We start from the raw sequence: 52,579 nt of genomic DNA, 5'->3' as shown, positions 1-52,579 counted from the left end.
TCGTGCCATTCGTGCCATTCGTGCCATTCGTGCCATTCGTGCCATTCGTGCCATTCGTGCCATTCGTGCCATTCGTGGTAAAAGCCGTTCCATCAACCCAGCTCCATCAACCCAGCTCCATCATGCTGGCACTTTCGCCCCTTTCGCCTATTTCGCGGTAAAAAAAACTTCATCCTGCTACCCATCTCAACCCACACTCCTTTCGCTAAACAACCACATCCCACTTCACGCAACACAATCTCCTAATAAATTCAATTTACGCAACATGAGTTTTACGATTGAATACGCGAGATTCACTATCACTCCCAATTTATAGAATAAACATTATGGCTGAAAATTACTTCAACACACTTCCTCTCCGCCGCAAGCTTGCTGAGCTTGGCGACTGTCACTTCATGGACGGATCTGAATTTGCACGTGGCACAGAAGCTGCACAAGGCAAGAAGATCGTCATCGTAGGTTGTGGCGCACAAGGCCTCAACCAAGGCCTCAACATGCGTGACTCAGGTCTCGACGTTTCCTACGCACTTCGCGATGCAGCTATCGCTGAAAAGCGCCAGTCATTCCTCAACGCTTCCGAAAACGGTTTCGCAGTTGGCACCTACGAAGAGATGCTTCCTACAGCAGACATCGTAATGAACCTAGCTCCTGATAAGCAGCACACATCTGTTGTTGAGACAGTGATCCCACACATGAAGGAAGGCGCTACGTTCTCTTACGCACACGGTTTCAACATCGTTGAAGAAGGCACACAGATCCGTAAGGACCTCACAGTAATCATGGTGGCACCTAAGTCCCCAGGTTCTGAAGTACGCGAAGAATACAAGCGCGGCTTCGGTGTTCCAACACTCATCTCCTGCCACGTTGAAAATGACCCAACTGGTGAAGGCATTGAACTCGCTAAAGCACTCTGTGTTGCTCAAGGCGGTCACCACGCTGGTGTACTTAACTCCTCATTCGTTGCTGAAGTGAAGTCCGACCTCATGGGCGAGCAGACTATCCTCTGTGGTCTCCTCCAGGCTGGTTCTATCCTCTGCTTTGACAAAATGGTTAAAGAAGGCATCGAAGAAGGATACGCATCTAAGCTCATCCAGTACGGTTGGGAAACAATCACTGAAGCACTCAAGCAAGGTGGCATCACTAACATGATGGACCGCCTCTCCAACCCAGCAAAGATCACTGCATATGCTCTCTCTGAAGAGCTTAAGGACATCATGCGCGACCTCTTCTACAAGCACATGGACGACATCATCTCTGGTGAGTTCTCCTCCACAATGATGGCTGACTGGGCAAACGACGACATCAACCTCCTCACATGGCGTAAGGAAACTGGTGAGACTGCATTCGAAAAGTCCACTGCTGCTGGTGAAATCTCCGAGCAGGAATACTTCGACAAAGGCATCGTTATGATTGCTATGGTTAAAGCTGGTGTTGAACTCGCATTCGAAGCAATGGTTGATTCTGGCATCCAGCCTGAGTCCGCTTACTACGAGTCACTCCACGAAACTCCACTCATCGCGAACACCATCGCTCGTAAGAAACTCTTCGAAATGAACCGCATCATTTCCGACACAGCTGAGTACGGTTGCTACCTCTTCTCACACGCTGCTGTGCCACTTCTTAAAGACTTCGTTGACGAAATCGGCCTCGACGTTATCGGCAAGGGTCTCTCCTCCGACGACACATCCGTAGACAACAAGCTCCTTGTAGACGTGAACTACAACATCCGTAACCACGAAGTCGAAGAGATCGGTGAGATCCTCCGTGACTCCATGGCGAACATGAAAGCTATCGTCTAACTTCTTAGACTAACACTTCCAAACAAAAGAGCTCAGGGTGCAAACTCTGGGCTCTTTTTTGTTCAAAAATCCCCCATCGCGACCACGCGATGCTAACCGTGACCTTCAGACCTTCGACAGTTCGAGCCACCAAGACACGTACTCAACTGCGCAGACACTTGAAACATAACACGTAATACTTAAAACAACGCCAAAGGCGTAAACATTTTAAGTATAAACCGTCACCGGCCCCACGCCACCAATCCCCTGCACAGCACGCAGCTTCTTCACCGCCTTCTTCACCATTTCAACGGCAGTGTCCGCTTCGTCCATCGTTATTAGAATGGAAAACGAAATCCTCAGCGAGCTCTTGGCCTGCTTAGCGGGAATTCCCATCGCTGTCTGCACATGCGATGGCTTTTGCTTACCCGTCATACAGGCTGAACCTGCCGAACAAGCCACCCCGTATTCATCCAGTAAAATAAGTAAGCCCGCTGCCTCACAGTCATCAAATGCAAGATGGCTCGTATTCTTTGTACGGAATTCCTTAGAGCCATTCACGTGAACGCCCTCGACTTCATCTAAAAGTCGATTCTCAAAGTGATCACGAATCGCGCCCACGCCAGCATGCTCATCGTCATCCAGTCGCTCACGCATCATCTCAGCCGCTTTCCCTAAGGCGATGATCGATGCCACATTCTCAGTTCCGGAACGTCGGCCGCCCTCTTGACCACCGCCAAAGAGTAAGGGATCAAACGAAACATTCTTGCGAATGTACAGCGCACCCACCCCTTTCGGCGCATGAAACTTGTGGCCAGAGATCGATAGGAAATCGACCTCAACCGTGGTGACATCCACGGGGCATTTCCCCACCGCCTGAATCGCATCTGAGTGAAATGGAATACCAGCTGCATGCGCGATCGAAGCTGCCTCTTCAATGGGCTGAACGACTCCAGTTTCATTATTCGCCCACATCAAAGTCGCAAAGCCAGCATCCTCTTGCGCACAAGCTTCTTTCCACGCTTCAAGATCCAGTCGACCATCTGCACCCACACCCACGAGCTCCACAGAATTCCCGCGTCGCTCAAGCTGCTCACAAGTACGTAAAATAGAACTATGCTCGATCTGGCTCGTGATAATTCGCTTGCCCTTACCAACCGCTTTAGCCAGCGAATACAGAGCCGCATTATTCGACTCCGTCCCACAACCCGTAAAAACAATCTCTTCCGCCTCCGCACCGATCAACGCCGCCACTTGCTCGCGCGCCTTCTCGATAGCCTTCTTCACAGCCTTCCCAGCCCGATACCCGCTCGATGGATTAAAGCATTGGTCCGTCAAATACGGCAACATCGCCTCAAGCACATCTGGGTGCACCTGCGTCGTCGCATTAGAATCGAGGTAAATCATGCCCAAACCCTAGGACTGACACACAAAATAATCTACCGCGAATTTTACCATTTTTCACCGTCAGTAATCACGATTACCCCTAACCGTACAGCAGAGCACAGACCTTCATGGACATTTAACCAGCCACATTCCAAATCGATCAGTCACCTCACCCATTTTATCCAAAAATCAAATAGTCATTTCCACTTGCAGTAGCCATTTTAATTTTGTTAGTTCCCATTAGTTTTTCCACCCGTCGTCCATGCAGCTTCCTTCTCTCACCCGACAAGCGACCTACCTAGAGCCTAAGACTTTTTCCTGACTCCTCCCTTGGCCCCATGTCCACCAACACCAAGAACAAAAACATGCACCTCTTCATCGCTGCCCACATGATTGAGTATATGATCAATCGCACGCTGAAGAAACTCAACGCAAGGGACATTGCAGTTATAGCCAAGACCTACCACGCCTGGCGCGGGGAGAGAAATGACGGTGACACCCCCATAAAACGCTTTAAGCTACGATGCTCGGATTCCGTCCTTATTGTAGTCATCGATATTGCACTAGGAGCTTGATATGGCAAAGCAAGTAGCAACTCCGAAGCAAGTTGGAGGTGGTGGATACACGTTTGAAGATCAGGTATCAGCGTCGTTTCTTTTGAAAATGTTGAGCGGCGACTATCCCCTTAGTGCGAATGAAGGGCAGATAGAATCCGTTCACTTTCAAAAACGAGTGGATGGTTGGTTTCTTGATGATGTAGTCCTAATGTTGCGTAAACCCGATGCAAGTTCGGGGGCCTTGGCGGTCTCAGTGAAGAGCAATACTCAGATCACCGATTCTGGATTCCCTTCGGACTTTAATGAGGCCATCTGGGAACATCGCCTTCACGTTGGAACGCAACAGTTCGACGTAAACACAGACTTTCTATCGCTCGCGACCGCGCCCATTGAATCCAAGGTAAAGACGGGATGGGACGGATTGTTGACCAAAGCTGTCGACGCTGACCCCGCCGCCTTTCCTGGTAGGCTTGCGACGGCAAACTATTCAAACGACGTCGAGCGAGCATTGTTCAGGAGCTTGCATTGTCCGCCAGCGATTGACGGGGCGAGGACTCCCGCAGACACCACTACATTGTTGAAGCGTCTGCGCCACTTTCAATTCGATTTTAACAGCGAACTTTCGGATGATGAGAACTGTTGCATCGCGCGGTGTGCCGACCTGCTTCGCGACGGAGGACAGGCTAAAGCAATTTTGTTGTGGAGACAACTCAAGCAGATAAGCAGGGAACTGGCTACGTCTGGAGGCGACCTCACCCGCGCGGCGTTGGCAAACGGTTTGCGTGCGACGTTCAGCCTCAGTGAGTTTCCCAATTACGTTTCCGATTGGGAGAAAATCTCAGCAGATTTCGCTATCCGCATCGATCGAATAAGAGATAGCCTCGCTGGACGCCTTGAGTTGTCCCGGCAAGAGGAACAGCTACCGAGTTACAGCGAGCCAATCACCGCTCTTGTTGGCGCAAGCGGTTCAGGCAAAACGGTGTTGGCAAAGCAAGTCGCGTCACGGGTTGCATCTGCAGGGCACGCGATCTGGCTCACCCCGGCAGACCTAAATGGCAGGTCACTTTCAATACAATTTTCTGACCTTAGGATTCGCCATTCTTTTCCAGAGCTCGTCGAACAGTCGATCGCTAATTCTGGTGTCATCGTCATTGATGGTATCGAACGACTCAACCAAGAAGGATTGTCGAACTTGGCTGTCCTGCTAAAGCTCGCACGGATTGACTCGGATTCAGCATGGACTTTTATCTTTACTAGTGTTGTCGATGCGTGGGAGAGAACGCACTTGGCCATTAAGCGTGCTTACGGAACGGCATTAAATGTCGCGGTGGAGACTGTTGAATTTCGCTTCGCATCTCATCGCGAGCAAATCGTTGCAGCATTCCCTCAGATTTCGCAAATGCTATTGCGACCACAACTAGCTAGCGTGTTCTCAAATCTCAAGATGCTTGACTTAGTTTTGACGAATGCAGCAGAAGATACTGAGTCAAACTCATGGGTCGGAGAAACCGATATCTTGGAGTGGTACTGGGCCCAACATATCCAAGGAGGTGCAAACGGAGTGGCACGCTCTCGTTTTATGCAGAAGATGGCATGCATCGAAGCTAACGAATTCTTGGTTGCGATGCCGATTGACCGTTTCGAGAGCGCAGAATGTCAGCTCGCTGAGGGTTTAATCTCAGAGCAAGTAATTTGGAACCGAGACGAAAGATTTGGCTTTGAGCATGACCTCTTGGGTGATTGGGCGCGGGCACGCTTCTTGTTAAGCAGGCAACAGGATATTGCCGAAATCGCGCGCGAGTACTCGCTCAATCCTCGATGGCATCGCCCGATTCGTCTTTTCGGTTTACGCCTACTTGAAGGCGAGGCAGACGTTCAACAATGGGAACAACTTGTTTTCCGACTCGCTCCTGAGGATACGCAAAGAGTCGAGAGTGACTTGGTCTTAGAGTCGATCGTCTTTGCTGGGAACACTGAATCACTGCTCCGTGAAGTCTGGGCGCAACTTGTCGCAGATGATGGCAAGCTTCTGAATCGCCTTCTCAGTCGATTTCTGCATAGTACAACCTTGCCCGATCCTCGCTTCGCGAGTGATCCGAGCCTCGGCGCAAGCCAACGAATTCCGTTTTGGCCACTTTGGTTGCCCGTCTTGAGAGTGCTTGCAGAGAAACGACCCGAGGCTATACCGATTGCGACCGAGAAGGTAACTCACATCGCGGATTTGTGGCTTAAGTGTTCCGGTCAGAATTGGCCTCTACGGAATGAGACCGGACAGATACTGATCGACTCCGCCCAATTTATCATCGAGGAAATTAAGTCGCAGGATTGGAGCGCAGATAGCGACTTGTGCAAAAGTGTATTCTCGCGCGTGCTTACCGCAGCATGTGTTTATCCCGATGAAGTGGCCGAACTTGCTCTTTCGCTTGCAGAACGTCGTGACGCGTCACCATTTGCCGCTGACGAAGAAGTAGAATCCGTAGAGTCAGAACTGCAGGATGGTGAAGCCGAGAAGGGTTTCGGAATCGCGGAGATCTATGGCCCACGAGGTCCACTATCCGACCCGTGGCCACAAGGCCCTCTTCGTCGAGTAGATCACAGAGTACACGATGGATTTCTGGCCGGTGACAATCCCCTAGAACATCTATTTACTGCGCGGCCGGAGGCAGGGAAAGAAGTATTGCTGGCGCTCTTAATAAGAGAGCCATTGCCACAGAATCGGAACTACTCTGATCACGGAATTGATGATTTTCTCCACGTTGAAGTGCAACACGATTGGTCGCCGCCGATGTACTTTCGTGGCCCGTTCCTGTCTTTCCTACGCAACAACCGAAAGCACGGCGTTGCAACCATCGTTGAACTGACCAACTTCGTGACGGATCGGTGGGCCGATAACCGTGAGAACCCGACGCCTGTAATAGTCACAAGCAGCCGCAGGGAAGAAGGCGCATACTTTGGTAGCAGCGATGCGTACTACTGGTATCGAGATTCAGTTCAATCACCTGACGCGGTTGTGCCCGCTCTTATGGCCTTAGAGCAATGGCTTTACCTTCATTTGGAGCGAGACGAACCAATTTCTTTGATAGTCCAGCAAATACTTGATACCTCGCACAGCACGGCGCTACTCGGGGTTCTTGCGGCAGTTGGGAGACGCGAGCCGAAGCTCTTCAACAATGAGCTTAGCCCCTTGGTGCCTGTGTGGCAGTTACAAGTTTGGGAGGAGCATTACCAAATTGAGCAAATGGAGTCTTCTCTACACGGCATGACCATGATGCAGTGGTCGCGATACGGGGAGTCGATTTGGAACATCGTTCACAAGTGGCACATGCTCGAACATCGAAAAACGACACTCGGCAATGTGCTATTTCAACAATTCCTCACCAATGAGGAATCACGAAACATGTTAGTCGCCGTGCAAAAGCAATGGGCGAAAAAAATTGAGGAGATGAGCGAATCAGAGGACACCGGATTCATGGAGAGGATCGCATTACAGTTTGACGAGAGCCAGTTGCGAATGCGTAGGGTTGAGAATGGTATCGTCATGGAATTAGAAGAGCCAAGTGAACGTACTGAAAGACTTGCAGCGGTAAGGGAAAACAATGAGAAACACATGGCAGTTCTGACGTTCCCAATGACATGCCGAAAGATGATCGATGAACGTGCCTCGCTTGAACCGGATCAAATCAAAGATTTTTGGGTAAGGCTGCAAGGAATTGAGGCCGACGCCGATGACGCTCGAAGTCGCGGAGACAGACCCGAAGACGCGATTGTGGGAGGGATCGCAGCACTATCGGTTCTGCATAATGATTGGCTCGAAGCTGATCCCGAACGCGAGAAATGGTGCGCCGAACAGTTTTCAAAAGTTCTTAAGAATCCTCCGGCACATCCACAGTTCCACGTACCCGAGTCTGTAAGCAATTATCATTGGGACAACTTTGCCGCAATGCTGTTGCCGCAAATGCTCGCCAAGGATCCCACTGATGATGGAATCAGAGCGATGTATGCCAATTTTGCGCTAGCGTACAACTACAGCGTTACTGAAGATCTCATGAAGTTCGCTTATGAGCAGCGCGAGTCATTAGGAGACGATTTCCTGCGCCTCCTGCATCTAATCGTTCGAGCATCAGGAATTCGCAACATCAACACGGTCACACACGGAGGTAACAGTATCTGGGATTGCCCCGATATCGACTATGACATCGGAGCGCTGTTCAATGAGTTGATTGGGCAATTCGCTGATTCAACACTTGAACCCAAACTCCCCAATCTATGTGAGGTTGCCGAGAACGCCACCGATACCATCGTCGAGATGGTGCAAAAGCAACACGACATCTCGTACGACGAACCAACGTCGGAAGAGATTAAAGCCTCCATTGCAAAACGGATCAGACGTGGTCGCGGATTTGAGCCAATGCAACTGCGTGCAGCATTTAGTTGGCTGACTGAAGCCGAGTCTGCCGCCGACGAGTTGCCCGCCCGCATTGAATGCCTTGACAACCTCCTTCGAGGTATTCTGCACCCGCTTGGTGGCATTGAAGAGGCGCTACTCGATGACAATGACGACAATTCGTTTTTTTCTACGCCGGGACAATGGGACACATGGATATTCGACTTCATTGCAGCAACTATTCCGCGAATTAGTGACAAAGCATCAGCCCAACGACTCTGGGAACCCATAATGTCGTTTGGGTTGGAAAGAGTTCATTGGGTTGATTCGTTTATCTCTTCCTTCTTCATTCATGGGCTCAGGATTGAGGGCTGCGTCAAGAACTTCTTCCTCCACTGGAAGGCAATGATCGCTTTTGCCTGGACGGCACAGAATTGGCGGCAAACAGAGGTGCGGAACCATCGTTCAGATGATGAGTTGTTCCGGCATCTCATGGGCTTTAGCAGTTTTGGTGAGGGCTACTTCGAAGACGAAAAGTATCGAGCTTCCGTGGCGACGATGAAGCCTGAATTTGATAAGTGGACTGACGAGTTTTTCCCACATCCCAAGACGACAGCTGCCTACGCTCGATTCTTGACCTTTCCATCAGCAGTCGACTACGTGCGTGACGGAGTAGCGAAACTCGCCGAGGTATCGAGCCAATTCGAGGAATGGCACTGGGGCGACTTCTACCACCTTGAGCATGCACTCTTGAAACTGCTGGAATATGACTGGGAAAACAACTCAGCCCAAATCCAGTCGGACCATGTGGTTCGGAAACAGTTTTCGACGATTCTAAAAACGATGTCTGACCGTCAGGTGCCGCAAGCATTGGAACTACAGGATAAGATGGTGCGGTCGAAATAATTATGTTAACTGCTGCTGACTCCCTGCCGAACGCCACCTGCATAGGCTTCACCAGCACACCCAATGGTGTCTTGGTCAAATTCGTGAATAGTTACACAATCACCTAGTCGTTCGCCAACCAGATCACCGTACCCTTATTCCAACTAATCAATACTCACCCCCACCCTCTCACACCATGCCAGTAGCCACCATCCTCAACTACACCTTAGGAATATGCCTAATGCTAGTTCCTACTCTTTTGATGCTATGGAGCTTGAAGCGTGTCGTCGCCAATGAAAAGCGACATAGCCGTTCACCATTTTCAGATAAACTCCTACGCCCCCCGGGCGAGTCTTTGCGTATCAAGATCATTGAGTTAGAAGATCAGCTCAACGAAACTGTATCGAGCCTTGGATTCGCTTTGATTGCCCCAGGTCTATTCTTTTTGTTGGTCGCCAAATTACCGCTGCTATCACTCCTTGTCGCCATGTTGTTCGCCAGCGCAATAGGATGGGGGATCGCGTGGAAGTACTGGAAGAAATTGCTCCGCATCCGTAGAGGCGTTATGAACTACCGACTGGGTTTCGATGGTGAGCGATGCGTGGGAGCTGAGCTCAACCCCTTGCTGGCACGCGGCTACTATGTGTACCACGATTTTCTTTTCGACATGCGGCCCGGTGGCGAAACGAGCAATTTCAACATAGATCATATCGCCATTGGCCCTGAAGGAATTTTTATCATCGAAACCAAGGCGAAGAGGAAATCACTCAAACCACCAGTAAACGAGCTGAAGCCTGAGCAAATTGCTGTGGAGGGTAAATCACGCGAGACCGCGACCCTGCGCTTCCCCGATGGTTCGATTGATGAAAAGCCGATCAAGCAAGCACTGAGACAGTCTGAGCAATTCCACCGCTGGCTCAAGATGCCGAACATCACCGATGCCGAAGTCCGACCGATTGTGGTCTACCCAGGCTGGTGGATTCGTTCAGACAACTGGAGCAAGCTCGGCGTCCAAAGCGCCTCAAAGATTGCAGATCGCCTCCCCGCTCTCGCTAAAGGAAGGCGCCTCCGACCCGACGAAATAAAAGCCATCGCAGCCCGTATCGAAGACAAATGCCGCGACATCGAAGGCGCGAGGTAACCGCACAGCATGTAATGCAGATCAGATACGATCATCGTATCACAACACAACACAGCTCTACCTACCCACCACCACCTAACTGATAGAATGTTAATCGATAGACACCTTAATAACATCATCGAAGTAGCCCTAACTCGCCATCTAGAGATACTTACCTATATTTTATAAACCTTTTATTAGCAGCGATGGCATGTGAAAGCCATGACCATAAAGTTGACTCTTTAGGCACTTTCCGACAAAGCCCATAACACAGGACCCTAGTTCACAGGAAAAGCACAGCATTCATATGCTCTGAACTAGATCTTGCTCTTTGTATCTTATTCTATAGTTTGCACCGCGTCTAAGAATGCGTGTGCCTAATAATACTCCCACTGTTGATTCAGAAATCCTAACAGCGAAAATTGCTGAATGGGATCACCAAAAGGGCTTTGGATTCCTAAAGCACAACAAACAGAAGTTATTCCTACATCACAAGGATTTCGCGGAGAAACATAAGCGCCCCGATGTAGGCGACCGCGTTCATTACAAGCTCGGTTCAGATAAAAGAGGTCGCGCGTGCGCCATTGAGGCAGTGCATGTGAACGATGGTGGAAAGCTCACACCTACTGCTATACTTACACTCTTCTGCCTTCTGGTTCTCCCACTACTCGTAGCCAATCGACTAGCTTTGGGCTCTGACGAGCCCACTACCTATTTTTTAATAGGGTTAGCCATATTCCTCTCGATCAACCTTTTCACCTACAAGGCTTACAAAGATGACAAGCAGAGAGCGCGTGCTAAAGAATGGAGAGTTTCAGAGGGAACTTTGCATTTCTTGAGTCTGATTGGTGGATGGCCAGCGGCATTTCTGGCGCAACGCAAACTGAGGCACAAATGCTCGAAGTTGAACTTCCAGTTCACCTACAAACTAACAGTAGCACTCTACCTTTACCTCTCGCTAGACTATCTACTCCATTGGTCGCTGCTAAGAACTTTACTCCTCGCAGTAAAATCACTTTCGGAGAGCTAATCTACCTAACTGATAGAATATTAATCAATACACACCCGAAAACACATCGTTTATATTGATTAAAAATGTCCCCCCTCATTCCATCGCTATCAGCCAATATTCAGAAACAGTCTAGCTCGCTTGACTGACAACTTTACTCATTGTTGACCCATCCACCTCTCTCAGACTCTTCTTTGAATACTTTCGCGTATTTCTCGATAAGATCAAAACCCTGCAAGGAAATCCCCCATTCGTAATATTAGTGAGATCCGAGCTAAACAAGCTCCATCGTCCCAGCCCATTTCGAACCTTTCGTCTATTTCGCGGTCCAATCCTCCCTATTTGCAAAGCCCCCATTCGTGAGATTCGTGTCATCCGTGGTAAAGGTTACATCATTCTAGCCTTTTCGAGAATTTTGCCTATTTCGCGGTGAAAATAGCCACCTTCGGATTTACAAAAACTTTGATTGGAACCTAGGCGCATCCACGCTTATCTTCCAGCCAAGCAAGCCAAGACACATCATTATGATCATACTCACTCAATCATCTATCAAAGAGGTCAAGAACCTCCTCGCAAAGAAACAAGCAGAAGCGGGCTCTGGACTCCGCCTCTCCGTTGAAAAAGGTGGCTGCGCTGGCATGCAATACGTGATGGAAGTCGATCAACCACACGAAGGCGACACTACAGTCGAAGATGATGACGCAATCGTACACGTTTCGGCAGACTCTGAACAATACCTCAAGGGCTGCCACCTCATCTACGAATACTCACTTTCTGACTCTGGTTTCAAAATCCAGAACCCGAACGCAGCGCGTTCTTGCGGCTGTGGCACATCCTTCGAAGCCAAAGGTGAAGAAGGCACTTACGACCCAGCTAACGAGTGTAAGTAACCCTAACACTAAGACCACTCAGTGCCGCGCGATCGCGAAGACGACAGCCTTGTCGCTCGAATCCTTCAGAAAAAGCCACCCCTATTTTGGTGGTTTTTACTGAATACGACAATGCTCTGCATCGCGATTCTCAGCTGGGTGTTCTTTCTAGAGATTTTTGGGAACCCACATCATGCACGCAACTATGTCTTGCTAGAGAAGATGGGTCGCCACCAAGAGGTGACAGGATTCGACTCCCTCACAGCCCCAAGTGGCAAGGCTTACAATCCTCGTTCACTCTATAAAAAGTACTACAACCTCAACCCAGAGGATATGGCGCTGCTTAACAAAGAGCTAAAGCGCGTCTACGTGGGCAACCTCAAAGACCCAAGCTATAACACCTATGTCCAAGGTCAGTTCCGCGTGCTGAACACCCGTGTTCTTGGTGAGAATGACTTTATTCAGAATGGCATCGCCATTCAGGCACAAGCTCTCGTGCAGCCAGATGCTTTCCACCCACCTACTCCCTACCTAGTACTTATTGAATGGATTCTTCCGGGCGCACCAGCTAGCGCTACACAGTCCTATCAGCTTGGAGATGTGTTGGAACTCAGAAAAAACCCCTACTATCCATTAGTCTTACACTCAGTGAGAGTTCCACGACCTGGCGATGAACCGCTCATCTCACTGAGCTGTGTGCCGCTTGTGTATGATTCCACTATCACTCCTCCGCGTGGAGACGCATTTACCATCACTCCCGCGGAGAGACTCAACCTCCGTGGCTCCTTCCCCATTTTCACAAAGAAATAATCTATGAATCTCATCTCTTGGAACGTTAACGGCATTCGCGCAGCTCTCAAAAAAGACTTTGCTCAGTGGTTCGCTGAAACACAACCTGACATCCTCTGCCTACAAGAAACGAAAGCCCGTGCGGAGCAAGTCGAACTCCCTCTCGAGTTCGCTGGCTACCACCAGTACTGGAATGAAGCAGAAAAGGCCGGCTATTCTGGAACTCTCATCCTCACTAAAGAAAAACCTCTCAGCGTTTCTAACGGCATTGGGATAGAAGGACACGACAATGAAGGGCGTGTCATCACTGCTGAGTACGAAGACTTTTTCTTAGTCACCGTTTATACTCCAAACTCTCAAAACGAACTTAAGCGACTCGATTACCGGATGGAGTGGGATCGCGACTTCCTAGCCTACTGCAAGGACTTAGAAAAATCCAAGCCAGTCATCTTCTGTGGCGATCTCAATGTGGCGCATAACGAAATCGATCTGGCACGTCCAAAGAACAACCGCAAGAGCGCCGGATTCTCCGACCAAGAACGCGCAAGCTTCGATAAGATTGTTGAAGCCGGCTTTACCGATACCTTCCGCCACTTCGAACCGGATACTGAAGGTGCTTACTCTTGGTGGAGCTACCGCGCTGGTGCACGTGGCAAGAATGTGGGTTGGAGACTCGACTACTTCTGCGTTTCTAACACCTTAGTTGACCGACTAGAATCAGCCACTATTCTCTCTGATGTAATGGGTTCAGACCACTGCCCTGTGACTCTTATTCTAAAATAGTTTGCGAGAATACGAGTATCCATTAGTGTGAGAAAATGAAAACTTTCCTTCTCTCACTCGCTCTATCACTTCCATTGTTGGCTGAATCACCTCCCATTCAGAAGATTATGGTAGAGATGGAGGTCCCATCCCCAGCATGGAAGCTTAGAATCGAGAGCGTTCACAAGAAGGATGGTAAGCTACTCGTCGTGACACGTGCTGAGAAGTCCGAGGGCGTTTTCACACAACAGGTCAGCAAAACAAAGGCTGAAGCCGAGCTCCCAAACAAACTCGCGGATATTCCGAGAGAAACTTACGTGTTAGATGCTGCGTGGAATACCAACAAAGAGATCCAATCTGTCACTCAAGAAGAACTCGATGCTATTCTCGCAGGTAGCACTAAAGTCTACCAAGCAAAAATAGAAATCACCGCAGATGATTTCATCGGGCTGACACTTGCTGAAGCCGAAGCTATGGCGAAGACAAATAAGCTCAACTACAGAATAGTAGAAGTAGACGGCCAGCCATGCCCGGTGACCATGGACTTTCGTATGGATCGATTCAATTACCACGTCCAAGACGGCAAGGTGATCAAAGTGACGAAGGGTTAGTCCAATTCAGTCACCAATCTTGTGATAACGCGCAATTTCATAGGTCGTTGCGCGTTTCTATTCGCTTCTCGCTGTAGTGCGGACACACACTCAGCAGACGCCTTCTCAGGTGCGTCGAGTGTGATTTCGACAAATTGCACCCCATCTTGTGGCACAAGTTTTCTTACCTGACTTACCTCTGCACCATATTTAGACGCAGTGGCATCGAAGCGGTTAGTGAGATCTGAGTCACCTGCAATCTTCTTCACTATGGTAGACGATAACGGCACCATGAGCCCAGCCATCACCAAGGTGAAGACAATTGCAGTTCGCTTAGCCCACACAGCAGATGAGGATGAGCGACCACGAATACCCGCTACAAAGAAATTGGTCGCACTACCTAACACAATCGCTACCACGTTAGTTCCAAACAAGATCGCTGCACCCTGTGACACTTCAAATTTTTGTAAGGCCAGGCAGACTCCAACCGTGGCGATAGGCGGAACCAAGGCAGCCGCTATAGCAACTCCTGCAAGTGCTCCGCTCAGTTTTGGCCGTGCTAGGCAATAACTCGCAGCTATGCCTGAAATGAAAGCTATACCTAGATCTAAAATGCTTGGAGCCCCTCTAGCGAGTAACTCATCGGTCAATCCTAGCCCCATCGCTCTAGCTATTAGACCAAATACAACCCCAACAGCCAAAGCTAACAAGAAACCTAAGCCCACTGCCTTTTGGCAATTTCTCCAGAGTGGCCAATTCCCCTGAACCACAGCAAGACCACCACCTAAGAGTGGAGTCATTAAAGGTGCTACTAACATAGCGCCGATCACCACCGCACCACTATCAGAAAGTAGACCAAGAGCCGCAATGGCTGTGGCTAAAGCCATTAGTGACGCAAAGTCAAAGGACCAACGCGCCTTCTCTTCGATTTCATCAAAAAGAGTGACACGCTCATTTCGGTTCAACTGCGGAATAGTGAGCATCATCATGCGCTCCATCCGATGACGCAACTTGTGTTGCGCTGAGCGTTCACCACGAATAATTCCCACGCTCATCCCTTCCTCACCACGCATCAGGCGATCAGGTACTGTCCCAAAGAGCTTCTTCCTCACTGACCCTATTCCTGAAGCGCCAATAAGGAGCATCCCATATTTCTCAGAATTAACTTCCTCGCGTATCGCTTCAAACACATCGTTGTGCATGACTACTTTGGTCTGAACTTGCCCATCTTTAACTCCAGACTTCTTGAGGGAACGCGCCAGCTGCATCACTCCGACATCCTGTGAAACTTCATCTACGTCAGGCTCCACATAAAATGCTGTAAGGTCTTCGCCCAAGGCATCAGCGGCAACTTTTAAACCCCGTCTCGAATGAGGCCCTCCGGCACATGGTAGTAGAACTCGCTCTCCAGCGCCTTCACCTAGTCGCATTACCATCACCGGACAAGTTACCTCCTCTACCAAATGCTGGATCGCTTTCCGGTATACTTCTGGATGCGATATTCTATCCTGCAGCACTAGTAAATCTGGCTTCCGCTCTTTGACAACACCGAGAATACCACGCGCCACCCTAACTGGTTCTAGCAGACCAAACTCACTCCCCTCTGGAACATTCCCTTCACCCCACCAGCCGTTCACATCCTTCTCACACCAAAGTTCAGAAACCTTCGAGTGACCTTCCTCCACCTGTAGTAGTGACAGCTTTCCGGCCTCGCCGGCAAAACGAGTGCACCAGCGCTTCATACCCTCGGCTGTATTTTGGTCTCTAACGACTAGCAGAATATTCACTCACTCGTGATAAAAGTTTCCAGCAGAGCTTCAACACTCAAATTATTTACTACTAAAACACGGTATAAAATAAATTTATATTTTATCCATTTTTTTACCCTTGATCACTCTCTAACCAAAAGATAATCGTTTCATGTTCCCCCCATTGTTAGTGATCTAACATTGCTTTAAAAATATGTATAAAACAATCTACACAAGCATCGCAACTGCGTGCCTCATGGGGACTTGCCTCGCAGATGAAACCGAAAGCTCTTCTATCTTCAATCCCGACGAGTTATTCGTCACAGGATCTGTTGGTTACCTTGATGAGTTTGATCGCCCCTACTACTCTATCCGTCTAGGATCAGAAGTTGGGCAAGCAGGCAATCTCTACTTCCAGGTTCTCACCTCCTATGGACATGATTCAGCAAAATTTGAATACGATGGAAATAGTTACAACTACGAGCTTAAAGACCATTTCATCACCTACAGTATCGGTTACAGTCACTACTTTCCAGTAAGCGAAAAGGGAGCATTCACCCTCTCCGCAAGCCTCGGTGGAGCGTACAATTCACACGATTTCTATGAGAATGGCGACAAATTCCAAAATGTTGATGGCAACTCCTTCTTCGCAGATTTAAATATTGGATTTGAACATTATATCACTGAACAATGGATCGCTCATGTCGCAGGTAAGGTGATGCACATTGGTGATTACAAAGGTGGTAGTAATTTCACTGACATAGATGGCACACAATATTCAGGTATCGAAATCATATACGAAGATGTTTATTTAGGTGTCGAAGCTGGGATCACCTTCCGCTTCTAATTCATTTCTTCACAGAAGAAGCCACACTCATTCACTTGAGCGTGGCTTTTTTAGTTTATCACAGGTTATTTTATGAGGCTCAAAAAAGCACCTTCTACCAGAGCCTGGGAGTACTCACTCACTTCAAACCAGTGGCAGATTGACTATTGTATCGCTAGTGCTACACCACCTCCATGTCCGAGCCAGCTATCGCGTCAGCATCAGAATTCTGCGTCAAATATTCACATCATTCGGTACTCGATGGTGCCACATTAGCGATCCACCAAGGTGAGCGAATTGGGCTCGTCGGGCGCAACGGTTCGGGTAAGTCAACTTTCATGAAAATCTGCGCTGGTGCTGATCAACCTGACTCAGGTGAATGGACCACTCGCAATAATCTAGTCACTGGCTATCTCCCACAGAATTTTGAGATCGATGAGGAATTAACTGTGCTCGAGGCCACACTCTCAGGCGCCCAGTACATACTCGACTTGCTCGACGGCTATGACAACTGTGACCCAACCTCTAAACAAGGTGCTGAGATTTTAGAGAAAATTAATCACCACGATGGGTGGACTATCGATTCTCGTGCCCAGTCATTGCTGACTAACTTACACGCACCTCAAGCGGACCGAATTATCAATACCCTCTCAGGAGGTGAGAAGCGCCGAGTAGCCCTCGCCCGAGCTCTTCTCGCACAGCCAGATTTCCTCATTCTGGATGAGCCGACCAACCACCTCGACACAGGCTCTATTGAATGGTTAGAAACCTTCCTTTCACGTTACAATGGCACCTGCCTTTTCGTGACACACGATCGTTACTTCCTCGACCGTATCGCTACGCGTATTGTCGAAATCGCTCGCGGTAAATGTATCGCTTACGATGGCAACTACACTGACTACCTCATTTCACGCGCTGAGCGCATGGCTCAAGATGCAGTCAACGAGCACAAACGTCAGCGTTTTCTTAAAAAGGAATTAGAGTGGGTTCGCCGCAGACCATCCGGACGACGTACCAAGTCGCGCGACCGCATGGATAAATACTTCGAAGTCGCTGACCAAGAAGCACCGGATCAGGAAGTCGATATCGACCTCATTATACCTCCTGCTACAAAGCTCCCTAACGTAGTCATCGAAGCCCACGGGCTAACTCAAACAGTTGGAGACCGAACACTCTTTAGAAATCTAGATTTCAAACTAGAGCCAAAAGAGCGTATTGGCATTGTTGGTCGCAATGGCATGGGTAAATCCACCCTTATAAAGACGCTGCTTGCCATGATGGAGCCAGTATCAGGCACAGTGAAAGTGGGAGCCAGAACAGATATCAACTACGTCGATCAGAACCGCCTCCTCCTGAATGATCAAAACTCCATTTTTGAAGAAGTCGGTGAAGGTCAGGAATTTGTCAAACTTGGCGATGAGAACTTAGGCCTCCGCGCTTACCTTAAACGCTTCCTCTTTGACGATGACCGCATAAACACTAAAATCGAACTCCTATCCGGCGGTGAACGCTCGCGTGTTTTATTAGCAAAAATCCTCAAACGTGGCGGAAACGTATTGGTTCTCGATGAGCCGACAAACGATTTAGATCTCAACACTTTGCGCTTGTTAGAAGAAGCGCTCGCACATTTTAAAGGGTCTGTACTGGTTGTCTCACATGATCGCTACTTCCTCAACCGAGTATGTACTGGGATTCTTGCATTTGAAGATGATGGATCACTCCACCACAATGTAGGGTCATATGACTACTACTTAGAAAAAAAGGCTGAACGTGATTCTCAACGCTCTAACTACGAAAATTTAACGACCTCTAAAGAGAAGGTAAAAAAAGAAAAAGGCAGTAAGCCAAGAAAGCTGAAGTGGGATGAGGAGCGAGAGCTCGAAACTATGGAAGAAAATATTCTTACCGCAGAAGAAGACGTTGCCGCACAAGAAGCTGTGATTAGTGAGCCGAACTTTTACGCTGATCACACTAGCGATTACCAAGATTTCGAAAACAAACTTAAAGAATCTCAAGCTAAAGTCGTTTCTCTTTACGACCGCTGGGAAAAACTCAGTGCTATCAAAACAGCTTGGGATGAATACCATGCCTAAACTGTTTTAACTCAATCTAGCAATCTACTGAAATCATGGAAACCCGTGTTCATTTACCCGACAGCGAGCCACCCGCAATGATTCGTGAAGTTGTCGCTGCCCTAAAAAAGCAGAAACTCTCAGCGAAACACGACAAACAGAGCTGGGGAGATTGGATCAATTTTGAAGGCAAACAAACTGTCATCTCTATCGAGTCAATGAACGGACTCACCACCAATGCGACCATTGAAGAAGCCGAGGGAGAGGATGAGGTCTTCCAAGCCTGCATCGAAGCCTTCCGAAAGCTTGGCTGGAACGGGGAAGATGAAGACGGGCCCTATACTTTGTGATTCTAACAAAGGGAGTTTTCAGTTATGAATTATGAATTAACATGAAATCTGAAAACCCTCTTCAGCAAAAATCCTACGCGTTCGCATTACGCTCCATCAAACTTTAACAACACCTCCAGAAAGAGTATAAAGAGTATATTCTTTCCAAACAATATCTTCTTCGATAGGTGCTAATGTAGAGGAATCAATTGGAGCCCAGAGCGATAAAGATTTTCTCTCTAAATTATCTATAGCCTACAAAGAAGCTAGAGAAGCACACTACTGGTTGAGATTACTCCGTGACTCAGAGTATTTGACACAGCAACAAGCTGAGTCACTACTTACCGATTGCGATTAGCTTTTAAAGATGTCAGGGAGTATTCTTAAAACCCTCAAAATAAAGTAGCAGAAGCCTTCCTAATTCCTAATTGCCACTTCCTAAATCCGCATGCCTCCTCAAACAACCTTTCTCAACCCATACTCTCCCCTTCTCCCATTAGTTGCAGACTATCTGCTAGAACTCGGAGATACCCTCAAGGACACCCTAGTAATTGTCCCGACAGCGCAATCTGGTAGACAGCTGAGGCAACAGCTCCCACTACAGGCACAGCGCGCCATCCTCGCGCCATCCGTCACTACCGCTGAGGTTCTTTACGCTCCTCAAGCTGACGCAAACCCCGCCGATAAAATCCAATGGTGGAGCGCGTGGAGTGAAATATTGCGTTCGTATTCAAATGAGCAGCTCGAAGATCTTTTTCCAGTTTTAGATGGTGTCTCACGCGATTTCAACTGGGGGCTCAATGCCGCTCAACGTTTTTGTAAGCTGAAAGAAGAAATCACCGCCGTTGACCATAGTTTTGGCTCAGTTGCCACGCTTTCAGAGGAAGAAGGCCGCTGGAAGCTGTTAGCAACTATTGATAGAGATGTGAAAGTACTGCTATCTAAGCGCAATCTTCGCTGCCCAGCAGAAGCCAAGCGCTACGCAGCCGAACACTGGCAAGCTCCCGGTCGCGTGAAACGCATCGTTCTCGCCTGTACCCCCGATCTACCCTTGCTCGCCCAGAAAGCTCTAGCTGACACGGGACTCCCCATTGAGGTTCTCATTCATGCAGATTCAAATCTCACCGATCACTTTAGTGAATGGGGCGTCCCCCATACCGAGTATTGGGTACAGTGCCCGATAGATCTTGCTGGGAAACAAGAGGAGGTAATTAATCTCCACAGCTCTGGTCATGACAGTGCCGACGCTCTGATCACCGATGTTGCCAAATTTAGCTCATCCAAGATCACCCTCGCTGTAACCGATCAAGCATTTGCTCCGCTGGTAAGAGATGCATTTAATGACGCAGGTTGGCAATGCTTTGACCCAGATGGACGCCCAGTTTCCAGATCTGGCTTATGGGCATTCCTTAAACAGTTTCGTCAATGTCTAGCACACTCCAACACATTCCAACAGATCCAGAGCTTACTCAAAGCTCCAGAGGCGCGCTACTTGCTAAAAAGTATTCAGCAGCCGGCTGTGATTGCTGGGAAAATTGATGTACTTACGCAGCGATTCTTACCACAGAACTTCGATCACGCGATCCAGCGCGCAGATGGTGATCTAGCACCAGTGCTCGAGGAACTCAACGAATGGCTCAGCATCCGTACAGACAAAGCATCGCGCTTCCTTGAGAAACTCTTCGACCGCCTCGAGCGCTCCCCAGACTTCCCAACAGAACTTATCGATCCCTTCCTCAACGGAATTGAAGCGATTAAACTATTAGAGTCCCAGGGACTTCGTTTCAACTACCACCATGCTCTCGAGCTGTTGATGGCGAGTTGTGAAGGAATGAAGCAACAAGCTGAACGCGCTGGGACGGTGATCGACCAATTAGGTTGGTTAGAAATCCCCTATGCGAATCAACCACACCTGCGCATTATGGGTTTCCATGAAACCTGTGTTCCCGAGCGACCACACGACGATGGTTTCCTACCAGAATCACTGCGTGCTAAGCTCCAGCTCTACAGTCGTGAGCAACTCACTGCGCGTGATTCCTACCTCTTGCACAGCCTCATCGAATCGCGCCGTGAACTCGGCTCCACACGGTTCTACCTTTCTCAGACTGCTCCTAATGGCGAAGAACGCCAAGCGTCGCGCCTCCTCATTCGTTGTCCACAATACGAGCTCCCTAGCCGTGTGATGCTCTGTTTCAGCGAGGATATTGATGATAAAAAACGCCTTCCAGCCTACTCGCAAGGTGACTGGAAACTCGCATTAAAGTATGGTTTAAAATGGCCAGACGAGAAAGCATTTAGCATTTCTCCGAGCAGCCTCAGTACCTACCTCCGCTGTCCTTTCCGTTATTACTTACATTATGTCGAAGGCTTCCGTCGCGCAGATTTTGATTCGCAAGAAATGGATCCCATGCAGTTCGGTAATCTTGTGCACGACGTGTTAGAGATGTACGGACTAAATCCAGAAATGCGCGATCTCACTGAGGCTGATGAGATTGAACAAGTATTCACAGAGTTGCTAGATTCACTTTTTATCAAACGCTATGGTTACACCAATAACTTACCGCTCACGATCCAAAGAGAAAGCGCACTGAACCGCCTCAAAGCATTTGCAGAAGAGCAGTCAGAAATGCGCCAAGACGGCTGGCGAATCAAGCATGTCGAACTCGCGGTTGGACCGAAAGAGGATGAAATCAATTGGCTCTATCACGATACGACCATCAAAATGCGAGTCGACCGCATCGACGTTAACGAACGCACCGGCGAATGGCGCGTAATCGACTACAAGACTTCTACAAAGGTGAAAAAGCCCAATGAGGAACACCTTGAAAACGTACGCGCTACAGATGAGCCAGATCATATTTATGGCGACCTGCTGCCACCTCCTCCAAGAAAGCGCAGTGAACAACGTTGGAAGAACCTTCAGCTCCCACTCTATGCTGAATTTGTCAGAGACCATTTCCAGTTAGAGTCCTTGCCGGCACTCGCCTACGTAGCCTTCCCTGCTGCAGTAGCAAATACGGGGCTACAACTATGGTCTGAATACAACGAGCAAGTCCACGAATGCGCCATGAAATGGGTACAAAACTGTATCGACTCAGTTCGCGACAATAAGTTCCCGATTCGTGAACTACCTGCCGCTATCCGTAGCTGGGACAACTTCGCCGATCTGAGCCCAACAGGTATCGAAACCGTATTTCAACTCGAACACACCTCCTAACACCATGTTTTCTAGTCTCCTAATCGAAGCTTCGGCTGGCTCCGGAAAAACCTTCCAGCTCTCTAACCGGTTCCTCGCCCTGCTCGCGCTTGGTGAAAAACCAGCGGATCTCATTGCCCTCACTTTCACTCGCAAAGCCGCGGGTGAATTTAGCCGGCGTATTTTTAATCGCCTAGCCATCGGAGCTAGCTCACAAGAAGAAGCTGCAAAGCTCGCTGCTGAAATCACCCCCACACTGATCGGTGACACAACTTCGCGCCAGCCAGGTATTGTTCATGTGAAACAACTACCTGATCTCAGCATGGAGCGATTTCGTCAGCTTCTCGCAGATCTCATCACGGCGCTCGATCAGCTCAAGCTCAGCACATTAGACAGCTTTTTCACCCGACTTGTGAGCTCTTTCAGCCCAGAGCTAGGTCTCGCAGGGTTTGAAATGTTAGATGAAGACGGCTTCGCTCTAGCACGTGAAGACGCACTCCAAGCCGTGCTTAGTGGTGGCTCCCTCACCGAGAGCCAACGCGACCTTTTCCTCAGTGCATTCACCGTTGCAAACTATGGAAACGAGGAAGCTCGAGTACGTGATTCCATTTTAAAATTCATTGAAGACTATCACGAGAAGCTTCTCCAAAACAATGATGGCCTAGCATGGGGAAATGCTGAAGCAATCTGGCCGGACAGCGACACTTGGCCGAGCTACTCCCCTACAGCGCTATGCGCTCTCCAGCAAGAAATCGAAAGTGAAATCCCTGAAACGTTCGGACACAAAACTTTCGATAAGACCTTCCTAAACTTCACGAAGGCGATCACCGAGTATACTCCCGGAACTCCATTGCCCAAACAGCTCAGCGATAATCTATTCAAATGGACCAAGGGCGCGAGCCTCAACGAACCGATTTCTTTCCTCTATTCACGTAAAGAAATCACCTTCGGACTTAAAACCACACGTGCATTATTAGATTTAGAAGAGCTCATCCGTTTTTCAGAAATCCGTACATACTTACAGCGCACAAAAGGTATCTGGGCAGTCGTCTTCGCCTTTGAAAATCAGTACAACCAACAAGTCCGCTCCAAGGGACGTGTCAGTTTTTCCGACCTGACATTGCTATTAGAAAAGCACAAGGTGTTAGAACACGAAAAGGGATTTAACGCTCTCAGTTACCGACTCGATTCGCAGTTCAAGCACTGGATGTTAGATGAGTTCCAAGACACTTCGCGTCGCCAATGGTCAGTGATTCAACCCGTCATTCACGATGCTATGACGGACCACGAAGCCGATCACAGTCTCTTTGTCGTCGGTGACACCAAGCAGTCTATTTACGGCTGGCGCGGTGGTGAACCTCGCCTATTCGATGAAATAAAAAGACTGGATGATTGGAGAAATCTCCACCCTTGGACGATGGCACAGTCATGGCGCTCAAGCGCAGTGGTACTCGATTTCGTCAATCTCTGCTGTGATCCAGCGGGTGAAGGAATGTCCCTCTTCCCTGAAGAAACACGCCAACGCTGGAATTTTGAAAAGCATTTAGCAGCGAAAGAACTCCCAGGCGAGGTCGCTGTTTACCAACTTAGCTCTAAATCCGAAGGTGACGAGCTTAGTGAAAAACAATTAGCAATACTCGCTGAACTCGAACGTATCCAGCCCACTGAACGCAATCTTAGCTGCGCCATCCTAGTAGGATCTAACAAACAGGTGCAGGAATATACAGCACTCCTACGTGCACATAGTGCGTGGCCTGTGGAAGCTGAAGCAGCTGTCACCATAGCCTCAGACACACCGATGGGACTTGCCCTGCTCGATTGGTTCAAGTTCCTAGCCTATCCAGCAGATCAATTTGCCAGAGCCCATGTCAGCGCATCGCCGCTCGCCTCAGCTATTGAGCAATTTGGGGAAAGTGCTCCAGAGCAACTCACCAGTGCTCGCAGCCAAATTTCTACGAAAGGCGTTGCCGTACATTTAGCTACGTTGATGGATAAGTTCCCAGCTGAAATCGATCTGGGAGAGTTCCAGCGCCTACGCTTACGTCAAATCATCGATGCAGCACGTAGCTTCGACACCAAAGGAGGCACTCTCGAAGAGTGGCTTAGGATGCTCAAATCACAGGTTCATCGCGAAGAAAGTGGCCAAGGAGCGATTCAGGTAATGACCGTCCACAAATCAAAAGGTCTTGAATTCGATGTCGTCATTCTACCTGAGCTCGACGGGAACAGTTACGATTCAGTCAATCGCATGAGCATGCTGACTAAGGAAAATGCAAATCACCTACCTGAGCATTTTATGCTGAAACCTAACAAAGAGATCATTCAAAATGATTCTCAGTTAGATGCGCAGTACCAAGACTGGATCGCAGCCAACTGCTACGAGCGCGCCTGCAATGTCTACGTGGCTCTCACACGGGCAGCTCATGCCCTCTACCTCTTCTTAGATCAACCATCTAAATCCTCCAATGTCCTAGAAAAGCTCAACGACGCTGGCTGGATGCATCGTACAGTTGGCGATGTCGATTCGGTTGATCACGATTTTGGCAATGAAGTCATTGGCCAGCGCCTCTACTACTCTGGTGACCAACATTGGTACGAAGCATCCAAAATGACCGAAGGCGTTTCCGAAGAAACAGCTCAAGAAATCGGGCTACCAAAAGCAACTCCTAGAGCGGGCAGAAAGACTGCTTCCTCTGAAAAAACAGAGATCTTTGTTAACCGCTACTCTAGATCTAGCCAAGGCGGGAAAGAGTTTGGCAATCAAATCCACGCACTTTTTGAATTGATCGAGACTGCAGATGACCTAGCAATGCTCCCTAACAATAGTTATGCCGAACACATCCGAGCTGCTGTTTCTGACGCCGAGGGTGCATTCTGGTTTAAACCTGATACGAACACCGAGGTTCTCCGCGAACAAGCGATCGAAGCAGTTGACTCGAACGGGGTCTGGTTCTCAGGCGTCATTGACCGTGCTCACATCCAGCGGGATGCAAATGGAGTGGTTCAGAAGATTGCGATCCTTGATTACAAAACCGACCGAGTGGAATCTGCTGAAGAACTCACAGAGCGCTATACTGGACAGTTAGAGAGCTATCGCCACTACCTTGCTAGTGCTTATCGGGTTCCTGTAGACCTCGTCAGTACCACGCTCTACTCCACTGCTCTGCGATGTTATATTTTAATGCTTGGATTTAAATAAGTGCACCGCTTCAGTTGAAAGACGGTCCAGATGCTGATTAGATCAGCACTAGTTCCATCGATCAAAACTGAACCTGTGCCTAGTGAACTATAAACATCTGAGCTGCGAGGAGCTTTCGTTACGCTATCTAGTGCACTTCACTTATCATTACGTCAGCTCAATCAGACTCGCTTAATTCACTGCGTTTAATCTATGCTTTAGTTTCAATGAAAACCTCTACTTGAGAATCAAAGCACCTGTCATATATTAGAAAAACTCATCTTATTATGAATCGTAAATCCATTTCTATCCTTGCCATTATTGGTATCGCCACCACATTTTTTATATTCAATCAACAAACTGCCATGTCAGCTGATAAATCACCCGAAAAAATGCCGAATGTCCCAGAAGGTCACGAACAGATAAGCCTTGGAGGTGGATGTTTTTGGTGTGTCGAAGCAGTCTATAATCGTCTCGACGGAGTTAAATCTGCTGTATCTGGCTATACTGGAGGGCCGCTCAAGAATCCTACTTACGCTGACATTTGCACGGGAACCTCAGGACATGCAGAAGTGGTTCACCTCGTTTATGATCCCGAAAAGATCAACACCGAGACTATACTCGATTGGTTCTGGAAGGCACATGATCCTACTACGCTCAACCGCCAAGGAAATGATGTTGGCACTCAGTACCGTTCAGCTATTTACTACTATTCAGACGAACAGAAGTCTCTAGTTGATGCATCCTTAAAAAAGGCGCAAAAAGACTTTAAGACACCTATTGTCACTGAAGTAGCTAAAGCTAGCACCTTCTACCCTGCTGAGATCTACCATCAGGACTATTACTGCATTAATGGTAACAAGAATGGCTACTGCCGAGCAGTGATCGCGCCTAAAATCAAAAAATTAGGGCTCGAGAATAAAGAGAAGTCAGCTGAATAGCTCACAACCTTCTAATTAAATAAAAAAGCCACAGAGGACATCCCTGTGGCTTTTTTATTTAAAGTTATAAGATCTACTACTGAGTGATTTCCTCAACACGCTTGAGGACCTCTTCGTAAGCTTCCATCACACCACCTAGGTCTTGACGGAAACGGTCTTTATCAAGCTTCTTACCAGTCTCTAGATCCCAAAGACGGCAGGTGTCTGGAGAAATCTCATCAGCAAGTACGATCACCGCATCAGCATCTTTGGTGCGACCAAATTCAATTTTAAAGTCAACTAGCTTGAGACCTGCACGCTTAAAGAAATCAATAAGTACCTCATTGATAATCAGAGCTTTTTCCTTGAGTTCAGCACACTCTTCAGGAGTAGCTAGTCCCATTTCACGGGCATAGTCATCATTGATTAGCGGATCACCCAGTTCATCGCTCTTGTATGAGAATTCTACGATTGGCATCTTGAAAGGCGTACCCTCTTTAACACCAACACGTTTACAGAACGAACCTGCGGCGACATTACGGACGATCACTTCGACCAAAAGAATATCCACACTTTTCACAAGGATGTTTGTGTCATCGATCGACTCGATAATGTGTGTCTCTACTCCCTTTGCTTCAAGCATACGGTAGATGGCGAGTGTAATCGCTGTATTGAGGCGCCCCTTATTCTCGAACTCTGCCTTCTTCTCCGCATTGAATGCAGTAGCTTCATCCTTGTACTCCATACGAAGTACGTTTGGGTCTTCTGTTGTGTAAAGACGCTTCGCTTTACCTTCGTAGAGTGGTTCCATGCCTATGCGTAAAAGGAGGACAGGTTTTGGTCAAGCTATAGCAAAAGGATTTTTACATTCTTCTCCTTTAGTAGGCTCCAGCCGAGTAGGTCAATTCATAGCTATGTGAGTAAATTTCAAAGATCACACCGAAGGGATCTTCCACGTAAACCATCCGGTAAGGCTTCTCACCTGGATAATAATACCGGATAGGCATTCTCTGTTTACCGCCATGCTGCACGATTTTTTCAACGAGCTCTTCTACATTCGGGTCTTGTACACAGAAATGGAATGTCCCCGTTTTATAATACTCAAAATCCTTAGGTTTCTCGTTGTTTTTAAATTCAAAGAGCTCAATCCCCATTTTGTCACCAGTAGACATATGAGCGATTCTAAAACTTCCCCACCCTTTACCAAAGACATCCTCACACATTACGCCAATAGCTGTATCAGGATCTTCAATAACATCGGTCGGCTGCATGATGACATACCAGCCCATAACTTCTTGGTAGAAGCGAACGGCTGCATCGAGATCTGGCACAGAAAGGCCAATGTGTGAAAGTGTTCTAGGATAAGTTTTCATAAAAAATACACACTACATCTAACACAAATTCACGAAATGAATAGACCTTTAGAAGTCAGTTCGAGGTTTGTGCTTCCGTATACTTACTCGGCCACCATTAGCCTTACGCATTGGTTCGAACACTATATCCATACCGACCTCTTTAAGATCACAAACAGCCTCAAGCAACTCACCAAGTCGCCCTTTTGGGAACCCTCTTTCTTTGAACCACGAAAGATACTCAGGAGGTAGATCCATAATCGGCACTCCTCGCGGCGGATAGTCTTTCGGCCCAAATTTACCAAATGGCATCCACGCCTGACCGATCTCAATCAACAATCGACGAAAATCCTCGCGATCAATCTCAGTAAATTCCATGATTGGTAAACTACACAATGTCTAGGAATCGCCAAGAGTCTTCAGATATTCAATCAATGCAGCTTTATCCTCCTCGGAGAAATCTACACCATATTCATGCCCACCATTGATAGCTGCATGCTCCACTCCTTTTTCATCAGTGTATGCTTCAGTCTGTAGGAAGTAGGCTTGAATTTTATGCCCATTATTATTTGGATCCACTTCCGGATCATCCAGATATCCCAAATTTACTACATCATAGTTTCTTGTGCCTAAGTGATAATTTTTGCGCTCAGTTGTAGGGTTGAGTAAATCTTTGATCGTTCTGACTGAGCCATTGTGTAGATATGGAGGGCTTGCCCATACGCCTTCAAGCGTACGTGCAAAGTAACCTATTTGATGGTCATACCATTTTCTATCCTTAGGTTCTTCAGGGATGCTATCTATGTCAAAATTCTGAGCTTTCGCAGTATTGCTTGTAAGAATCTGCGCTGTCTCTCCCAATTTAACCAGATTTCTACGGTACTTCTCTTGATTAAAAAATGCCCAACGCTTTGGATCTGTCTGAATAATTTCGAGCGGAATTTCTCGACCTTCAGGTTTAGACTGGTGACAAGAGTAGCAGGACTCTTTCACCGTCTGCTGCTTACCATCATGATCTGTAAATTTGATTGAAACTTCGCGGTGGAAAACTTCTTCCCCCTTCTTCGCTAGTTTCGCATCAAAGTGCTGTGGAAAGCTTTTCGAAAAGTTAGGAATCTTAAGTGTCGAAAAGTAGTTTTCAGCCTCCATCAGTTCAGGGAGTTTCACCTTAGTTGCCTCACCACCTTCGGTTTCATCATAATAGCGCACCGAACCTATAGCCAGAGCCTGTAGGATATTCCGTTCTACCATCGTATTGGTGTTCCCATCATAATGAAAATGGTACACCCCCGGTGTGAACGACTCTGACTTTCGATAATGTGAGATAGAAAACAAGTTAGGTACTTTTACTGGAGCAGGCTTATTCAAGTACAGAGCGTCAGCTGGAGCACCCTCCGGTGACTGGCCATACATAATCACTCCATTGTGCGTCTTATTATCACAAAGTAGCTTTGTAAGAATAGACCAAGCATCGTCACGTCCTGGACCAAAATCACCTAGTACATCCACTATGCCGAGAATGTTATTTCCGTATTCTAATTGAAACTTCATCAGCTTCATTAAACTTACAATATCTGCCAAAGCGCCGTGAGGCCCTACTTTATCTGAAGATAGCTTCTTCTCTCCACTAGCTAATAAAGCCTCTGGATCAGAAAATAGCTTTTTATCTTCATCCATAAATCGCTCTACTTCATTACTCTGTTTTTCAAATATATTTTCAGTATCGAGTTCATAAATATTAGATCCTTTCGCCTGATCCAGAACAACATTGAGAGCTTTAGCGACGACTAACTCTTCAGCCTCTGATACTGTCATATTAGCAATGTCTACCTTATGCGCAGCCTCCCCCTTCCCGCTCTTTAGTGAGACTTCTATTGCAGCATCTTTGAGTAAGCTTTCCTTCACTCGTGTCATTTTGGCAGCATCATATGGCTCACCTGTAACACCACTTTTGATGACTATCGTCTTTTTCTTTATGGCTCTGATGAGGAAATCCATGAACTCGCTTTTATTCTGTAAAGTCGACTCAATCGATGCCTTCACATGCTTTGCCCAAGCCATCGTATGGAAATGATTTGCAGCTCCATCGATGATATAGGCTTTATCGTCGACTCTGATCTTGCCTGTGTGACACACTGCGCAATTCATCGTAGTGTATTTCACCCCACCGATATGAGTCGTAGACATTCCGATAGGCATCGCATCCGGATTTTCTACTGAGTTTTGTGTGATAAATCCGTAGTCCTGCATGGCGTTCACCAGAAGGTCATCAGATCCCTTACTTTTCATTGAAAGCAATATGAATAAGGGCAATTGCACCGCACCTTGATCAAGGTGGTGTATTTTTTTGTAACCTTCATTTTCAGCTAACACCGTAGCCTCTTCAGCAGCATCGACCACTACCTTATCTGGTCCTGAGAACCATTTTAAATATGCGAACACTGCGAACGCCACAATAATACATATGGCTATTAATTGAATGAGGTTTTTTTTCATAGTAATCTAGAACTTGATGCTCCCAGATAACTGTTAGATTTTTTAATGCAATCTATAATAAGAAACTACCCACAAAATTAACTCATAACTATGAGTCACTGAAGTACTAGAATTGAATTGGACTTGAATCTTACAGCTAGCCAGTGCACCAGTCATCTATGCTTCGCATCTGCTTCATCGGTGGTTACGCCATTTTTCTCATTCTTGTGATTGCCATCATGGCAATCAAAGTAATCTCTGTGCTCGGCCCTGGTGGCCTAGGTGATGTAGCGAAAGACTTAGCAGATATACTCTTCACTCCTCAGCGCATGACATTCTGGGGAATAGTGATCAGTGGCGGCTTCGTAGCGTGGCTCATCTCTCTTCTAAAAATTGCTAAAAACTCACCAGAATGGGAAAAGAAATGGGTAAAAACGCTCGTCATTGGTTGTGTCTTCATGAGCGGCTTCTTCCTCGTACTCGGCGTAGTGGGAGCTAGCGTCTTTTTACTCGATGGCTACCCTGGCGAGCTGGCAGCTAAAATAGCAGGTTATATGAGTTCACCTGTCTTTATGGAGCTTAGTTTCTTCATGATCGGCCTCAGCCTACTCTTTAGTTTCAATATCGTCCGAAGACTCTTCGAAGGTGAAGATTTTGTAGAGGTCGAGATCCCCAATCACGTGCTTGAAGATCTCGAGAAAAATAAAAAAGACTAGATACTAGTCTCTGGCTGGCGAGCTCCTAACTTATCATTTAAGTAGAGCAAGCCTGCTACATCGCCGCCGATACGCTGCAATGTCTTAATAACTTCTTCGACACTCTTCTCTTCCTCTACTTGCTCATCTAGAAACCATTGGAGCTGACTCTTAGTCGCATGATCGTTTAGGCGCAGAGCAATCTCATAGAGATTATTGATCGACTTCGTATTATGCTGTTCTTGAAGCATTGAGAATTCAAAAGCCTCAAGGGGACCTGTAAATTGAGAACGCGGCTTCGCAATAGCATCGAGGCACAAATGCCCACCGCGATCTAGTAAGTAATTCTTGAGGCGTTGAGCATGATCTAGTTCCTCATTGTACTGTAGCAACATCCACTTAGCGAATCCGTCTAAGTTCTCCTCATCAAAGTAGGCTGATATAGCGAGATAGTTATAAGCGGCAGATAACTCTTGGTTTATTTGCGCATTGAGCGCGTCTTGAAGTTCTTCGTGGATCATAGTGAAAATTTAAGATTTCTTAATCTAATCTAACTCAAAAATCTCGAAAATAAACTACTCATCTTCATTTTTCTTATCACGTCCTCCCACTCCGAAGAGACCACCCAGACCACTTTGGATAATATCTGTACCGGACTTCACTGGATCTGATAAAATCTCACCCGAATCTATGAGGTCTTGACTCGTCTCAATCACCATTCCTGTGGTATCTTTAAGAGTCTGGTGCACATCGCCATTTGGAAGATTGCTTAAAACTTCCACACTATCTACTGCAGTCCCACCGAATTTAAGCATCGTTTTCCCTCCTATCATTTCAAAGAGTCTTTCACCAGCCGCTACCATCATTCGGTCACTCAGATCTTCAGTAACATTATCGACGGTGCCGCCTATCCTAACAGTCGTCCAACTCATCCCTTCCTTACCTGGTTGGAAAACTTTTTCCTCAGCACCCGGGATATGACTTAATGTACCCGGATTTAGACCGACCTGAAAAACTCCATCCACTGCTTGTCCATTAAAATTAAGATAGCCTTCTATCCGCATCAGACCATCACAATGAAGGTAGATATTACTTAAGCGAAAAGCTGAACCGCGTCTCATGAAATCACAGCGAAACTCCGAAAATCGAAGTGTCTTGAAGTCTCTCACCGCAGTGTATGCAGCAATGGTATCTAGCACCGGAAGCGCAGTTAACTGACCATCGCGAATAACTACATCTCCATTCAAATTCAACTCTCCGTCAGCACTAGGTCGCGCAGAAAAACTAGATTCGACATCTCCACTAAGCCGTTGCTTCCAGTCCTCATTAATCAAGTTACTACATTTCAATCCGGTAAGCGAGCCATTCACAGAGTAATCCAGTGCATCTGTAGAAAAGTCAATTTCTCCGTCTAGCTCAAGACGACCACTATCCATGACGGTAAGCTCTGCTAAATCTAGCACTACCCGCTGATTAAGCATTCTCAGCTTCGCTTGGTCTAACTCAGCACTAGTTATTACGAACAAAGGCAAGTCCAAGCGACCACCACTAAGCTCTGCTGAATATCCATAATCCTTTTTCTCTAGATTTAGAGCAGTACCTACCACTCTTAGGTTCCCCATAGTGCTCGTGACTAATCCATTTGCGCGGATTATACTCAGATCAGTGATTTCAGCCTGCTCTGGAAGCAGAGTTTCGATCCATTGTTTCTCCTTCGCTTTAGGTTCTATAGCGGTAAAGTTTTTCGTCAGATCGAGTTTCAGATCAGCGGTCTGTACTATCACATCAGATAGCGTCCACACATCACTCGTTAGAAAGTCACTTGCTACATTTAATTCAATCCCCTGAGCCTCAATAATCTCGATGGCACCTTCACTGCTTGCATAGAAGCCCTCATTTTCCATATGGAGTAGACTCCATTTCATTTCACCTAATTTGGCTGGAGCACCAATTTTCTCACCAACTTTTTCAGCAATCGTTTCTCTAAATTGCACACTATGTAAAAAATTAATAGCTGACTTGTAGGCGAGTATTCCTCCAACAACGAGAATGATGCAGCCTCCAAAAACCCATTTCAATAATGAGCCTGATTTCTGACGAGTTGTTGCGGAATGACGTCGCTTCCTACCTTGTGACATAATTAGGAAGCTAGCTATTCTCTAGGCCAGCTCAAGGTTTCTTCTCGCCAGAACGAATTATTTAAGATTGTGTAACCATCATCGTTTTCCACCCTATAGCCTCTGTATCGTGCTAGAATTAAAAGATTTCTGTTTCACCATTGAGAAGGACGGTGACCCCGTCAATTTAGTAGACCGAGTGAACCTTAAAGTCCCTTCAGGCCATTTTATGGCTATTGTCGGGCCGTCTGGTTGTGGTAAAACTACACTACTCAATACCATTGCTGGACTAAACCATATGTCCGAAGGTTCGATCTACTGGAATGGCAGAAATCTCGAAGAAGATGGTGACCTAGACCCAGCCGAACTCGGCTATGTCCCCCAATTTTCGATAGCTTATGATGAACTTACCGTTGATGAATCGATCGAAGCAGTCACACGCCTAAGAGTCAAAACGCGTAACCTAGACGATCTTGACCTTCGTATCGACAGAGTTCTCGAGGAAACCGGCCTTGGCGAGATCGCAGACCGTCAGGTGAAAGTTCTGTCTGGTGGACAAAAACGCCGACTAGGACTCGCTATGGAATTAGTGACAGATCCACACCTTTTACTTTGTGACGAAGTTACTTCTGGCTTAGATCCGCGATCTGAACGCGACATCGTTCGCCGCCTCCATGCTCTCTCACGGAGAGATGGCCGCATGGTTCTCTCTGTGACTCATTCGTTAGCTCACCTCGAGCTCTATGACTCAATCCTAGTCTTACATGAAGGACGAGTTGCCTACCATGGTGTTCCTGAAGGTCTTACCCATTACTTCTCTGTAGATGACACTGAAGAAATTTATCCTCGGCTCGCGAAACAATCTTCAGAAAAATGGCGTAAATCTTGGCTCAAGCACGGTCCTACCTATTCAGATAAAATAATGCGCGAGCGCCAAAAACGTATCGATGCAGGATCTCTCGTTCTCCCGGAAAGTAGGTTAAAGCAGGAATCAGTAGAAGAAACTGATGAAATCGAGCTCGACGACACTACCGAGTTAAATGCCGACCACAAGGAAGCTCCAAATTCAAAGCGCTCAAAACGCCGTAAGAGTAAGGTCGCGGCAACACCTGAGGAACCTGAAGATGCAGATCTCGTTCAAGAAGCTCCAGAGCCCGTGAAAACACCAGGGTTTTTAAGCCAGTACTCAACTCTTCTAGGGAGGCGCTGGAAAATATTTTTCCGCGACAGAGCACAAGTTTGGCTTCAACTCGCTATCCTCCTCTGCTTCCCCTGCCTAGTAGCACTCTTTGGGCCACAAGGTAATGAGCCTCTACTAACCTACCCTGACACCATTGAAATGACATCGCAAGATGCTGTAAGGAAACTTCAAGCCATCGGTGAAAATCGTGCGAAAGTCGGCGGAGCTGTTTCAGGAATTATCATGTTCCAAGTAGTACTTCTTTCTCTAATGGGTTCCAACAATGCGGCTCGCGAAGTAGCGAGCGAGCGAAGAATCTTCGAAAAAGAGAAATTCGGAGGTGTGCGACCATCGGCATACTTGTTCAGTAAAATCACCTTTCTCTCCTGCATGATTCTAGTCCAGTCGATCTGGATGGCCATTTTTGTAGAGCAGTTTTGGCGCTACCCAGAGACAGCTGGTACGGCAGGTTTCTTCGACCACTTAAGTTTCCTTATTTTAGTGAATGCGGCCATGACATCTATCTGTCTCGGCATTTCCTCACTGATGAAAACCTCAGAACAAGCTTCTTTGCTCTCCATCTACCTCGTCGGGTTCCAACTCCCACTCTCAGGAGCAGTACTTGCCCTTCCTGAGCTCGTAGGACAATTCACGCGCCCATTCATCTCAGCCTATTGGGCCTGGGCTGGCAGCATCGAATCACTCGATAATCGCTATCAGGCGGCAGTAAAAACGGTCACAGAAACCCCACTTGATTCCTCCAGCACTATTTGTCTCTACGTACTTAGTATTCAAATAGCAGTAGGTCTCGTTGCTTCATACATCGGAATTAAACGCCATCAGTGGGAACATTAAATGTAACCTCCACCTTTCAATTTCTTAATATATTTTAGCACCTCGTCATTATGTCTCGCAGATCCAGAAGAAAACGCAGCAACTCAAATTCAAGCACTATACTCATCGGCAGCATTGCTGCTATTGTGGTCATTGGTGTAGGTTTTATTTTCCTTAATCAATCAGAAGCTCCCACCGCAAAGCGTTTTCCGCTAGAGTCATACATTAGTAACGGAAATAGCCTGCGAGGCAGCGAGTACAACCTCTCTGGTGAAATCGTTGAAAACTCTCAACATGACCCAACTGTGGGCAAGTTTATCATCATAAAAGTTGATACTGGTGACCAAGCTCTGCCTCCAGGCTCACCTGATAGCGTGGGCATACTTGTCCCATTTGCAGTGAATGGACCAAACCTTGAAACCAAGCAAAACTATAACTTTGTAGTCAATGTTCGTAAAGAAGGCTCACTCGTCGCCACAAGCTACACTGCTCAGTAATCCTAATTTTTTAGACCTGATGAAAAACATCTTAACTATTGCGAGCCTTTGCTCTCTCCCACTCTCGGCACAGGTTCTCAGCCCCCCTAGTACGACCAGTGCTATGACTGGAGGATCAGCAAATAACTCCTCACAAAATAACTCCAGTGGTGACACCACCATTAACCGTCATGAGTCAAGCAGCACATCCTTACACGGTGAGGAAGTTCCTCTCGTTGATCCGACACAAAAAACAGTAACGTTCCAAGGTCGTACTTATTCACTCATGGACAACAACTTGGGAGGTCAATTTGAAGCCTACCTTGCGTCCACAGAGTTCGAATCTAAAGCTGCTATAGAGTACCGTGAGCGAATTGAAAAAATTCTCGATTACCTCTCACCGATAAATCCTGACGGTCAGTCTCTTAAAGAATCATACACATTATTAGAGGAAGCTTCGGAATACCCTGGTGATGGTGGCATATGCGACTCACTCGCAAATTCTATCTACTCAGCTCGTTTAGCTATCCTTGGTGTCGGCAACAAAAAAGAAGCCATTGAGAAACTTCAGACAGAAAGTCGACGCCTTGTTCATAACGTCAACATCCTCGAGAAAAAAGGGAGTTTAGGCGAAGTCTCGATCAAGAAGTCTGGGAAATCTACTACCACCACAAAGTCTCGTGAAAGCGTAGAAATGAATATGATGAAAAAGCGCTTGGTTGAGATAGAGGCAATCAAGAAGAAGTATGAAGCATCTGGTGTCATCAGCCTTACTCAATCTAAAGTGCAATACCAGGCAATGATGCTACAGCTATTCGTTCAGCGTCGCTTCGAACACGTCGTCATGGCTGCCAGATTCTATAATCTTCTCTACCAAGATGGTGACCAGAAGATGAAGCTTCAAAAAGGCTCTGACACCGAAAAATTCTTCAGTGAAAGCATGGGAGTTAACCCTACCGTAGCCGGTCTAGATGCTGCAGCTAATGAGGGTATCCGTAAAACTAAAACTCTCGTAGATGCTTTTCAGAATAATCTAGAGAGCAATCGCCTCCACGCTGCTTCTGAGCGTCTCGTAGAAGCATTCGCTATTGGTGAGTTCATACCAGTGGTTCAAACCATTCCTGGTGGTCAAAAAGAGCGAATCCAACAGTACGTCCAAGACGGCAACGATCTCGTAGAGGCACTCTCAGCCAAGGAACTAGAAATTGCTACCGAGCTCAACGAATCGCTCAAAAGGCAAGCGAAAGACTATAACAGCTCAAAGGCGAATTCTTACATTGCAGCACACAAGCGCGCCTCCGATGGCTTTGTCCGTGACGCTAAGTTTGCCCTCTTTGAGAAAGACACGCAGCGGGCTAAGGTTGCTATTGAAAGTGCTATCACCCATTGGCCTAATAACCCAACCATCAAAGATTTCAACGACAAGCTCGATGCGCGACTCATGCAAAGTGAAACTGCCTCAGATATGGGCTCAGAGACAGTTAAGGAATTTGACCGCCTTTTAGCAGATAAAAACTATCGCGCTATGGTGGAAGAACCACGTAAGTCCAAATTCATCGTAATTCTAGGCCAGCAAAATGATGAAGCTAGAATCAATCAACTTCAGGAAATTGGCAGCAGCATCATGGAAATTGAGCGAGCACTAGAAAAGTCCAAAAGCCTCATCCAGGCGGGCCAACCCTACGCCGCTTGGGAAGCTATTTTCGATACGCAGAACAAGTACTATGACGACCCAAAGATAGCCAATGCTAAGGCACAGCTTGTTGGCCAAGTCGGGAACTTCACTAATGCGCTAAGTAAAGCCAAGAAGCTCGAGAACAACAATGGTACACCTCAGACTGGTTCAGCACTCTCGTGGTACATTAAAGCGCGTAGCATCTACCCACAGAGCCAATTCGCTAAAGAAGGCATTCAGCGTATCGTGGACAAGCAGTTTGAAGCTGCTCAGTAAGAGAAGAATCCTCACAGGTATAAAAAAAAGCGGCAGGTTAAACACCTGTCGCTTTTTTGTGATAAGAAATTTATTAAAAACAATTTCTACATTCTCTCAGGCACTTGAATACCTAACAGGCCAAGACCTTGTTTGAGAACACGCCCAGTGATCGCACATAGAATAAGACGCGTCTTGCGGACATCACCCTCACTCTTGAGTACAGGACAAGCCTCGAAGAAACTGTGAAACGCTTTCGCTAAGTCTAGCAAGTAAGCTGAAAGAATATTCGGCTTAAGGTCGTCTAGGACGGTAGGGAGAACCTCTCCGAACTTAGAAAGTGTGCGTGCGAGATTAATTTCACCATCTTCCGTGATTTTCACACCATCCGCATTGAGCTCGATCTCTTCCTCTAACTTGCGGAAAATGGAACTTACCCTCACCGAACTATACTGGAGGTAAGGTGCTGTATCTCCCTGAAGAGCCACCATTTTGTCTAGATCAAAAATATAGTCGGAAGCGCGGTTGTGAGACAGTTCGGTAAACTTTACCGAACCAATACCAACCACCTTCGCTAGCTCTTCTTTCTCTACTTCAGATAGAGCATTGGACTTTTCATCCAATACCACACGAGAGGCTTTAATGGCATCATCTAAGACATCTGCGAGTTGCGGAAGATCCCCATCCCGAGTCTTAAGTGGCTTGCCATCTTTGCCCAAAATCGTTCCAAATGAAACATGTTCAAGTTCAGCAGAACAGCCACGGCGCTTAGTCACGTCGAAAAGCTGCTTAAAATGAAGACTCTGACGCGCATCCACCACATACCAGATCTTGTCTGCGTTCCATTGATTAAGTCGATAATCAACAGTAGCAATATCAGTAGTGGCGTAATTAAATGCACCATCCTTCTTGCGAACAATCATCGGTAAGTCAGCCCATTCTCCGTCACGTTTCTCCTTAAAAGGATCCTGCTTCGGAGGGATCGATTCTCCAGAAAAAATACAAAGTGCTCCATCGCTCTCACGGGCGAGTCCTTCCTCAGCGAGAGCTTGAACTAACGGCGCTAGTTCGTCGTTATAAGAGCTTTCACCAAGCCAATGGTCGAAACTGACATCGAGCCGGTCATAGATTTTATTCAGCCCGACTTTAGAAACTTCAACGCATTTTTCCCAAATAGCGAAATTATCAGCATCACCACCCTGGAGTTTTACCAGTTCGTCACGACAAAGATCTTTGATCGACTCGTCATCTTTACACAGCGCATTTACAGCACGGTATATACGGAGAAGTTCTTGCAGTGGGTCAGCCTGAATAGCGGATTCATCCAGCATATTCTTCCAACCATAGATCACCATTCCGAACTGAGTTCCCCAGTCACCGATGTGATTATCAGTAATCACATTGTGCCCAAGGAATCGCGAAATTTTAGACAGTGAGTCACCAATAATCGTTGAACGAATATGACCTACGTGCATTGGTTTAGCTACGTTTGGAGCGGAAAAGTCAACGATGATCGTTTTAGGGTCAGCAACCTTGCTCACTCCGAGACGTGGATCACTAATTAACTCACCTACCTTCTGGCTCCACGCCTCAGGCTTAATTCGGAAATTGATAAAACCTGGACCAGCAATGTCTAGCTCAGCGAGGCCCTCAGCCTCAAATGCTTCAATCACCTGAGCTGCGAGCTCGCGTGGATTCATTTTAAGGTGTTTCGCCAATGCCATCGCCGTATTGGCTTGATAGTCACCGTGGCGTAAGTCTGCTGCGGCCACCACTTTCACTGGAAATCCATCTGGCACTTCAATACCAGCTGTGGTCAGTGCAGCATGTAGACGCGACTCTAATTCTTCTAAAATCGTTTTCATATCGGAAATTTTTTCAGAGACAGGTAAAATACCTATCTTAACGTTCGCAATGAATACGGGACGGACGTGAGCCTAAGATGCTAATCACTTCTTCACGTGTTTCAGCTGCTGCAAGTTGTTGGCGCACTTCACAATTATTAAATAACTTAGCAATTGCGGCCAATGTCTGGAGGTGCAAGTGGTAATCCTTTTTAGGAACCACAAAGAGTAATACAAAATTTACAGGAGCATTATCCAATGCTTCGAAGTCGATCCCCTCTTTAGAACGACCGAAAACAGCGACTACATGCTCTAATTTTTCTGAGAATGCATGAGGAATAGCCACTCCGCTACCAATCCCTGTACTGATCTGATCTTCACGTGTCTGAAGAGCTTCTAATATCTCTTCTTTATTCTCTCCCTTGAGAAATTCATGACGATCTAAGTGATCGACTAGTTCAACGATGGCTGGCCAGTGCTCCTCAGATTTCATCTCAAGAATCACTTGGTCATTAGTCAATAAGCTCGCTAATTTCATAATGTGTAGAGAGCCTCGACAGCTGGCACAGCCTAGTATGCCAATTGGCGAAGCGTAAAGGGACTTAAATAGGATTGAGTTACAAAGCAAGTCCTTTTGTCTGAAGCTCAAATACTACCTACTTATCCACCAAGCTCGAGCAAGCTACCTAGGAGTACTCACACCGAAACTATTGACATCTCATCCCCCTCATTTCATAAAATGCAGCATGTCCACGGCATTACCACCTCGTCCACGCCAAGCTTCCCAGTCACAAGCTCAAATCTGTATCGTTGCCTCTAACTACAATCAAGAGTTCACTGATGCCCTTGTTGAAAATGCCACTAACGAACTTAAAGAAATTGTTCCCCACGCAAAAATCACAGTAGCGCGTGTCCCTGGTGCCTTCGAAATCCCTGTAGCTAGCGCTGCATTACTAGCTCAACCGAACAAACCAACAGTACTCATCACCCTAGGCCTCATCATCCGCGGTAAGACCCAGCACGGTGATTTAGTCGCTGAATCTGTTACGAATTCACTTCAAGCTCTCGCCTGTGAAACAAAAATTCCAGTAATTCATGAAGTTCTTCTTGTAGATGACGAAAAGCAAGCGTACGCACGCTGTATCGGATCTCAACTCAATCGAGGCCGCGAAGCTGCACGCTCCGCGCACACTATGCTTGAGTTGTTCTCCGACCTTGGACTTCACCAAGGCAATAAAAAGAAATCAACCCGATCTTATCCCAGCAATGCATAGTAGACGCGCCATCAGAGAATCCGCCATTCAGTTCCTTTATTGTTCCGACCTTGAGGGTGGTGCAGCGGCTGAAAACCTTTCCGAAACATTCTGGGAACTCGCCCTCGAGTCAGACAAAAGCAAGCTAGTCAAAGCTTCTGCTAAAGCTATCCACCACCTTAATCAAGGTCGTGAGTCACGTTACAACAAGCTCGTTGAGCGTAGTGCAGATGCTCTTGCCATCATCTCCTCTGACTCTGATGCGGAAAAGGTGAAAATGGGACTAGATCAACTTCTCAAACTTGAGAGCAAGTGGCAGTCCATCATTGATCGGATCCAGCGCCTCTACGATCCAGGTATCGAAATTCCTGATCCAGAATTAGCGAAAGCGCTAGAAGAGCTCTACACTATTAATTCCCAACTTACTGACTCTCGTAGTCGTTGGAATTTCCACCTCCAAGACTTCCCTTTCATTAATAAGCGCCTCGCGCCTATAAAAGCTGCTATCGATGGGCTCCAGCGTGTCTCCGATAGAATCGTCATGGTGCAGAACCCGAAAGAGTTCGCAGACCACCCAGATATTAAACACATTCAGGAAACCAACGATAAGATGAAAAGCTTCCGCAAGGAAGTTGACTCACTTTCAAATGGTATTATTTCCAAAAAAGCGGAACTCGATGCCACCATCGAAAAGATCGTAGAAAACTACAAACCTGAGCGTATTGATCCAGTTGACCGCGCTATCCTCAGACTTGGCACCTACGAAATTTTCTTTAAAGAAGATATCCCAGCACCTGTCACGATCAACGAATGTATCGAGATATCCCGCCGCTTCGGCTCCAATGAGTCATCACGCTTCGTAAACGGCGTCTTAGATAAAATCGCTAAGATCGACGCATAACCACACTCAAGCCAACTTTCACAGCAGCTTCAGTTTCCTAGTAGACTGAAGCTGTTTTATTTCCCCCAGCTAGTTTTTTGTCATCGAAAATACTAACACAATCATCGATAAAGATTTCCTTGCTAGATGGGAGAGGATCAGCAGATGATGCCATCCGTCTGCTACCAAGCATATCGCCCCACTTCGTAAGTCCTGTCAAATGAGCAAAGCAATTCAATACATCCACCGTGAGAGAATCCCAAACGAGCCCACACTCATACTCCCTGGTAGACTCGATCATTCAGAACTCATTGATTTGGAAAACCTCCTATCTAGCCGAAAGATCGTCTGGATATGTGAAGAACAGGTTTCACTTTCCTCTACGACAGAGAACTACCTAAAGAAATCCAACAAAGATGTCATTGCATTCAGCGCTACCGACCCAGGACTAGCAGAAGTAGGTAAAAACATACTAGATGACCTTGGTGAAAATGGGGTTGCCATCTTTCTTCCAGGCGAAGTGAGCAGCCTTAATGGTACTTCCATCCATATTACAGGCGAGACACTCACCGCCATCTGTGCACTAGACCTACCGACACTTCCCCTAGCAGTCCACATTCCACAGGAACTTGCACTGAGTATTGAAAATGTGAAATCGCAGCCTAGCGCTATCCTCGTCTTTGGTAATCTACTTCAGGCGAAGCAGTGCTCTGTCGCACAGTTTCGCCAAGAGCTCTTGATTGCATTTGAGGAAGCATTTTCTTCCCGTTCCTTTTTAAAGGGCTCACTCGGTTACGCTCTGCTCGCAGGTCTCAAGAGCCACGGTAAAATCAAAGTCGTCGACGGTACTAATGACCAAGAAAAAACTTTCGACATTATCCTTGGCGCAGCCATTGCTTTTTCAAAACATCTTCAGACAGCTACGAGCAAGAAACGCATCGGCATCATTTTACCTCCAGGACCAGGTGGACTTATTGCCAATCTAGCTACTATTTTCGCGGGCAAGATCCCTGTGAATCTCAACTTCACCGCCAGTAAAGTCGCAGTACAGTCATCCATCGAACAGGCTGATATTGATAAATTTATTACCGCTGATCCCTTTGTCAGGAAATTGCCAGATTTCGCATGGCCACCTAACAGAGACCTCATCTACATTGAGCGCGTACTTCCAGCGATGAAAAAGCAAATCACTCGTTGGGTGGTACTCTCTAAACTACTCCCAACATCGACACTTGCTAAAATCCTCAAGATCTCCAACGACGGAGGCGATAAAGAAGCCATACTTCTCTTCACCTCTGGTTCTTCTGGTGAACCAAAAGGCGTACCACTTACCCACAGAAACGTTCTAGCTAATGTCTGTCAGTTTGGTACACGCCTCAACCTTCCTGAAAACTCGAGCATCCTTGGTTCACTACCGCTTTTCCACAGTTTCGGCTGCACAGTGACCCTCTGGTTTCCTTGTATTGAAGGACTTAATCTCATTACAAATCCGAGCCCTCTAGACTCCAAACGCATCGCGGAGCTTATCGAGCAACACAAGATCATCCTGCTACTTTCTACACCTACATTCCTCCGCGGCTACATGCGCAGAGTAAAGCCAGAGCAACTCAAGTCCCTCCAACTCGTCGTCACAGGTGCCGAAAAACTCCCTAAAAACCTCGCAGACACATTTGCCGAGAAATTCGGAATCTATCCACAAGAAGGATACGGCCTTACTGAAACGTCACCTGCAACAAACGTCAATCTGCCTAACCCCCCTGACGAACCAGGGAAAGCAAACATTAGTTCTTCGCGCCTAGGCACCGTTGGAAACTTCCTTCCAGGGATGGCCGTAAGACTCACAGATCCATCCAATGATCAGCCTCTAGCGCTCGAACAAAGCGGCATTATCTGGATGAAAGGCGCCAATGTCTTTTTAGGCTACCTGAATAACAAGGAAAAGAGCGCCGAAGTCATCCAAGATGGTTGGTTTAAAACCGGCGACGTAGGCCGACTTGATTCTGACGGGTTCTTGACCATTGAAGGTCGTATTTCCAGGTTCTCGAAAATTGGTGGTGAAATGGTTCCTCACGAAACTGTTGAAGCAGCAATTAACCAAGCACTCGGACTCGATGAAGAAACCGAGCGAAAAATCGCTGTCGTTGGAGTCCCAGATGAAAAGAAAGGAGAAGCTATAGCGGTACTATCGACTATTTCAGGTGTTGCTCTAGAACAAGAATGCCTCGACCTTCGCTACCGATTACTCGACCAAGGTATCCCATCACTCTGGTGTCCCAAGCTCATCCTCCCAGTTGAGGAGATTCCTGTACTAGCTTCAGGAAAACTCGACATTAAGGCATGCGAGACACTCGCAAAAAAAGCCCTCTAACACCACTTTAGCCCAACACGCTGTGCCACGATTCGACGACTTCATGCAGTTCGCTCTGCATGATCCTGACCAAGGTTATTACGCTAGAAAGATTCGCACAGTAGGTCATGAAGGAGACTTCTCTACCACAGCCACCCTAAGCCCCACTCTCGGGGCTGCTATTGCAGATCGAGCCTCTAACTGGCTCAAAGAAAACCCTGGCAGCTTTCACTTAATCGAAATCGGTGCCGGTGACGGCTCCCTCGCGGATTCCATAATCAGAGCCCTCCCCTTCATCCAGAGGCTGAAACTGCACTATCACATTGTCGACACCTCAGAACCCTTACGTAAGGTTCAGCAACAAAGGCTCAAAAAATACCGCGTCACATGGCACGACACACCTCGTGAAGCAGTCAAAGCAACAGCGGGTCGGGCCATTATTTTTTCGAATGAACTTGTCGACGCCTTCCCCGTGCGAATCTTTCACCGCGTCCAGAGCGACTGGTTAGAACTTTACTGGGAAAATAAATGCGAGAACTTTCAGAAACCTGACTCCCTTCCAGAATCCTCAAGCTTGGATGGATCACACCCTGAAAAGCACCGGGTAGAGGTTCACGAGTCCTATCACCATTGGCTAGAAGAATGGATCACTGCCTGGCGCGAAGGAGAAATGATCACCATTGACTACGGTGACGTCTACCCAGATCTCTATCATCGTAGACCACAAGGATCCATCCGCGCATTTCTACTACATGAGAATCTTACTGGTCCTGCGATCTATCAAAATGTTGGCCGCCAAGACCTCACTGCTGATGTCAACTTTACTGATCTCATCCAGTGGGGTGAGGAGCTGGGTCTAGAAACTATATCCTTTAGCACTCAGAGTGACTTTCTAGCACCTCACGCTCGCGATACTACTCAAGACCTCTACCTACTCCACCCAGATGGACCAGGATCGGCATTCAAGGTACTCATCCAGAAGCCAAGCTTCTAAAACGCATAAGTCCCACCATTACTGGCAGGACTTATTAAAAATACACGCTGTTTGCGCGATAGCACTCTAGTCAACAGACCAAAGCTTACAGTCTACTAAACAGACTACCTTTTTCATGCACACCATCTAACACATAATCTTTAATAGTGCTTAAATCATAACCACTACAAAGGAACATTTGTCGATTTCTATTCATCAGGTATTGAGCGGCCTTAAGCTTTGTCACGATACCACCAGTAGCAAACTTGTTATTCGGAGTGTGATCCTCCATCAGTTTTGCGGCATCAATCGAGTGCACTTCCTTGATGATTTTAGCATCCGGATTCTTAGACGGATTATCATCATAATACCCATCAATGTCACTTAATAGCACCAATAGATCTGAATTCGTATAATGCGTAATATGAGATGCTAATTGGTCATTATCGCCAAAGAGTTGATCCTCAGTAGTTGAGATGTCATTCTCATTTACGATAGGCAAAATTCCATTTGCTAGAGTGGTTTCAATAATCTGTTGGAAAATGACTGTATGAACTCTTGAGTCGAAATCTTCTTCAGTGAGTAGAATTTGAGAAATGTTAATATCAAAAATATCAAACATTCTCTTATAGTTAGTCATTAGAATAGGCTGACCAACGGACGCTAACACCTTTTTACTGATGTCTCTCTTACGATCTAACTGTAAGGCTGTATAACCAGCTGAAACTGCTCCAGAAGTCACGAGTATCACCTCGTTTGTTTTTTTAAACTCTGCAATCAGTGTAACTAAGCTAAGCATCCGCTCTTTAGCGATATTATTTGCTTCTGTGATAACTCCACTGCCGACTTTAATAACGATCCGTTTTTTCTTCATCTATACTATCCTATGACGGGCATCCGTCTCGCGGTTCCTCATCTGTAAAAGCTGATATTGCTTCTATAATTATTCAGGCGCCATTGCCTGTCGCACCGCTTGTTATCACCGATCACTGACTAATCCAACGGAAATCATAACATCGTTCAGAAAGCCGTGGTTTTGAACATGTGAACAAAAAACTCATTGCAGACAGAAAAACGTTACAATAATCAATCCACTAAAGACTCAATTCCCCCCTTAACTTTCATAGGACTTTGAACCCAGCGAATAAGGACATCCCCAGATCCTCGGCCTGTCACCACAACTTCCCCATACCTAAAAATCCGACCGAGTATAGTCTGGTTAATTACAACTGACTCAATAGCTCTGAGCCGCATTTATCAGCATCTCATACTCATCAATCACATGGCCGTAATTTTTTAGCACCAACACTAGATGCGCCGATTAAAAATATTTGACAATGAGTACCAGTTTTTTAAAAACGAAAGTGTAGTCGCCCAACATGTACTTTACCCCCCATTTTTCTATTTATGCAATGGTTCCAACTTCATCGAATTGGCGATGCGGTGTGGTGGCTCTTTCTCATAGGGGACATGAGCGTTTCCAGCCGAACGACTTAGCTAGACTCAAATGGCTGAATACTCGATTGCTGCTGAGACAGCTAAAAGACTATGGCTTTAGCCGTGAAGTCTGCCAAGTCACGACCCAGTTCTACCAGCGCATGATTGTGCGAGAGGAATATATTCATAATGTAAGCAAGGCGTCCCGCTCGGTTGTGCTGCCTCACCCGTGGAGACCCCACTGTGCAGTGATAAGACCAAGCAGTGGCTCCAGACGAAACTTACCGAAAATTTTGCAAGCGCAGCTCGGCTTTACGAGCAAGGTCGACTCCATTCTCTGGTGTCTATCGAGCTGTATCTTACACATTGGCTTCCCATTATCCGACGCTCTTGATTCCGTAAAGGAAAGCCTACACCAACGATGGATAATGACGAACAATGTGATGCACTAATATTTTACCCATTCGTTGATTAAATGGGCTAAAAAACAAATACATAAAATAAACCAAAATGATCTTAAAAAAGAACAAAAAATTCGGTGCTTTACGCGGTCTGGCATTAGCTGGTGCGATTGGAGCGTGTAGTGTTGGCCTAAGTGATGCTGCGTTAAATATTAGCGTGTCGGAAGCTGGGGGAGACACGGTTATTAACATTTTCGGTTCGATTGATACTTCTTCGTTGACGGTTACTTCTGATGCATTTGACTCAGCATGGACAGATGGTTTCTTTTTTCAAGACGGGGTTAGCTATTTGCAGAATAACCCGAGTTCAAGTAATGCAAATTGGGATTTCTTCGCTTTTGACGGGGCCACGACAGGTGCGTTGGGTACCGGTACGGGAACCCTCATTGGCGTCACTAGCGGTACACGTTTAGTCCTTCACGCCAATGGTACGGGGAGCGACGGCATATTCCTTGACTCGAGTTATGTGAGTGGTTCTGCAATTAACTCCACGATCACGTTCACCGGCACTTCAGCGTCAACTTTGGGCTTAGACTCTGGCACGGACTTCGCGGGTACGCTGGCCAACGGTGATACCATAGGTAGTGTTGCTGCAGTGCCGGAACCTTCCTCGACGGCTCTTCTAGGGCTTGGCTCGCTCGGACTCATTCTGCGCCGCCGCCGCTAGTCTCACTTTCCTTCATGCCTCGCATTAGCTACCAGTTGGTAACGCCAGTGCGGGGCATTTCGTTTTTTAGAGGGTAACGGGTAACAATTAAAGTATGGGCACCTTGCCCCCTTTGGTAAAATATTCGTAATTACAGCCAACAACTCTACCCAAATCCGTTCCGTTATTCCATATGCTCACAGGAACATGTAACTACTCGCCCTACCATTAAATTACCGCAAAAAACGGATTTTCAAACCTAAGGCAGTCAAAAAGTAACAGCGATCATCAGAAATAAATAAATCAACCCTATATGTAATAAGGGGAAATTAATGGTACTCCCTACAGGATTCGAACCTGTGACCTACGGATTAGAAATCCGGTGCTCTATCCAGCTGAGCTAAGGGAGCGCATTATAAAAAAGTGCCACCCCCGCAGTGGAGGCAGAGGCAGCGTGGGCTTGTTACTTCTACTCTTATGAAAAGGCAAGCTGAAACTTGCCTTTTCTACAATGACACCTCACCTGCGAATCATTGGATTTTCCAGCAAGTAATTAACCATCAGCACTCCAGTTATAGACAGAACGGACTTTAAAAATATCGAGCGAAGAAAAGAATTGGGTCAGTTCTTAGTTGCGTGTTCTCACGTTTCCCTTTAGGCCACGCACAACAAACTGATTCTGCAACATGTTTAAATTTCAAAAGAAGCGAGGGACCTTAAAAAACGACTTCCTCTCTGGTCTCACCGTCTCTCTCGTACTCGTTCCTGAAGCGATCGCCTTTTCATTCATTGCTGGTGTAAGACCAGATGTGGGTATTTGGTCTGCTGTCTTTGTAGGACTAATCACAGCTGCCTTCGGTGGTCGCCCCGGCATGATCTGCGGTGCCACAGGTGCCATTGCTACTGTTGCGGCTAAAGCATTCGTACTCGGTGAAGCTGCCGGTGGTGAAGCCATGGCTTACAAGTATCTCTTCATCTCACTCATCCTAGCCGGCATTATCCAAGCTGCTATGGGGCTGATGAAAATGGGACGTCTCATCCGTCTCGTCCCGCATCCAGTCATGATGGGCTTCGTTAATGGTCTCGCTATTATGATTGCCCTCGGCCAGATGACGTTCTTTATAGATGGTGAGAAAAATTGGCTCACGGGAACTCCATTGTATATGATGCTAGGTCTCATTCTTGCCACTATGGGGATCATTATATACCTACCTAGGCTTACAAAAGCGGTCCCGGCCTCTCTCATCGCCATTGCCGGCATCGGTTTAGCGGCCTATTTCATTGAAGGTATAGATGGACGCACCGTCGGTGATGTACTCATGGAGCGTACCGGTTCGTCCACCATCCCGACTACTTTCCCTAATCCTGCTGACTTCAGTGGAGTTACTTGGGACTGGGCATTCTTCAAGGCTATTCTCCCCATCTCTATCAGTATTGCTCTGGTTGGTCTCATCGAGTCCCTTCTTACTCTACAGCTTATCGATGAAATCACTGAGAGCCGCGGCAAGTCAAACCGTGAGTGTCTGGCCCAAGGTGCTGCAAACATAGCCTCAGGCCTCTTCGGCGGCATGGGCGGCTGTGCCACGATTGGACAATCACTTCTCAATATGAAGTCCGGTGGACGTGGAAGAACCTCAGGAATAGTGGGAGCTTTATCACTCGCGGTCTTCGTACTCTTCGCCTCCCCTCTCATTCTCAATATACCTATTGCCGCTCTTGTCGGCGTGATGTTCATGATCGTGATTGCAACCTTTGAGTGGTCGACCTTCAAGACCTTTGGCAAAGCTCCAAATGCAGACATCCTAGTCATTACAGTAGTCACCGTCGTCACCGTCGTGACACATAACCTAGCAATTGGTGTTCTGATAGGAATCCTACTCTCAGCTCTAGTATTTGCAGTAAAGAGCTCAAAGCATGTACTCGTCGAAGTTATCAAAGAAACAGAGGATGAGCGTGTCTATGCTGTAGAAGGCATGATCTACTTCGCCTCAGTCAGTGATTTCGCCGATCATTTCCAAGCGAAGAGCGACAAGAAAACCATCGTTATCGACTTTGAAAAAGCACGTATCAGCGACCATTCTGGCATAGAAGCTATCCATGCTATGTCTGAACGCTACCGTAAGAGTGGTAAAAAATTACGCCTTCGCCACCTTTCAGCTGATTGTCGCCAGATGATCAAACGCGCTGGCACACTGGTTGATATCGAAGTTCTTCCTGACGATCCAGCATACTCAGTAGCGAATCTCCGCGCTGAAAATGCGTAGAGCTTAATTAAGCACATTTTCCTATGCCGTCATTCTCAAGTAGAATGGCGGCATTTTTGTTTGCGGTCATTCTAGCAATTGCTACTAACACCTAATGGAAGATCAAAAGAAGCGTGGCCTACTTATCGTTATTGAAGGGATAGATGGTACTGGTAAATCCTCTCAAGCTAGAATGCTCGCAGAAGCCCTCCGTACTAGCGGAGTCGAAGTCTTGCTTGATCGCGAACCTTCTGACGGCCCTTTTGGCAAGATTCTCCGTGCTTCCATGACAGAAGGAAGACTTGCCCCTGCTGACGAGCTCGAACTCTTCCATAAAGATCGCCGCCAACATGTCACTGATGTGATTACCCCAACCTTGGATCGTGGCTGCCACGTCGTTCTTGACCGCTATTATTTCTCTACTATGGCCTACCAAGGAGCCAACGGATTCGACGTCAATGAGCTCCGCGCTACGAATGAATCATTCGCTCCGGCACCTGACCTTCTCTTCATCCTAGACCTAGATGTCGACGCAGCACTCGAGCGAATTGGCTCCCGTGGTGATGAAGCGAATGAATTTGAGCAACGAGATGCACTTCAGTTTTGCCGTGACGTGTTTCTTTCCGTCAAAGACGAAAGCTACGCTCGTGTGGTCGACTCATCACCGTCACTCGAAGAAATTCACAAGGAAATGCTCGAGATTGCACTTGAACAGATCGGATAGAAATTAAATGCCACCACACATTGGCTATTCTCTTAAGAAATTAGATTGATCTACTGCTGTGTTCCTTTAATTTGCTGAGCACCATTGCCTTCTGAACCCACTCTCTATGCTAAACAAGACCCTCGTCATTATTAATCTCTTAGTACTCTCCATTCTGGTGAATGCTCAGAGTTTGAGTTCACCCACGGCGCGACATGACCCCTTTGTTCGTGTCAATTATCCTTGGAAGAAGAACATTACAGCTACCATATTTTGGATTGGTGAAGTGCCTACACCTAAGAACCCCACTCCCAATCATGCTAGTTCATGGGACACCAAGTGGCAAAAAAACTACGGGGGTTTCGACAACCCAGATCCAGCGGCTCGCACCTATGGCTTCCGCCCAAAAGCATTTCGACCAAAACAAAATCCGTTCTACATAGCACTCCCATATAACGATCGTATTAACTGGCGCAGCCACAAACCTGAGGCATCTCGCGTCATTCCTTGGTTTAATAAATACAACCCACGCCCAGGAAAAACAGTGCTTAAAGGCCGTTGGCTACAGATAGTCTACGGTAATAAAGTTTGCTACGCACAATGGGAAGATTGTGGACCATTCTGTACAGATGACTGGCGTTACGTCTTCGGTAATTCACGCCCTAAGAACACAAGTAATCAGAGTGCTGGTATCGATGTCTCCCCCGCAGTACGCGACTACCTGGGCCTTAAATCAGGGAAGCAAGTACATTGGCGTTTTGTCGATTTCTCTCAAGTTCCTAAGGGGCCATGGGCTGTTTATGGAGACAACAACCCTTTCGTCAATGAAGCGATGGACAGAGACCTCCTAGCCAAGCGACGCTATATGGAATACCTTCGCGAGCTTCGTGACAAGAAACACAGAACTACACCTTCTAATACCCAAGGTTAAAAGCTTCCTGTCCTCAGAAACTTCGGCACATCCTCTAACACATCCTGATGGAGTGTAATGAGTGTGTGGTCAGCGTGAATGACTTTAAATTCTTTAAGACCTTCTGCCATCCCTGTTTCCACTCGGACAATACCATCAGACTCATCATCAATGATTCTATGAAGAAAGGGAATTCTCACTCGGTTTCCCATGATCACGCCGATTTCAATATGCTCAGGAAATGACGCTATCTCCCTAACCATGGATTCTGTCGATAAAAATGTGCCAGCTGGACCTAACACAAAGTTCAATCTAGCTCTCTGTAACCAATCGACAATCCGGCTTCCCTGTAGTGGTGGCGCCAGCATTACCACTCGAGATGACTCTGAATGTTCGTAGGAATTGAGGTAATTCCGTATAATAACTCCACCAAGCGAATGGGTTACGAAATGAATCTTAGAATAATTACCCCGTTCCTGCTCAACAGTTTTGTGCAGTCTTCCTACCAATTCCTCTAAACTCTCTTTGAAAGAAGGGTAAGGGATATTGAGCGTGCTATAGCCCGCTTTTGTTACCGCTTGCACCACAGGCCCCATAGATCTGTAGCTGCGCCAGAGACCATGCATAAATATGACGAGTTCATCTCCCCCATCAATTTTAATGGGTTTATGCCACGGCATAGGAGAGCGCATCACGCTCAATGTATCCAAAATCCTTTTGGATTTAGTGCTACTCATAGACCGAACACTAGACCGCTTGTGAGAAAAGAACAATCGATTCTACTGATGCTAACATTTCTTTGGAAAAAAAATTATGGATTTTTTTGGAATAAACAGCAAACTCCTACGTCTTATCAATGATCACTGGATAATTCAGTGCTTCATTGTTAACTAAGAAAACCAAAATTAATCCAAATTATGAAATCATCACTTATCCTATTCGCAGTAGCAGCAATGTTCGGTGCAACAGCTCATGCTGAAGAAGCTCCAGCTAAAAAAGAATGCTCTAAGAAAGAGTGCTCTAAAGAAGAGTGTTCTTCAAAAAAGGACTAATTTCTGAGTCACATGCAACTTCAACAGTCGCCCGCTACACCGTAGCGGGTATGACTTGTCAGGGTTGCACCGTGAAACTCAGAAATGCTCTGAACTCACTCGACGGAGTAGAAATAGACAATATTTCATACAGAACTGGTGACATTGACCTAAAGCTTAGTGAAGGTGTTACAAGCTCCCTAGTCGAAGAGACTATCACAAAATCTGGATACTCTATCGTTCCAGCACAATAGAACTTTTTAGTTCTCACTAAAAGCGCATTGGATTTTCCAACGCGCTTTTTTTATTTCACGAACTAATACCACTCTGCGATTGGTTCTGTCGGGCTTGTTGAGTGTGATATAAATACTTCATGCCAGCGAAGTTCGTCAAT

At 46.9% G+C, this 52,579-nt stretch carries 45 protein-coding genes and 1 tRNA gene; 32 read left to right on the top strand and 14 right to left on the bottom strand.

Annotated elements, in window-relative coordinates:
- Both ACSHX2_RS13720 and ilvC read left to right on the top strand, forming a co-directional pair.
- The coding region (locus ACSHX2_RS13720) for a hypothetical protein (protein ID WP_435693520.1) at nucleotides 1–316 on the top strand (316 nt) is incomplete at its 5' end.
- 10 nt (nucleotides 317–326) lie between these two features.
- A complete protein-coding gene (gene ilvC / locus ACSHX2_RS13715) occupies nucleotides 327–1,799 on the top strand; it encodes a ketol-acid reductoisomerase (protein WP_435693519.1) in 1,473 nt (490 codons plus the stop codon).
- A gap of 207 nt (nucleotides 1,800–2,006) precedes the next feature.
- Here the strand turns inward: ilvC and ACSHX2_RS13710 are convergent, their stop codons facing one another.
- Nucleotides 2,007–3,185, bottom strand: a complete 1,179-nt coding sequence (locus tag ACSHX2_RS13710) for a cysteine desulfurase family protein (RefSeq protein WP_435693518.1) — start codon at nucleotides 3,183–3,185, stop codon at nucleotides 2,007–2,009.
- Nucleotides 3,186–3,502: 317 nt separating this feature from the next.
- Here ACSHX2_RS13710 and ACSHX2_RS13705 point away from each other — a divergent pair, with 317 nt between their 5' ends.
- The 8 genes from ACSHX2_RS13705 (at nucleotide 3,503) to ACSHX2_RS13670 (ending at nucleotide 14,150) form a co-directional block, all read left to right on the top strand.
- A complete protein-coding gene (locus tag ACSHX2_RS13705; protein WP_435693517.1) occupies nucleotides 3,503–3,739 on the top strand; it encodes a hypothetical protein in 237 nt (78 codons plus the stop codon).
- 679 nt (nucleotides 3,740–4,418) lie between these two features.
- Nucleotides 4,419–9,011 carry an AAA family ATPase gene (locus ACSHX2_RS13700; RefSeq protein ID WP_435693516.1) on the top strand — a complete coding sequence of 1,531 codons (4,593 nt, stop codon included), beginning with the start codon at nucleotides 4,419–4,421 and terminating at the stop codon, nucleotides 9,009–9,011.
- A 175-nt stretch (nucleotides 9,012–9,186) separates the two neighbouring features.
- The gene (locus ACSHX2_RS13695; RefSeq protein WP_435693515.1) at nucleotides 9,187–10,131 is read left to right on the top strand and encodes a nuclease-related domain-containing protein; all 945 of its coding nucleotides are present in this window, start codon (nucleotides 9,187–9,189) and stop codon (nucleotides 10,129–10,131) included.
- 352 nt (nucleotides 10,132–10,483) lie between these two features.
- A complete protein-coding gene (locus tag ACSHX2_RS13690) occupies nucleotides 10,484–11,140 on the top strand; it encodes a DUF1294 domain-containing protein (protein ID WP_435693514.1) in 657 nt (218 codons plus the stop codon).
- A gap of 503 nt (nucleotides 11,141–11,643) precedes the next feature.
- Nucleotides 11,644–12,009, top strand: a complete 366-nt coding sequence (locus ACSHX2_RS13685) for a HesB/IscA family protein (RefSeq protein WP_435693513.1) — start codon at nucleotides 11,644–11,646, stop codon at nucleotides 12,007–12,009.
- A gap of 21 nt (nucleotides 12,010–12,030) precedes the next feature.
- A complete protein-coding gene (locus ACSHX2_RS13680) occupies nucleotides 12,031–12,798 on the top strand; it encodes a hypothetical protein (RefSeq protein WP_435693512.1) in 768 nt (255 codons plus the stop codon).
- 3 nt (nucleotides 12,799–12,801) lie between these two features.
- Nucleotides 12,802–13,560, top strand: coding sequence for an exodeoxyribonuclease III (locus ACSHX2_RS13675; protein WP_435693511.1), 759 nt, complete (start codon nucleotides 12,802–12,804; stop codon nucleotides 13,558–13,560).
- A 35-nt stretch (nucleotides 13,561–13,595) separates the two neighbouring features.
- Entirely contained in the window at nucleotides 13,596–14,150 is a 555-nt protein-coding gene (locus ACSHX2_RS13670) for a hypothetical protein (protein ID WP_435693510.1), read from the top strand.
- Here the strand turns inward: ACSHX2_RS13670 and ACSHX2_RS13665 are convergent.
- On the bottom strand, nucleotides 14,147–15,871 hold the full coding sequence (locus ACSHX2_RS13665; RefSeq protein ID WP_435693509.1) for a DUF389 domain-containing protein: 1,725 nt from the start codon (nucleotides 15,869–15,871) through the stop codon (nucleotides 14,147–14,149). The two genes, ACSHX2_RS13670 and ACSHX2_RS13665, sit on opposite strands and share 4 nt — an antisense overlap.
- Nucleotides 15,872–16,091: 220 nt before the next feature.
- On the opposite strand from ACSHX2_RS13665, the gene ACSHX2_RS13660 reads away from it, so the two are divergent.
- The 7 genes from ACSHX2_RS13660 to msrA all read left to right on the top strand — a co-directional run bounded on the left by ACSHX2_RS13660 (nucleotide 16,092) and on the right by msrA (nucleotide 26,419).
- Nucleotides 16,092–16,724 (top strand): hypothetical protein, encoded by a 633-nt coding sequence (locus ACSHX2_RS13660; protein WP_435693508.1) that lies wholly within the window; start codon nucleotides 16,092–16,094, stop codon nucleotides 16,722–16,724.
- Between the two features lie 173 nt (nucleotides 16,725–16,897).
- Entirely contained in the window at nucleotides 16,898–18,796 is a 1,899-nt protein-coding gene (locus ACSHX2_RS13655; RefSeq protein WP_435693507.1) for an ABC-F family ATP-binding cassette domain-containing protein, read from the top strand.
- Between the two features lie 35 nt (nucleotides 18,797–18,831).
- Entirely contained in the window at nucleotides 18,832–19,125 is a 294-nt protein-coding gene (locus ACSHX2_RS13650) for a hypothetical protein (RefSeq protein ID WP_435693506.1), read from the top strand.
- A 151-nt stretch (nucleotides 19,126–19,276) separates the two neighbouring features.
- Nucleotides 19,277–19,462: a four helix bundle protein gene (locus ACSHX2_RS13645; RefSeq protein ID WP_435693522.1), complete on the top strand. Its 186-nt coding sequence runs from the start codon at nucleotides 19,277–19,279 to the stop codon at nucleotides 19,460–19,462.
- Nucleotides 19,463–19,552: 90 nt separating this feature from the next.
- Entirely contained in the window at nucleotides 19,553–22,321 is a 2,769-nt protein-coding gene (locus ACSHX2_RS13640) for a PD-(D/E)XK nuclease family protein (protein WP_435693505.1), read from the top strand.
- Between the two features lie 4 nt (nucleotides 22,322–22,325).
- Complete coding sequence (locus ACSHX2_RS13635) at nucleotides 22,326–25,499, top strand: UvrD-helicase domain-containing protein (RefSeq protein WP_435693504.1); 3,174 nt, start codon at nucleotides 22,326–22,328, stop codon at nucleotides 25,497–25,499.
- 371 nt (nucleotides 25,500–25,870) lie between these two features.
- A complete protein-coding gene (gene msrA / locus ACSHX2_RS13630) occupies nucleotides 25,871–26,419 on the top strand; it encodes a peptide-methionine (S)-S-oxide reductase MsrA (protein ID WP_435693521.1) in 549 nt (182 codons plus the stop codon).
- Nucleotides 26,420–26,495: 76 nt separating this feature from the next.
- On the opposite strand, the gene purC is transcribed toward msrA, so the two are convergent.
- The 4 genes from purC to ACSHX2_RS13610 form a co-directional block, all read right to left on the bottom strand.
- Nucleotides 26,496–27,209, bottom strand: coding sequence for a phosphoribosylaminoimidazolesuccinocarboxamide synthase (gene purC, locus ACSHX2_RS13625; protein WP_435693503.1), 714 nt, complete (start codon nucleotides 27,207–27,209; stop codon nucleotides 26,496–26,498).
- A gap of 67 nt (nucleotides 27,210–27,276) precedes the next feature.
- Nucleotides 27,277–27,771 (bottom strand): lactoylglutathione lyase family protein, encoded by a 495-nt coding sequence (locus tag ACSHX2_RS13620; protein ID WP_435693502.1) that lies wholly within the window; start codon nucleotides 27,769–27,771, stop codon nucleotides 27,277–27,279.
- A gap of 48 nt (nucleotides 27,772–27,819) precedes the next feature.
- A complete protein-coding gene (locus tag ACSHX2_RS13615; protein WP_435693501.1) occupies nucleotides 27,820–28,128 on the bottom strand; it encodes a putative quorum-sensing-regulated virulence factor in 309 nt (102 codons plus the stop codon).
- 21 nt (nucleotides 28,129–28,149) lie between these two features.
- Nucleotides 28,150–30,246: a hypothetical protein gene (locus ACSHX2_RS13610; RefSeq protein WP_435693500.1), complete on the bottom strand. Its 2,097-nt coding sequence runs from the start codon at nucleotides 30,244–30,246 to the stop codon at nucleotides 28,150–28,152.
- A gap of 158 nt (nucleotides 30,247–30,404) precedes the next feature.
- Here ACSHX2_RS13610 and ACSHX2_RS13605 point away from each other — a divergent pair, with 158 nt between their 5' ends.
- The gene (locus ACSHX2_RS13605) at nucleotides 30,405–30,941 is read left to right on the top strand and encodes a hypothetical protein (protein ID WP_435693499.1); all 537 of its coding nucleotides are present in this window, start codon (nucleotides 30,405–30,407) and stop codon (nucleotides 30,939–30,941) included.
- Here the strand turns inward: ACSHX2_RS13605 and ACSHX2_RS13600 are convergent.
- Nucleotides 30,938–31,441, bottom strand: a complete 504-nt coding sequence (locus ACSHX2_RS13600; RefSeq protein WP_435693498.1) for a ferritin — start codon at nucleotides 31,439–31,441, stop codon at nucleotides 30,938–30,940. The genes ACSHX2_RS13605 and ACSHX2_RS13600 overlap by 4 nt on opposite strands.
- A gap of 54 nt (nucleotides 31,442–31,495) precedes the next feature.
- Entirely contained in the window at nucleotides 31,496–33,058 is a 1,563-nt protein-coding gene (locus ACSHX2_RS13595; protein WP_435693497.1) for a hypothetical protein, read from the bottom strand.
- Between the two features lie 109 nt (nucleotides 33,059–33,167).
- Between ACSHX2_RS13595 and ACSHX2_RS13590 the strand changes: the two genes are divergently transcribed.
- The 3 genes from ACSHX2_RS13590 to ACSHX2_RS13580 are packed head-to-tail and all read left to right on the top strand — an operon-like array spanning nucleotide 33,168 to nucleotide 37,478.
- The gene (locus ACSHX2_RS13590; protein ID WP_435693496.1) at nucleotides 33,168–35,072 is read left to right on the top strand and encodes an ATP-binding cassette domain-containing protein; all 1,905 of its coding nucleotides are present in this window, start codon (nucleotides 33,168–33,170) and stop codon (nucleotides 35,070–35,072) included.
- A gap of 50 nt (nucleotides 35,073–35,122) precedes the next feature.
- Nucleotides 35,123–35,548 carry a hypothetical protein gene (locus tag ACSHX2_RS13585; RefSeq protein ID WP_435693495.1) on the top strand — a complete coding sequence of 142 codons (426 nt, stop codon included), beginning with the start codon at nucleotides 35,123–35,125 and terminating at the stop codon, nucleotides 35,546–35,548.
- A gap of 19 nt (nucleotides 35,549–35,567) precedes the next feature.
- The gene (locus ACSHX2_RS13580) at nucleotides 35,568–37,478 is read left to right on the top strand and encodes a hypothetical protein (RefSeq protein ID WP_435693494.1); all 1,911 of its coding nucleotides are present in this window, start codon (nucleotides 35,568–35,570) and stop codon (nucleotides 37,476–37,478) included.
- A gap of 86 nt (nucleotides 37,479–37,564) precedes the next feature.
- Here ACSHX2_RS13580 and argS read toward each other — a convergent pair whose 3' ends face one another.
- Nucleotides 37,565–39,322 carry an arginine--tRNA ligase gene (gene argS / locus ACSHX2_RS13575; RefSeq protein ID WP_435693493.1) on the bottom strand — a complete coding sequence of 586 codons (1,758 nt, stop codon included), beginning with the start codon at nucleotides 39,320–39,322 and terminating at the stop codon, nucleotides 37,565–37,567.
- Between the two features lie 37 nt (nucleotides 39,323–39,359).
- Nucleotides 39,360–39,839 (bottom strand): PTS sugar transporter subunit IIA, encoded by a 480-nt coding sequence (locus ACSHX2_RS13570; RefSeq protein WP_435693492.1) that lies wholly within the window; start codon nucleotides 39,837–39,839, stop codon nucleotides 39,360–39,362.
- Nucleotides 39,840–40,047: 208 nt separating this feature from the next.
- On the opposite strand from ACSHX2_RS13570, the gene ribH reads away from it, so the two are divergent.
- The 4 genes from ribH (at nucleotide 40,048) to ACSHX2_RS13550 (ending at nucleotide 44,775) form a co-directional block, all read left to right on the top strand.
- Nucleotides 40,048–40,575, top strand: a complete 528-nt coding sequence (gene ribH, locus ACSHX2_RS13565; RefSeq protein WP_435693491.1) for a 6,7-dimethyl-8-ribityllumazine synthase — start codon at nucleotides 40,048–40,050, stop codon at nucleotides 40,573–40,575.
- Complete coding sequence (nusB, locus tag ACSHX2_RS13560; protein ID WP_435693490.1) at nucleotides 40,568–41,455, top strand: transcription antitermination factor NusB; 888 nt, start codon at nucleotides 40,568–40,570, stop codon at nucleotides 41,453–41,455. The genes ribH and nusB overlap by 8 nt, the downstream gene beginning before the upstream one ends.
- A gap of 199 nt (nucleotides 41,456–41,654) precedes the next feature.
- Nucleotides 41,655–43,802, top strand: coding sequence for an AMP-binding protein (locus ACSHX2_RS13555; RefSeq protein ID WP_435693489.1), 2,148 nt, complete (start codon nucleotides 41,655–41,657; stop codon nucleotides 43,800–43,802).
- A 22-nt stretch (nucleotides 43,803–43,824) separates the two neighbouring features.
- Complete coding sequence (locus ACSHX2_RS13550; protein ID WP_435693488.1) at nucleotides 43,825–44,775, top strand: SAM-dependent methyltransferase; 951 nt, start codon at nucleotides 43,825–43,827, stop codon at nucleotides 44,773–44,775.
- 85 nt (nucleotides 44,776–44,860) lie between these two features.
- On the opposite strand, the gene proB is transcribed toward ACSHX2_RS13550, so the two are convergent.
- Both proB and ACSHX2_RS13540 read right to left on the bottom strand, forming a co-directional pair.
- Nucleotides 44,861–45,628 (bottom strand): glutamate 5-kinase, encoded by a 768-nt coding sequence (proB, locus tag ACSHX2_RS13545; protein ID WP_435693487.1) that lies wholly within the window; start codon nucleotides 45,626–45,628, stop codon nucleotides 44,861–44,863.
- A 212-nt stretch (nucleotides 45,629–45,840) separates the two neighbouring features.
- Complete coding sequence (locus ACSHX2_RS13540; RefSeq protein ID WP_435693486.1) at nucleotides 45,841–46,008, bottom strand: PH domain-containing protein; 168 nt, start codon at nucleotides 46,006–46,008, stop codon at nucleotides 45,841–45,843.
- A gap of 125 nt (nucleotides 46,009–46,133) precedes the next feature.
- Here ACSHX2_RS13540 and ACSHX2_RS13535 point away from each other — a divergent pair, with 125 nt between their 5' ends.
- Both ACSHX2_RS13535 and ACSHX2_RS13530 read left to right on the top strand, forming a co-directional pair.
- Nucleotides 46,134–46,643, top strand: coding sequence for a hypothetical protein (locus ACSHX2_RS13535; protein ID WP_435693485.1), 510 nt, complete (start codon nucleotides 46,134–46,136; stop codon nucleotides 46,641–46,643).
- A gap of 166 nt (nucleotides 46,644–46,809) precedes the next feature.
- Nucleotides 46,810–47,319 carry a PEP-CTERM sorting domain-containing protein gene (locus ACSHX2_RS13530; RefSeq protein WP_435693484.1) on the top strand — a complete coding sequence of 170 codons (510 nt, stop codon included), beginning with the start codon at nucleotides 46,810–46,812 and terminating at the stop codon, nucleotides 47,317–47,319.
- Nucleotides 47,320–47,631: 312 nt separating this feature from the next.
- Here the strand turns inward: ACSHX2_RS13530 and ACSHX2_RS13525 are convergent.
- Nucleotides 47,632–47,708, bottom strand: a tRNA-Arg gene (locus tag ACSHX2_RS13525).
- 276 nt (nucleotides 47,709–47,984) lie between these two features.
- Here ACSHX2_RS13525 and ACSHX2_RS13520 point away from each other — a divergent pair.
- The 3 genes from ACSHX2_RS13520 to ACSHX2_RS13510 all read left to right on the top strand — a co-directional run bounded on the left by ACSHX2_RS13520 (nucleotide 47,985) and on the right by ACSHX2_RS13510 (nucleotide 51,175).
- A complete protein-coding gene (locus tag ACSHX2_RS13520; RefSeq protein WP_435693483.1) occupies nucleotides 47,985–49,562 on the top strand; it encodes a SulP family inorganic anion transporter in 1,578 nt (525 codons plus the stop codon).
- Nucleotides 49,563–49,656: 94 nt separating this feature from the next.
- Nucleotides 49,657–50,265, top strand: a complete 609-nt coding sequence (gene tmk, locus ACSHX2_RS13515) for a dTMP kinase (RefSeq protein WP_435693482.1) — start codon at nucleotides 49,657–49,659, stop codon at nucleotides 50,263–50,265.
- Nucleotides 50,266–50,371: 106 nt separating this feature from the next.
- Nucleotides 50,372–51,175, top strand: a complete 804-nt coding sequence (locus ACSHX2_RS13510) for a hypothetical protein (protein WP_435693481.1) — start codon at nucleotides 50,372–50,374, stop codon at nucleotides 51,173–51,175.
- Here ACSHX2_RS13510 and ACSHX2_RS13505 read toward each other — a convergent pair.
- The gene (locus tag ACSHX2_RS13505) at nucleotides 51,172–51,834 is read right to left on the bottom strand and encodes an esterase/lipase family protein (RefSeq protein ID WP_435693480.1); all 663 of its coding nucleotides are present in this window, start codon (nucleotides 51,832–51,834) and stop codon (nucleotides 51,172–51,174) included. The two genes, ACSHX2_RS13510 and ACSHX2_RS13505, sit on opposite strands and share 4 nt — an antisense overlap.
- Before the next feature lie 237 nt (nucleotides 51,835–52,071).
- Here ACSHX2_RS13505 and ACSHX2_RS13500 point away from each other — a divergent pair, with 237 nt between their 5' ends.
- Both ACSHX2_RS13500 and ACSHX2_RS13495 read left to right on the top strand, forming a co-directional pair.
- Nucleotides 52,072–52,206 (top strand): hypothetical protein, encoded by a 135-nt coding sequence (locus tag ACSHX2_RS13500; RefSeq protein ID WP_435693479.1) that lies wholly within the window; start codon nucleotides 52,072–52,074, stop codon nucleotides 52,204–52,206.
- Nucleotides 52,185–52,439: a heavy-metal-associated domain-containing protein gene (locus ACSHX2_RS13495; protein WP_435693478.1), complete on the top strand. Its 255-nt coding sequence runs from the start codon at nucleotides 52,185–52,187 to the stop codon at nucleotides 52,437–52,439. The genes ACSHX2_RS13500 and ACSHX2_RS13495 overlap by 22 nt, the downstream gene beginning before the upstream one ends.
- The last annotated feature ends 140 nt before the right edge of the window (nucleotides 52,440–52,579 follow it).

This window comes from Rubritalea sp., assembly GCF_051252225.1.
Taxonomy (GTDB): domain Bacteria; phylum Verrucomicrobiota; class Verrucomicrobiia; order Verrucomicrobiales; family Akkermansiaceae; genus Rubritalea.
This window is presented reverse-complemented; position numbering and strand designations above follow the sequence as displayed.

What these genes read in the sequence shown, in the direction of transcription:
- ilvC (WP_435693519.1), top strand. Translation starts at nt 327, where the DNA reads ATGGCTGAAAATTACTTCAACACACTTCCTCTCCGCCGCAAGCTTGCT.
- ACSHX2_RS13710 (WP_435693518.1), bottom strand. Translation starts at nt 3,185, where the DNA reads ATGATTTACCTCGATTCTAATGCGACGACGCAGGTGCACCCAGATGTG.
- ACSHX2_RS13705 (WP_435693517.1), top strand. Translation starts at nt 3,503, where the DNA reads ATGTCCACCAACACCAAGAACAAAAACATGCACCTCTTCATCGCTGCC.
- ACSHX2_RS13695 (WP_435693515.1), top strand. Translation starts at nt 9,187, where the DNA reads ATGCCAGTAGCCACCATCCTCAACTACACCTTAGGAATATGCCTAATG.
- ACSHX2_RS13685 (WP_435693513.1), top strand. Translation starts at nt 11,644, where the DNA reads ATGATCATACTCACTCAATCATCTATCAAAGAGGTCAAGAACCTCCTC.
- ACSHX2_RS13675 (WP_435693511.1), top strand. Translation starts at nt 12,802, where the DNA reads ATGAATCTCATCTCTTGGAACGTTAACGGCATTCGCGCAGCTCTCAAA.
- ACSHX2_RS13670 (WP_435693510.1), top strand. Translation starts at nt 13,596, where the DNA reads ATGAAAACTTTCCTTCTCTCACTCGCTCTATCACTTCCATTGTTGGCT.
- ACSHX2_RS13665 (WP_435693509.1), bottom strand. Translation starts at nt 15,871, where the DNA reads ATGAAGCGCTGGTGCACTCGTTTTGCCGGCGAGGCCGGAAAGCTGTCA.
- ACSHX2_RS13660 (WP_435693508.1), top strand. Translation starts at nt 16,092, where the DNA reads ATGTATAAAACAATCTACACAAGCATCGCAACTGCGTGCCTCATGGGG.
- ACSHX2_RS13655 (WP_435693507.1), top strand. Translation starts at nt 16,898, where the DNA reads ATGTCCGAGCCAGCTATCGCGTCAGCATCAGAATTCTGCGTCAAATAT.
- ACSHX2_RS13650 (WP_435693506.1), top strand. Translation starts at nt 18,832, where the DNA reads ATGGAAACCCGTGTTCATTTACCCGACAGCGAGCCACCCGCAATGATT.
- ACSHX2_RS13640 (WP_435693505.1), top strand. Translation starts at nt 19,553, where the DNA reads ATGCCTCCTCAAACAACCTTTCTCAACCCATACTCTCCCCTTCTCCCA.
- ACSHX2_RS13635 (WP_435693504.1), top strand. Translation starts at nt 22,326, where the DNA reads ATGTTTTCTAGTCTCCTAATCGAAGCTTCGGCTGGCTCCGGAAAAACC.
- msrA (WP_435693521.1), top strand. Translation starts at nt 25,871, where the DNA reads ATGCCGAATGTCCCAGAAGGTCACGAACAGATAAGCCTTGGAGGTGGA.
- purC (WP_435693503.1), bottom strand. Translation starts at nt 27,209, where the DNA reads ATGGAACCACTCTACGAAGGTAAAGCGAAGCGTCTTTACACAACAGAA.
- ACSHX2_RS13620 (WP_435693502.1), bottom strand. Translation starts at nt 27,771, where the DNA reads ATGAAAACTTATCCTAGAACACTTTCACACATTGGCCTTTCTGTGCCA.
- ACSHX2_RS13615 (WP_435693501.1), bottom strand. Translation starts at nt 28,128, where the DNA reads ATGGAATTTACTGAGATTGATCGCGAGGATTTTCGTCGATTGTTGATT.
- ACSHX2_RS13610 (WP_435693500.1), bottom strand. Translation starts at nt 30,246, where the DNA reads ATGAAAAAAAACCTCATTCAATTAATAGCCATATGTATTATTGTGGCG.
- ACSHX2_RS13605 (WP_435693499.1), top strand. Translation starts at nt 30,405, where the DNA reads ATGCTTCGCATCTGCTTCATCGGTGGTTACGCCATTTTTCTCATTCTT.
- ACSHX2_RS13600 (WP_435693498.1), bottom strand. Translation starts at nt 31,441, where the DNA reads ATGATCCACGAAGAACTTCAAGACGCGCTCAATGCGCAAATAAACCAA.
- ACSHX2_RS13595 (WP_435693497.1), bottom strand. Translation starts at nt 33,058, where the DNA reads ATGTCACAAGGTAGGAAGCGACGTCATTCCGCAACAACTCGTCAGAAA.
- ACSHX2_RS13585 (WP_435693495.1), top strand. Translation starts at nt 35,123, where the DNA reads ATGTCTCGCAGATCCAGAAGAAAACGCAGCAACTCAAATTCAAGCACT.
- ACSHX2_RS13580 (WP_435693494.1), top strand. Translation starts at nt 35,568, where the DNA reads ATGAAAAACATCTTAACTATTGCGAGCCTTTGCTCTCTCCCACTCTCG.
- argS (WP_435693493.1), bottom strand. Translation starts at nt 39,322, where the DNA reads ATGAAAACGATTTTAGAAGAATTAGAGTCGCGTCTACATGCTGCACTG.
- ACSHX2_RS13570 (WP_435693492.1), bottom strand. Translation starts at nt 39,839, where the DNA reads ATGAAATTAGCGAGCTTATTGACTAATGACCAAGTGATTCTTGAGATG.
- ribH (WP_435693491.1), top strand. Translation starts at nt 40,048, where the DNA reads ATGTCCACGGCATTACCACCTCGTCCACGCCAAGCTTCCCAGTCACAA.
- nusB (WP_435693490.1), top strand. Translation starts at nt 40,568, where the DNA reads ATGCATAGTAGACGCGCCATCAGAGAATCCGCCATTCAGTTCCTTTAT.
- ACSHX2_RS13555 (WP_435693489.1), top strand. Translation starts at nt 41,655, where the DNA reads ATGAGCAAAGCAATTCAATACATCCACCGTGAGAGAATCCCAAACGAG.
- proB (WP_435693487.1), bottom strand. Translation starts at nt 45,628, where the DNA reads ATGAAGAAAAAACGGATCGTTATTAAAGTCGGCAGTGGAGTTATCACA.
- ACSHX2_RS13540 (WP_435693486.1), bottom strand. Translation starts at nt 46,008, where the DNA reads ATGCGGCTCAGAGCTATTGAGTCAGTTGTAATTAACCAGACTATACTC.
- ACSHX2_RS13535 (WP_435693485.1), top strand. Translation starts at nt 46,134, where the DNA reads ATGTACTTTACCCCCCATTTTTCTATTTATGCAATGGTTCCAACTTCA.
- ACSHX2_RS13520 (WP_435693483.1), top strand. Translation starts at nt 47,985, where the DNA reads ATGTTTAAATTTCAAAAGAAGCGAGGGACCTTAAAAAACGACTTCCTC.
- tmk (WP_435693482.1), top strand. Translation starts at nt 49,657, where the DNA reads ATGGAAGATCAAAAGAAGCGTGGCCTACTTATCGTTATTGAAGGGATA.
- ACSHX2_RS13510 (WP_435693481.1), top strand. Translation starts at nt 50,372, where the DNA reads ATGCTAAACAAGACCCTCGTCATTATTAATCTCTTAGTACTCTCCATT.
- ACSHX2_RS13505 (WP_435693480.1), bottom strand. Translation starts at nt 51,834, where the DNA reads ATGCCGTGGCATAAACCCATTAAAATTGATGGGGGAGATGAACTCGTC.
- ACSHX2_RS13500 (WP_435693479.1), top strand. Translation starts at nt 52,072, where the DNA reads ATGAAATCATCACTTATCCTATTCGCAGTAGCAGCAATGTTCGGTGCA.